At 35.6% G+C, this 55,620-nt stretch carries 70 protein-coding genes (1 of these 70 only partly in view); 63 read left to right on the top strand and 7 right to left on the bottom strand.

Annotation, left to right across the window (positions count from 1 at the left end):
- Positions 1-425 precede the first annotated feature (425 nt).
- From rpsJ to F5ESL0260_RS06810, 39 genes are all read left to right on the top strand, one after another.
- Positions 426-734 (top strand): 30S ribosomal protein S10, encoded by a 309-nt coding sequence (rpsJ, locus tag F5ESL0260_RS06995; protein ID WP_045928455.1) that lies wholly within the window; start codon positions 426-428, stop codon positions 732-734.
- A gap of 24 nt (positions 735-758) precedes the next feature.
- The gene (gene rplC, locus F5ESL0260_RS06990; RefSeq protein WP_122026350.1) at positions 759-1,388 is read left to right on the top strand and encodes a 50S ribosomal protein L3; all 630 of its coding nucleotides are present in this window, start codon (positions 759-761) and stop codon (positions 1,386-1,388) included.
- A 14-nt stretch (positions 1,389-1,402) separates the two neighbouring features.
- Complete coding sequence (gene rplD, locus F5ESL0260_RS06985) at positions 1,403-2,035, top strand: 50S ribosomal protein L4 (RefSeq protein WP_122026349.1); 633 nt, start codon at positions 1,403-1,405, stop codon at positions 2,033-2,035.
- Positions 2,032-2,343, top strand: coding sequence for a 50S ribosomal protein L23 (rplW, locus tag F5ESL0260_RS06980; RefSeq protein ID WP_046325355.1), 312 nt, complete (start codon positions 2,032-2,034; stop codon positions 2,341-2,343). The genes rplD and rplW overlap by 4 nt, the downstream gene beginning before the upstream one ends.
- Positions 2,344-2,358: 15 nt before the next feature.
- Complete coding sequence (gene rplB, locus F5ESL0260_RS06975) at positions 2,359-3,195, top strand: 50S ribosomal protein L2 (RefSeq protein ID WP_034980459.1); 837 nt, start codon at positions 2,359-2,361, stop codon at positions 3,193-3,195.
- 18 nt (positions 3,196-3,213) lie between these two features.
- Entirely contained in the window at positions 3,214-3,495 is a 282-nt protein-coding gene (gene rpsS / locus F5ESL0260_RS06970) for a 30S ribosomal protein S19 (protein WP_038523755.1), read from the top strand.
- Between the two features lie 19 nt (positions 3,496-3,514).
- Positions 3,515-3,868, top strand: coding sequence for a 50S ribosomal protein L22 (rplV, locus tag F5ESL0260_RS06965; RefSeq protein ID WP_034980453.1), 354 nt, complete (start codon positions 3,515-3,517; stop codon positions 3,866-3,868).
- A 13-nt stretch (positions 3,869-3,881) separates the two neighbouring features.
- On the top strand, positions 3,882-4,553 hold the full coding sequence (rpsC, locus tag F5ESL0260_RS06960) for a 30S ribosomal protein S3 (RefSeq protein WP_046325354.1): 672 nt from the start codon (positions 3,882-3,884) through the stop codon (positions 4,551-4,553).
- Positions 4,553-4,993, top strand: a complete 441-nt coding sequence (rplP, locus tag F5ESL0260_RS06955; protein WP_046325353.1) for a 50S ribosomal protein L16 — start codon at positions 4,553-4,555, stop codon at positions 4,991-4,993. Before rpsC ends, rplP begins: the two co-directional genes overlap by 1 nt.
- A complete protein-coding gene (rpmC, locus tag F5ESL0260_RS06950) occupies positions 4,983-5,180 on the top strand; it encodes a 50S ribosomal protein L29 (RefSeq protein ID WP_046325352.1) in 198 nt (65 codons plus the stop codon). Before rplP ends, rpmC begins: the two co-directional genes overlap by 11 nt.
- Before the next feature lie 18 nt (positions 5,181-5,198).
- Positions 5,199-5,465: a 30S ribosomal protein S17 gene (gene rpsQ / locus F5ESL0260_RS06945; protein ID WP_034980439.1), complete on the top strand. Its 267-nt coding sequence runs from the start codon at positions 5,199-5,201 to the stop codon at positions 5,463-5,465.
- Between the two features lie 32 nt (positions 5,466-5,497).
- Positions 5,498-5,866, top strand: coding sequence for a 50S ribosomal protein L14 (gene rplN / locus F5ESL0260_RS06940; RefSeq protein WP_034980437.1), 369 nt, complete (start codon positions 5,498-5,500; stop codon positions 5,864-5,866).
- A gap of 16 nt (positions 5,867-5,882) precedes the next feature.
- On the top strand, positions 5,883-6,146 hold the full coding sequence (rplX, locus tag F5ESL0260_RS06935) for a 50S ribosomal protein L24 (protein ID WP_046325351.1): 264 nt from the start codon (positions 5,883-5,885) through the stop codon (positions 6,144-6,146).
- Between the two features lie 14 nt (positions 6,147-6,160).
- A complete protein-coding gene (rplE, locus tag F5ESL0260_RS06930; protein ID WP_046325350.1) occupies positions 6,161-6,703 on the top strand; it encodes a 50S ribosomal protein L5 in 543 nt (180 codons plus the stop codon).
- Positions 6,704-6,715: 12 nt separating this feature from the next.
- Positions 6,716-6,901, top strand: a complete 186-nt coding sequence (locus F5ESL0260_RS06925) for a type Z 30S ribosomal protein S14 (RefSeq protein ID WP_034980430.1) — start codon at positions 6,716-6,718, stop codon at positions 6,899-6,901.
- Positions 6,902-6,923: 22 nt separating this feature from the next.
- Positions 6,924-7,322 carry a 30S ribosomal protein S8 gene (rpsH, locus tag F5ESL0260_RS06920; protein ID WP_046325349.1) on the top strand — a complete coding sequence of 133 codons (399 nt, stop codon included), beginning with the start codon at positions 6,924-6,926 and terminating at the stop codon, positions 7,320-7,322.
- 24 nt (positions 7,323-7,346) lie between these two features.
- Positions 7,347-7,877 (top strand): 50S ribosomal protein L6, encoded by a 531-nt coding sequence (gene rplF / locus F5ESL0260_RS06915; RefSeq protein WP_034980425.1) that lies wholly within the window; start codon positions 7,347-7,349, stop codon positions 7,875-7,877.
- Between the two features lie 23 nt (positions 7,878-7,900).
- Positions 7,901-8,260 (top strand): 50S ribosomal protein L18, encoded by a 360-nt coding sequence (gene rplR, locus F5ESL0260_RS06910; protein ID WP_046325348.1) that lies wholly within the window; start codon positions 7,901-7,903, stop codon positions 8,258-8,260.
- Between the two features lie 16 nt (positions 8,261-8,276).
- Positions 8,277-8,783, top strand: coding sequence for a 30S ribosomal protein S5 (gene rpsE / locus F5ESL0260_RS06905; RefSeq protein WP_046325347.1), 507 nt, complete (start codon positions 8,277-8,279; stop codon positions 8,781-8,783).
- A gap of 13 nt (positions 8,784-8,796) precedes the next feature.
- The gene (rpmD, locus tag F5ESL0260_RS06900; protein ID WP_046325346.1) at positions 8,797-8,982 is read left to right on the top strand and encodes a 50S ribosomal protein L30; all 186 of its coding nucleotides are present in this window, start codon (positions 8,797-8,799) and stop codon (positions 8,980-8,982) included.
- Positions 8,983-9,005: 23 nt separating this feature from the next.
- Positions 9,006-9,446: a 50S ribosomal protein L15 gene (rplO, locus tag F5ESL0260_RS06895; protein WP_046325345.1), complete on the top strand. Its 441-nt coding sequence runs from the start codon at positions 9,006-9,008 to the stop codon at positions 9,444-9,446.
- The gene (gene secY / locus F5ESL0260_RS06890) at positions 9,446-10,741 is read left to right on the top strand and encodes a preprotein translocase subunit SecY (protein ID WP_110446428.1); all 1,296 of its coding nucleotides are present in this window, start codon (positions 9,446-9,448) and stop codon (positions 10,739-10,741) included. The genes rplO and secY overlap by 1 nt, the downstream gene beginning before the upstream one ends.
- 10 nt (positions 10,742-10,751) lie before the next feature.
- Entirely contained in the window at positions 10,752-11,408 is a 657-nt protein-coding gene (locus F5ESL0260_RS06885; RefSeq protein ID WP_122026348.1) for an adenylate kinase, read from the top strand.
- A 65-nt stretch (positions 11,409-11,473) separates the two neighbouring features.
- Complete coding sequence (infA, locus tag F5ESL0260_RS06880; RefSeq protein ID WP_034980408.1) at positions 11,474-11,695, top strand: translation initiation factor IF-1; 222 nt, start codon at positions 11,474-11,476, stop codon at positions 11,693-11,695.
- A gap of 14 nt (positions 11,696-11,709) precedes the next feature.
- The gene (rpmJ, locus tag F5ESL0260_RS06875) at positions 11,710-11,826 is read left to right on the top strand and encodes a 50S ribosomal protein L36 (protein ID WP_006729432.1); all 117 of its coding nucleotides are present in this window, start codon (positions 11,710-11,712) and stop codon (positions 11,824-11,826) included.
- Positions 11,827-11,846: 20 nt separating this feature from the next.
- Positions 11,847-12,197 (top strand): 30S ribosomal protein S13, encoded by a 351-nt coding sequence (gene rpsM / locus F5ESL0260_RS06870; protein WP_034980405.1) that lies wholly within the window; start codon positions 11,847-11,849, stop codon positions 12,195-12,197.
- 21 nt (positions 12,198-12,218) lie between these two features.
- Complete coding sequence (gene rpsK / locus F5ESL0260_RS06865) at positions 12,219-12,602, top strand: 30S ribosomal protein S11 (RefSeq protein ID WP_034980403.1); 384 nt, start codon at positions 12,219-12,221, stop codon at positions 12,600-12,602.
- 45 nt (positions 12,603-12,647) lie between these two features.
- On the top strand, positions 12,648-13,586 hold the full coding sequence (locus F5ESL0260_RS06860; RefSeq protein ID WP_046325342.1) for a DNA-directed RNA polymerase subunit alpha: 939 nt from the start codon (positions 12,648-12,650) through the stop codon (positions 13,584-13,586).
- 26 nt (positions 13,587-13,612) lie between these two features.
- The gene (gene rplQ, locus F5ESL0260_RS06855) at positions 13,613-13,996 is read left to right on the top strand and encodes a 50S ribosomal protein L17 (protein WP_046325341.1); all 384 of its coding nucleotides are present in this window, start codon (positions 13,613-13,615) and stop codon (positions 13,994-13,996) included.
- A gap of 405 nt (positions 13,997-14,401) precedes the next feature.
- A complete protein-coding gene (locus F5ESL0260_RS06850) occupies positions 14,402-15,253 on the top strand; it encodes an energy-coupling factor transporter ATPase (protein WP_122026347.1) in 852 nt (283 codons plus the stop codon).
- Entirely contained in the window at positions 15,229-16,074 is an 846-nt protein-coding gene (locus tag F5ESL0260_RS06845; RefSeq protein ID WP_122026346.1) for an energy-coupling factor transporter ATPase, read from the top strand. Before F5ESL0260_RS06850 ends, F5ESL0260_RS06845 begins: the two co-directional genes overlap by 25 nt.
- Before the next feature lie 4 nt (positions 16,075-16,078).
- Positions 16,079-16,876: an energy-coupling factor transporter transmembrane protein EcfT gene (locus F5ESL0260_RS06840; RefSeq protein WP_122026345.1), complete on the top strand. Its 798-nt coding sequence runs from the start codon at positions 16,079-16,081 to the stop codon at positions 16,874-16,876.
- Positions 16,876-17,661 (top strand): tRNA pseudouridine(38-40) synthase TruA, encoded by a 786-nt coding sequence (gene truA / locus F5ESL0260_RS06835; RefSeq protein WP_122026344.1) that lies wholly within the window; start codon positions 16,876-16,878, stop codon positions 17,659-17,661. The genes F5ESL0260_RS06840 and truA overlap by 1 nt, the downstream gene beginning before the upstream one ends.
- A 106-nt stretch (positions 17,662-17,767) precedes the next feature.
- On the top strand, positions 17,768-18,211 hold the full coding sequence (gene rplM / locus F5ESL0260_RS06830) for a 50S ribosomal protein L13 (RefSeq protein WP_045928442.1): 444 nt from the start codon (positions 17,768-17,770) through the stop codon (positions 18,209-18,211).
- 11 nt (positions 18,212-18,222) lie between these two features.
- A complete protein-coding gene (gene rpsI, locus F5ESL0260_RS06825; protein WP_034980394.1) occupies positions 18,223-18,618 on the top strand; it encodes a 30S ribosomal protein S9 in 396 nt (131 codons plus the stop codon).
- A 196-nt stretch (positions 18,619-18,814) separates the two neighbouring features.
- Positions 18,815-19,672: an ABC transporter ATP-binding protein gene (locus F5ESL0260_RS06820; protein ID WP_122026343.1), complete on the top strand. Its 858-nt coding sequence runs from the start codon at positions 18,815-18,817 to the stop codon at positions 19,670-19,672.
- Entirely contained in the window at positions 19,653-20,303 is a 651-nt protein-coding gene (locus tag F5ESL0260_RS06815; RefSeq protein WP_122026342.1) for an ABC-2 transporter permease, read from the top strand. Before F5ESL0260_RS06820 ends, F5ESL0260_RS06815 begins: the two co-directional genes overlap by 20 nt.
- Positions 20,304-20,321: 18 nt before the next feature.
- Positions 20,322-20,486 (top strand): hypothetical protein, encoded by a 165-nt coding sequence (locus F5ESL0260_RS09465; protein WP_158593820.1) that lies wholly within the window; start codon positions 20,322-20,324, stop codon positions 20,484-20,486.
- A gap of 338 nt (positions 20,487-20,824) precedes the next feature.
- Positions 20,825-21,181 carry a DUF6176 family protein gene (locus F5ESL0260_RS06810; RefSeq protein WP_122026341.1) on the top strand — a complete coding sequence of 119 codons (357 nt, stop codon included), beginning with the start codon at positions 20,825-20,827 and terminating at the stop codon, positions 21,179-21,181.
- 89 nt (positions 21,182-21,270) lie between these two features.
- Here the strand turns inward: F5ESL0260_RS06810 and F5ESL0260_RS06805 are convergent, their stop codons facing one another.
- The 3 genes from F5ESL0260_RS06805 to F5ESL0260_RS06795 all read right to left on the bottom strand — a co-directional run bounded on the left by F5ESL0260_RS06805 (position 21,271) and on the right by F5ESL0260_RS06795 (position 24,380).
- Complete coding sequence (locus F5ESL0260_RS06805) at positions 21,271-22,536, bottom strand: ABC transporter permease (RefSeq protein ID WP_122026340.1); 1,266 nt, start codon at positions 22,534-22,536, stop codon at positions 21,271-21,273.
- Complete coding sequence (locus F5ESL0260_RS06800) at positions 22,533-23,216, bottom strand: ABC transporter ATP-binding protein (protein WP_122026339.1); 684 nt, start codon at positions 23,214-23,216, stop codon at positions 22,533-22,535. The genes F5ESL0260_RS06805 and F5ESL0260_RS06800 overlap by 4 nt, the downstream gene beginning before the upstream one ends.
- Before the next feature lie 90 nt (positions 23,217-23,306).
- Positions 23,307-24,380 carry a S66 peptidase family protein gene (locus tag F5ESL0260_RS06795; RefSeq protein ID WP_122026338.1) on the bottom strand — a complete coding sequence of 358 codons (1,074 nt, stop codon included), beginning with the start codon at positions 24,378-24,380 and terminating at the stop codon, positions 23,307-23,309.
- Between the two features lie 228 nt (positions 24,381-24,608).
- Between F5ESL0260_RS06795 and F5ESL0260_RS06790 the strand changes: the two genes are divergently transcribed.
- The 9 genes from F5ESL0260_RS06790 to F5ESL0260_RS06750 all read left to right on the top strand — a co-directional run bounded on the left by F5ESL0260_RS06790 (position 24,609) and on the right by F5ESL0260_RS06750 (position 35,914).
- On the top strand, positions 24,609-24,923 hold the full coding sequence (locus F5ESL0260_RS06790; RefSeq protein WP_158593819.1) for a PadR family transcriptional regulator: 315 nt from the start codon (positions 24,609-24,611) through the stop codon (positions 24,921-24,923).
- Complete coding sequence (locus F5ESL0260_RS06785) at positions 24,916-25,539, top strand: DUF1700 domain-containing protein (protein WP_122026336.1); 624 nt, start codon at positions 24,916-24,918, stop codon at positions 25,537-25,539. The genes F5ESL0260_RS06790 and F5ESL0260_RS06785 overlap by 8 nt, the downstream gene beginning before the upstream one ends.
- A 25-nt stretch (positions 25,540-25,564) precedes the next feature.
- Entirely contained in the window at positions 25,565-26,431 is an 867-nt protein-coding gene (locus tag F5ESL0260_RS06780) for a DUF4097 family beta strand repeat-containing protein (RefSeq protein WP_122026335.1), read from the top strand.
- 261 nt (positions 26,432-26,692) lie between these two features.
- A complete protein-coding gene (locus tag F5ESL0260_RS06775) occupies positions 26,693-27,142 on the top strand; it encodes a PTS sugar transporter subunit IIA (RefSeq protein ID WP_110446411.1) in 450 nt (149 codons plus the stop codon).
- Positions 27,143-27,145: 3 nt separating this feature from the next.
- Positions 27,146-27,463 (top strand): PTS fructose transporter subunit IIB, encoded by a 318-nt coding sequence (locus F5ESL0260_RS06770; RefSeq protein ID WP_046325322.1) that lies wholly within the window; start codon positions 27,146-27,148, stop codon positions 27,461-27,463.
- A gap of 1 nt (position 27,464) precedes the next feature.
- On the top strand, positions 27,465-28,562 hold the full coding sequence (locus tag F5ESL0260_RS06765) for a PTS fructose transporter subunit IIC (protein WP_122026334.1): 1,098 nt from the start codon (positions 27,465-27,467) through the stop codon (positions 28,560-28,562).
- Between the two features lie 65 nt (positions 28,563-28,627).
- A complete protein-coding gene (locus tag F5ESL0260_RS06760; protein ID WP_122026333.1) occupies positions 28,628-31,300 on the top strand; it encodes a glycoside hydrolase family 38 C-terminal domain-containing protein in 2,673 nt (890 codons plus the stop codon).
- Positions 31,301-31,308: 8 nt separating this feature from the next.
- Positions 31,309-33,930 carry a glycoside hydrolase family 38 C-terminal domain-containing protein gene (locus tag F5ESL0260_RS06755; protein ID WP_122026332.1) on the top strand — a complete coding sequence of 874 codons (2,622 nt, stop codon included), beginning with the start codon at positions 31,309-31,311 and terminating at the stop codon, positions 33,928-33,930.
- 52 nt (positions 33,931-33,982) lie between these two features.
- Positions 33,983-35,914, top strand: coding sequence for a PTS sugar transporter subunit IIA (locus F5ESL0260_RS06750; RefSeq protein WP_122026331.1), 1,932 nt, complete (start codon positions 33,983-33,985; stop codon positions 35,912-35,914).
- Between the two features lie 196 nt (positions 35,915-36,110).
- Here F5ESL0260_RS06750 and F5ESL0260_RS06745 read toward each other — a convergent pair whose 3' ends face one another.
- Positions 36,111-36,824 carry a GntR family transcriptional regulator gene (locus tag F5ESL0260_RS06745; protein WP_122026330.1) on the bottom strand — a complete coding sequence of 238 codons (714 nt, stop codon included), beginning with the start codon at positions 36,822-36,824 and terminating at the stop codon, positions 36,111-36,113.
- 128 nt (positions 36,825-36,952) lie between these two features.
- Between F5ESL0260_RS06745 and F5ESL0260_RS06740 the strand changes: the two genes are divergently transcribed.
- The 4 genes from F5ESL0260_RS06740 to F5ESL0260_RS06725 all read left to right on the top strand — a co-directional run bounded on the left by F5ESL0260_RS06740 (position 36,953) and on the right by F5ESL0260_RS06725 (position 43,354).
- Entirely contained in the window at positions 36,953-38,314 is a 1,362-nt protein-coding gene (locus F5ESL0260_RS06740) for a glycoside hydrolase family 1 protein (RefSeq protein ID WP_122026329.1), read from the top strand.
- A gap of 12 nt (positions 38,315-38,326) precedes the next feature.
- Positions 38,327-39,655: a PTS sugar transporter subunit IIC gene (locus F5ESL0260_RS06735; RefSeq protein WP_122026328.1), complete on the top strand. Its 1,329-nt coding sequence runs from the start codon at positions 38,327-38,329 to the stop codon at positions 39,653-39,655.
- Between the two features lie 459 nt (positions 39,656-40,114).
- Entirely contained in the window at positions 40,115-42,718 is a 2,604-nt protein-coding gene (locus F5ESL0260_RS06730; protein ID WP_122026327.1) for a cation-translocating P-type ATPase, read from the top strand.
- Positions 42,719-43,045: 327 nt separating this feature from the next.
- The gene (locus F5ESL0260_RS06725) at positions 43,046-43,354 is read left to right on the top strand and encodes a hypothetical protein (RefSeq protein WP_122026326.1); all 309 of its coding nucleotides are present in this window, start codon (positions 43,046-43,048) and stop codon (positions 43,352-43,354) included.
- 289 nt (positions 43,355-43,643) lie between these two features.
- Here F5ESL0260_RS06725 and F5ESL0260_RS06720 read toward each other — a convergent pair whose 3' ends face one another.
- The 3 genes from F5ESL0260_RS06720 to F5ESL0260_RS06710 all read right to left on the bottom strand — a co-directional run bounded on the left by F5ESL0260_RS06720 (position 43,644) and on the right by F5ESL0260_RS06710 (position 46,137).
- The gene (locus tag F5ESL0260_RS06720) at positions 43,644-44,678 is read right to left on the bottom strand and encodes a linear amide C-N hydrolase (RefSeq protein ID WP_122026325.1); all 1,035 of its coding nucleotides are present in this window, start codon (positions 44,676-44,678) and stop codon (positions 43,644-43,646) included.
- Between the two features lie 181 nt (positions 44,679-44,859).
- Positions 44,860-45,444 (bottom strand): DJ-1 family glyoxalase III, encoded by a 585-nt coding sequence (locus F5ESL0260_RS06715; protein WP_122026324.1) that lies wholly within the window; start codon positions 45,442-45,444, stop codon positions 44,860-44,862.
- A gap of 36 nt (positions 45,445-45,480) precedes the next feature.
- Positions 45,481-46,137 carry an HAD family hydrolase gene (locus F5ESL0260_RS06710; protein ID WP_122026710.1) on the bottom strand — a complete coding sequence of 219 codons (657 nt, stop codon included), beginning with the start codon at positions 46,135-46,137 and terminating at the stop codon, positions 45,481-45,483.
- A gap of 258 nt (positions 46,138-46,395) precedes the next feature.
- On the opposite strand from F5ESL0260_RS06710, the gene F5ESL0260_RS06705 reads away from it, so the two are divergent.
- The 11 genes from F5ESL0260_RS06705 to F5ESL0260_RS06655 all read left to right on the top strand — a co-directional run.
- A complete protein-coding gene (locus F5ESL0260_RS06705) occupies positions 46,396-46,674 on the top strand; it encodes an autorepressor SdpR family transcription factor (RefSeq protein WP_122026323.1) in 279 nt (92 codons plus the stop codon).
- Positions 46,661-47,296, top strand: coding sequence for an SdpI family protein (locus F5ESL0260_RS06700; protein ID WP_158593818.1), 636 nt, complete (start codon positions 46,661-46,663; stop codon positions 47,294-47,296). Before F5ESL0260_RS06705 ends, F5ESL0260_RS06700 begins: the two co-directional genes overlap by 14 nt.
- A 253-nt stretch (positions 47,297-47,549) precedes the next feature.
- Positions 47,550-48,311, top strand: a complete 762-nt coding sequence (locus F5ESL0260_RS06695; protein ID WP_122026321.1) for a sulfite exporter TauE/SafE family protein — start codon at positions 47,550-47,552, stop codon at positions 48,309-48,311.
- Between the two features lie 34 nt (positions 48,312-48,345).
- Positions 48,346-49,026: a histidine phosphatase family protein gene (locus tag F5ESL0260_RS06690; RefSeq protein WP_046325304.1), complete on the top strand. Its 681-nt coding sequence runs from the start codon at positions 48,346-48,348 to the stop codon at positions 49,024-49,026.
- 53 nt (positions 49,027-49,079) lie between these two features.
- Positions 49,080-49,961 carry a cation diffusion facilitator family transporter gene (locus F5ESL0260_RS06685; protein ID WP_122026320.1) on the top strand — a complete coding sequence of 294 codons (882 nt, stop codon included), beginning with the start codon at positions 49,080-49,082 and terminating at the stop codon, positions 49,959-49,961.
- 14 nt (positions 49,962-49,975) lie between these two features.
- Entirely contained in the window at positions 49,976-50,155 is a 180-nt protein-coding gene (locus F5ESL0260_RS06680) for a hypothetical protein (RefSeq protein WP_110446393.1), read from the top strand.
- A 1-nt stretch (position 50,156) separates the two neighbouring features.
- Positions 50,157-50,837, top strand: coding sequence for a 2,3-diphosphoglycerate-dependent phosphoglycerate mutase (locus F5ESL0260_RS06675; RefSeq protein WP_122026319.1), 681 nt, complete (start codon positions 50,157-50,159; stop codon positions 50,835-50,837).
- 85 nt (positions 50,838-50,922) lie between these two features.
- Complete coding sequence (locus F5ESL0260_RS06670) at positions 50,923-51,858, top strand: AAA family ATPase (protein ID WP_122026318.1); 936 nt, start codon at positions 50,923-50,925, stop codon at positions 51,856-51,858.
- Positions 51,859-51,998: 140 nt separating this feature from the next.
- The gene (locus F5ESL0260_RS06665) at positions 51,999-53,162 is read left to right on the top strand and encodes a galactokinase (RefSeq protein WP_122026317.1); all 1,164 of its coding nucleotides are present in this window, start codon (positions 51,999-52,001) and stop codon (positions 53,160-53,162) included.
- A 15-nt stretch (positions 53,163-53,177) separates the two neighbouring features.
- Positions 53,178-54,656, top strand: a complete 1,479-nt coding sequence (locus F5ESL0260_RS06660) for a UDP-glucose--hexose-1-phosphate uridylyltransferase (RefSeq protein ID WP_122026316.1) — start codon at positions 53,178-53,180, stop codon at positions 54,654-54,656.
- 170 nt (positions 54,657-54,826) lie between these two features.
- Positions 54,827-55,620, top strand: the 5' portion of a protein-coding gene (locus F5ESL0260_RS06655) for a hypothetical protein (protein WP_122026315.1). Its footprint extends 31 nt past the window's final position; only the first 794 of its 825 coding nucleotides appear in the window; the start codon lies at positions 54,827-54,829; its stop codon lies off the right edge, out of view.

The following is a 55,620-nucleotide window of genomic DNA, read 5'->3' as shown; positions in this document are numbered from 1 at the left end:
TGGTAGATCCAGTAGCTCTTTTTTATGCGCAATGTATTTTAATAATAAACTCTGTCTTTATAGACTAGATCTTGTCATGTCAACCTAACCTTGTTATTTTCACCAAATTGAGCAAAAACATTGCTATAAAATATTCACTGTTGTATTTTAGTTGCTGCTAAAAAATATTACTTTATAAAAGTTAAAATTTTATAATTGCTGATATAAAGTCAAGAAAAATATCCTTTAAGCCTTGATATTCAAGCTTAAAACAGGTATACTATCTTTTGTGTGTCTAGGGCTTTTTCTGCCCTAAAAGCACATTTTGTTGTAAAGCGTTGATACAAAAGGTTGCGGCACACCAGGCTGCATTGCCACAGAGGTAGTGCCGGGAATTTTTGTGGAAGCTAGTCATCTTTTAAAGAAGACGTTGAGGAGGTAATTTAATGGCAAGTCAATCAATTCGTATCAGACTTAAGTCATACGAACATGGTATTCTCGATGAATCAGCTGCTAAAATTGTAGCTACTGCTAAGAGAACCGGAGCTGAAATTTCAGGTCCTGTTCCACTGCCAACAGAAAGGGTATTGTTTACTGTTTTGCGTTCACCACATAAGAACAAAGATTCACGTGAACAATTTGAAATTCGTACGCATAAGCGTTTAATCGATATTTTAAATCCAACACCTAAGACTGTTGACTCTTTAATGAAGCTTGATTTACCAAGCGGTGTTGACATCGAAATTAAACTTTAATTTTTAAAAGAAAGAGGTGTAATCATGACCAAAGGAATCTTAGGAAGAAAAGTTGGTATGACCCAAATCTTCACTAAAGATGGTATCCTTGTGCCTGTAACTGTTGTTGAAGCAACTCCTAACGTTGTTATGCAAGTTAAGACAGTTGAATCTGACGGCTACGAAGCAATTCAATTAGGATACCAAGACAAGCGTGAAGTTTTGAGCAACAAACCAGAAAAAGGTCATGCTGCAAAAGCAAAGACTTCGCCTAAGCGCTTCATACGTGAAATCCGCGGAGTTGAGCTTAAGGACTACGAAGTCGGCTCAGAAGTTACTGTGGACACATTTAAGGAAGGTGACGTAGTTGACGTCACTGGTACTACAAGAGGTCATGGATACCAAGGTAACATTAAACGTTGGGGCCAATCACGTGGACCAGAAACTCACGGTTCAAGATATCACAGAATTCCTGGTTCAATGGGTTCCATCATCAACCGTGTTCCTAAGGGCAAACGCCTGCCAGGACACATGGGAATGAAGAAAGTTACCATTGAAAATTTAGTAATTGAAAAAGTTGTGGCAGATAAGAATGTATTATTAATCAAGGGTAATGTACCTGGTGCTAAGAATTCATTGCTTACTGTTAGATCAGCTGTTAAGAATAATAAATAGGAAGGAGGACTAGAATGGCTAATTTAAAAGTTATCGATCAAAAAGGCAAAGACGCTGGTGAAGTTACTTTAAATGATGATGTATTTGGTATTAAGCCAAATGAAAGCGTAGTTTTTGACGCAATTATCAGACAGAGAGCTGGCAGACGTCAAGGTACCTCAAAGGTCAAAAATAGATCCGCTGTTCGCGGCGGTGGTAAGAAGCCTTGGAAGCAAAAGGGTACTGGACGTGCTCGTCAAGGCTCTATCCGTTCCCCACAATGGCGTGGCGGTGGTGTAGTTTTCGGACCAACTCCACGTTCTTACGCATACTCAATGCCAAGAAAGCAACGGCGCTTGGCTATCAAGTCTGTTCTTTCCCAGAAATTGCTTGATGAAGATTTAGTAGTTTTAGATCAACTGACAATGTCAGCTCCTAAGACCAAAGAATTCAAGTCAATCTTGGACGGCTTAAAAGTTGAAGGCAAAGTTTTAGTTGTTTCTGATGATCAGAATGTTCAATATTCAGCTAGAAACTTGCCAAACGTTAAGGTAATCACTGCTAATGGCTTGAATGTTGAAGATGTTGTTAATTATGACAAATTAGTTTTGACTAAAGAAGCTATTGAAAAGATTGAAAAGAATGTTGAGGGGGCTTCAGCGAAATGAGTGCACATGATATCATTTTAAGACCTGTCATTACTGAAAAGTCAACGAACTTAATGGATGATAAGAAGTACACTTTCAACGTGCTTTTAACTGCAACCAAGACTCAAGTTCGTGATGCTGTTGAAGAAATTTTTGATGTTAAGGTTAAAAAAGTTAATATCATGAATGTTCGTGGTAAGGATAAGCGTGTTGGCCGTTATTCAGGCAAAACCGCTCGTACCCGTAAGGCAATAGTTACCTTAACTGAAGATTCAAACGATATCAAAATTTTCAAAGACGATAGCAACAATAAAGAAGAAAATAAGTAATAGGAGGTCAGTCAATTGGCTATTAAAATTTATAAGCCAACCACAAATGGTCGCCGTAATATGACTACTTCTGACTTTGCTGAAATTACTAAGAGCAAACCAGAACGTACCCTACTTGAGTCACAATCACATACTGCAGGTCGTAACTCTTATGGTCATATTACAAGTAGACACCGTGGCGGTGGACATAAGCAAAAATACCGTATCATCGATTTTAAGCGTAATAAAGACAACGCTAAAGCTGTAGTTAAGGCTATCGAATACGATCCAAACAGAACTGCTAATATTGCACTTCTTCACTACACTGACGGTATTAAAGCTTATATCCTGGCACCAAAAGGTTTAACAGTCGGCGATGTGGTTGAATCTGGTGCTAACGCAGATATTAAACCAGGAAATGCTTTGCCTTTAAAGAACATTCCAACTGGTACTTCAATTCATAATATTGAATTAAGACCTGGCAAAGGCGGTCAGCTTGTTAGAAGTGCTGGAGCCAGCGCTCAAGTTTTGGGTAATGATGGTAAGTACACATTAGTTAAATTACAAAGTGGTGAGGTTCGCAAGATTTTATCAGTTTGTCGTGCAACTATCGGTGTCGTAGGTAATGAACAACATTCATTAATCCAATTAGGTAAAGCTGGACGCAGTCGCTGGTTGGGTAGACGCCCACAGTCTCGTGGTTCCGTAATGAACCCTAACGATCACCCACATGGTGGTGGTGAAGGTAAGGCTCCTGTAGGTCGTCCACAACCGATGACTCCATGGGGCAAGAAAGCTCGTGGTATTAAGACTAGAAATAGTAAGAGAGCCAGCGAGAAATTGATTGTTCGTCACCGTAAGGGTAGCAAATAATAGAAGGAGGGTAATTTAATGAGCCGTAGTATTAAAAAAGGGCCTTTTGCTGATGCATCTTTATTAAAGAAAGTTGATGCACAAGCAGACACAGATAAAAAACAGGTTATTAAAACTTGGTCACGTCGTTCAACTATTTTTCCTTCTTTTGTTGGTTTGACTATAGCTGTTTACGATGGTAGAAAGCATGTTCCAGTATACATTACTGAGGACATGGTTGGTCATAAGTTAGGTGAATTTGTTCCAACGAGAACTTTCCGCGGACACAAGACATCTGACGACAAGGCTACTTCAAAATAGAGAAAGGAGAAACACTTAAATGGCAGAACAAGTTAGTTCAGCTAGGGCAGAGGCAAGAACAGTTCGTATTGCTCCAAGAAAAGCACGTTTAGTCGTTGATTTGATTCGTGGCAAAGACGTGGCTGAAGCATTGGCAATCTTGCAATTTACGCCTAGAGCTGCTTCCCCAATCGTTGAAAAAGTTTTACGCTCAGCAATTGCAAATGCAGAACACAATTACGATCTTGAAAGTGCTAATCTTTATGTGTCTGAAGCATACGTAAACGAGGGAGCTACTTTAAAGAGATTTAGACCACGTGCCAAGGGTATGGCTTCTCCGATTAACAAGAGAACTAGTCATGTAGTTGTAGTAGTGTCAGAAAAGAACGATTAAGGGAGGTATATTAATGGGTCAGAAAATTAACCCAAATGGTTTTCGTCTCGGCGTGATACGTGACTGGGAATCTAAATGGTATGCTGACAGAGGATACAAAGAAACCTTAAATGAAGACCTGCGCATCAGAAAATTCATTGATAAGAAATTAAAGAATGCCTCTGTTTCTACTGTTGAAATTGAACGTGCAGCCAATAGAATCAACGTATCAATCAATACTTCTAAACCAGGTATGGTGATTGGTAAAGGTGGTTCTGAAGTTGAAGCACTGAGAAGAGAATTAAATGCTTTGACTAAAAAGCAGGTTCACGTTAATATTGTTGAAATTAAGAAGCCAGATCTTGATGCTAAATTGGTAGCTGAAAGTATTGCTAGTCAACTTGAAGCTCGTATTGCTTTTAGACGTGCTACGCGTCAAGCAACTCAAAGAACAATGCGTGCCGGTGCTAAAGGAATCAGAGTACAAACTTCTGGTCGTTTAAATGGTGCTGACATGGCAAGAAGAGAATGGCATACAGAAGGACGTGTTCCATTACAAACTTTAAGAGCTGATATTGATTATGCTTGGGTAAATGCTTACACCACCTATGGTGAAATTGGCGTTCAAGTATGGATTAACCGGGGTGAAATCTTACCTTCTAAAAGTAAGAAGCCCGAAAAAGCTGCGAAGGGAGGAAACAAATAATGCCTCTAGTACCAAAAAGGGTAAAACACCGTCGTGAGTTTCGTGGTAAAATGCGTGGTGCCGCTAAGGGTGGTAAAACTATCGCTTTTGGTGAATATGGATTAGAAGCCCTTGAATCCCACTGGATTACTACTCAACAAATCGAAGCTGCTCGTGTTGCGATGACTCGTTATATGAAGCGTGGCGGTAAAGTTTGGATTAGAATTTTCCCTCAAAAGTCTTACACTGCTAAAGGTGTTGGTGTACGTATGGGTTCTGGTAAAGGTGCACCAGCAGGCTGGGTAGCTGTAGTCAAGAGAGAAAAGATCATGTTTGAAATTGGTGGCGTTAACGAAGCAACTGCTCGCGAAGCTTTGAGACTTGCTGCAACTAAGCTTCCAATTAAATGTAAGTTCGTGTCTAGAAGTTCGGAAGTAGGTGGCAATTCTAATGAAGGCTAAGGAAATCAGAGCATTAACCACTGATCAAATGTTAGACAAAGAAAAGCAATACAAAGAAGAACTCTTTAATTTGCGTTTTCAACAAGCAACGGGTCAATTAGAAAATACCGCTCGCCTAAGCAAAGTCCGTAAAAATATTGCTAGAATTAAAACAATTCTTAGTGAAAAAGCATTGGAAAAAGATTAGTGGAAGGGAGTTATTAACTTGAGCGAATCAATCGAAAGAAATCATCGTCACGTATATCAAGGCCAAGTAATTTCTGATAAGAATGACAAAACTATCACTGTAGTTGTTGATACTTATAAGAATCACCCTGTTTACAAGAAGCGTATCAGATATTCAAAGAAATACTACGCACAAGATGATAAAAATGAAGCTAAAGTTGGCGATACTGTTCGTATCATGGAAACTCGTCCATTATCTCGTACAAAGCGCTTTCGTTTAGTTAAAATTGTTAAAAAATCTGTTTAATTTTGCGGATTTAGTGAGGGGAGGATTATATAGTGATTCAAAATGAATCCCGTTTGAAGGTTGCTGATAACTCAGGTGCCAGAGAACTTTTAGTTATTAGAGTCTTAGGTGGATCAAGACGTAAGACCGGTAACATTGGTGATATTGTGGTAGCAACTGTTAAACAAGCAACACCAGGTGGCGTTGTCAAAAAAGGTGACGTTGTCAAGGCCGTCATTGTTAGAACAAAATCAGGCGCCCGTCGTGAAGATGGTTCATACATCAAGTTTGATGAAAATGCTGGAGTAGTTATCAATGCAGATAAGAGCCCACGCGGTACTCGTATCTTTGGGCCTGTTGCACGTGAGCTGCGTGAGCACGACTTTATGAAAATCGTCTCTCTTGCTCCTGAAGTCTTATAATAAGTGAGGTGCACTGATGTTTGTTAAAACTGGTGACAAAGTAAAAGTTATTGCCGGAAAAGACAAAGGTAAAGAAGGCATTGTTTTATCTGTTAATGTTAAAAAGAACCGTGTGGTTGTTAAAGGCGTTAATAAGATTAAGAAACACCAAAAGCCTTCACAGACTAATGCTAATGGTGGTGTAGTTGAATCAGAAGGTTCAATTCACGCATCAAACGTTAAAGTCATTGCAAAGTCTGAAGGCAAAGCAAATGATAATAAAGAAGAAACTAAGAAGTAGAAGGGAGGACACAAATGGCAAATTATTTAGCTCAAGAATATAAAGAAAAAATTGTTCCTGCATTGCAAGAAAAGTTTGATTACAGCTCAGTTATGCAAGTACCAAAGATTGAGAAAATCGTTTTGAACATGGGTGTTGGTGATGCTGTTTCCAACGCTAAAAACTTAGACGAAGCTGTTGAAGAATTAACTTTAATTTCAGGTCAAAAGCCTTTGGTAACAAAAGCCAAAAAGTCAATCGCTAACTTCCGCTTGCGTGAAGGTATGTCTATCGGTGCTAAGGTTACACTTAGAGGAGATAGAATGTATGACTTCTTGTATAAGTTAATCAGTGTTTCACTTCCTCGTGTTCGCGACTTCCGCGGTGTTTCAAGCCGTTCATTTGATGGTCGTGGTAACTACACTTTAGGTATTAAGGAACAATTAATTTTCCCAGAAATTGACTTTGATAAAGTTAATAGAACCAGGGGTTTAGATGTTGTTATCGTTACTACTGCCAATACAGATGAGGAAGCTAGAGAACTTCTAAGTCAATTTGGTATGCCGTTTGCAAAATAATGGAGGACATTAATGGCTAAGACATCACAAAAAATTAGAAATCATCGTCCTGCTAAATTTTCTTCACGTGAATACACTCGTTGCGAGAGATGTGGTCGTCCACGCTCTGTTTATCGTAAGTTTGGCTTATGCCGTATTTGCTTGAAAGATTTAGCTCACAAAGGTCAAATTCCTGGCCTTAAAAAGGCTAGTTGGTAATACGGATAGGAGGATAGCATAAATGGTCATGACAGATCCGATCGCAGATTACTTGACTAGAATTAGAAATGCTAATATGGCAAAACATAATTCAGTTGAAGTTCCTGCATCAAATATTAAAAAATCTATTTCAGAAATTTTGAAACGCGAAGGCTTCATCCGTGATTACGAAGTTACCGATGACAACAAGCAAGGTATGATTAAGATTTTCCTGAAATATGGTCCTGACGGAGAACGTGTCATTTCAGGCTTAAAACGAATTTCTAAGCCAGGTCTTAGAACTTACGTAAGCGCTGAAAATTTACCTAAGGTACTTAATGGCTTAGGTATTGCCATCGTTTCTACTTCTGCTGGTGTAATTACCGACAAGGAAGCAAGACAAAAAGATGTTGGTGGCGAAGTTATCGCCTATGTATGGTAATTCTGACAGAAAGGAGAACAATCAATGAGCCGTATCGGTTTAAAAACAATTGAAGTCCCAGATAGTGTCACTGTTACCAAGAAGGGTGACAATATCACTGTTAAAGGACCTAAAGGTGAATTAACCAGATATTTCGATCCAAAAATCACTTTTAAACAAGAAGATGGTAAAATTAACTTCTCACGTTCTAGTGAAAGCGACAAAGCTCTTCATGGTACCGAGAGAGCTAATTTAGCCTCTATGGTTGAAGGTGTGGTTGATGGATATAAGAAAACTTTAAAGTTAATCGGTGTTGGTTACCGTGCAACAGCACAAGGTAATAAACTCACTTTAAATGTTGGTTACTCACACCCAGTTGTAATGACTGCACCAGAAGGTGTTTCAGTGAAAGCTACTTCAGCTACAGACATTGAAGTAGAAGGAATTTCTAAGCAAAATGTTGGACAATTTGCTGCTGAAATTCGCGATGTACGTCCACCAGAGCCCTACAAAGGTAAAGGTATTCGTTATACTGACGAATATGTACGTCGTAAGGAAGGTAAGACAGGTAAATAGAAAATAATTTTTGAGGTGAAATTGTGATTTCAAAACCAGATAAGAACAAATTGCGCTTAAAGCGTCACAAACGTATTCGTAGCAAAATTTCTGGTACTGCTGAGCGCCCACGCTTAAGCGTTTTCCGTTCAAACAAAAACATCTACGCTCAATTAATTGATGACGTAGCGGGTGTAACGCTAGCAAGTGCCTCAACTTTAGATGATGCTGTAGCTAAGGATCAGACTAAAGTAGAACAAGCTCAAGCTGTTGGCAAGAATATTGCTGAAGCAGCGAAAGCTAAAAACATTACTAGTGTAGTGTTTGACAGAAGTGGTTATTTATACCACGGCCGTATTTCAGCTTTGGCAGATGCCGCTCGTGAAAACGGATTAGAGTTCTAGGAAAGGAGATAAATACATGGCAAACCGCAACGATTCTCGCAATAATCGCAGAAATAAGGACGACATCGAAGATCAGTTAGTAGCAATTAATCGTGTCACCAAGGTTGTCAAGGGTGGTCAACGAATGAGATTTGCTGCCTTGGTAATCGTTGGCGACAAAAAAGGTCGTGTAGGCTTTGGTACTGGTAAAGCTCAAGAAGTTCCAGAAGCAATCCGTAAGGCCGTTGAAGCTGGTAAAAAGAACATGATCAAAGTTCCTAAGGTTGGCACTACTATTCCTCATGAAGTAATTGGTCATTATGGCTCAGGTAATATTATGATTAAACCTGCTCCAGCTGGTTCTGGTGTTGCTGCTGGTGGTGCCGTTCGTATCGTTATGGATATGGCTGGTATTGCTGATGTTACTTCCAAGTCACTCGGTTCTAATACTCCAATTAATGTTGTTCGTGCAACAATAGATGGTTTGAAGAAACTTAGAACAAGTGAAGACGTTGAAAAGCTTCGTCACGCTGAATTAGATTAGGGAGACAGAATAAATGACTGAATTAAAAGTTACTTTAATTAGAAGTGCTGCACACCGTCTGCCTAACCAAAGAAAAGTTGTGAAAGCTCTTGGTTTAGGTAGAATTAACAGTACAACTACTTTACCAGACAATGCTGCAACTCGTGGTGCATTGATGAAAATTGCCCACTTGATTTCAGTTGAAGAGATTAATAATTAGTTAATTGAGGAGGTGCCAAATTAATGAAGCTTCATGAATTACATGCTGCTGAAGGTTCACGCAATACTAGAAAACGTGTTGGTCGTGGTACTTCAAGTGGTTTTGGAAAAACTTCTGGCCGTGGCCAAAAGGGACAATTGTCTCGCCAAGGCGGTCATACCCGTTTAGGCTTTGAAGGTGGTCAAATGCCATTATTCAGAACTATGCCAAAGCGTGGATTTAAGAACGTTAACCGCAAAGAGTATGCAATCATTAACTTAGATGATTTAAACAAGTTTGAGGATGGTAACGAAGTTACAGTTGCTAGTCTTAAAGAAAAAGGTTTGGTAAAGAAAGAATTATCAGGCGTTAAGTTGCTTGCAAAAGGTGAGTTAAAAGTTAAGTTAAACGTAAAGATTAACAAAGTTTCCGCCGCTGCGAAGAAAGCAGTTGAAGATGCAGGCGGATCTGTTGAGGTGATCTAATGTTTTCGACCTTGAAGAACGCCTTTAAGGATAAAGAAATTAGAAATAAAATATATTTCACACTCTTTATTCTTTTGATTTACCGAATTGGAGCTAATATCACTGTTCCAGGTGTCAACGCAAAAGCGATTACTCAAGTTGCACAAACTGGTTTGGTCCCAATGCTGGATACTGTTTCTGGTGGTGGACTTGATAACTATTCAATATTCTCTTTAGGTGTTTCACCTTACATTACTGCACAAATTGTTATTCAACTTTTACAAATGGACATAGTTCCGACGTTGGTAGAATGGGGTAAACAAGGAGAAGTAGGACGCCGTAAGACTAATAACGTAACCCGTGTACTTGCATTGTTTGTGGCATTCATCCAAAGTATTGGTATCACGCTTGGTTTCAATGCTTTGACTGAGATGGGGTTAGTCAAGTCACAGACTTGGCAATCTTACTTTGAGATTGCAATTGTAATGACTGCCGGAACAATGTTGCTAACCTGGTTAGGTGATGAAATCACTGATAAGGGTCTGGGCAATGGAGTTTCTGTTATTATTTTTGCAGGTATTATTGCTAGGCTACCGCGAGGACTGTGGCAGCTATATAAAGAAGACGTTATTAACAACAGTGCGAGTGATCGTTGGCAAGGGATTTTGTTCTTCATCGCGATTATCATTGCAATACTTATCGTAACGCAAGTAGTTACATGGGTAGAACAGGCAGATCGCCGAATTCCAATACAATATACAAGAAGAGCAACTATTAGTGGCTCTGAAAGTTTTTTGCCATTGAAAGTTAATGTTTCTGGTGTTATTCCAGTTATTTTTGCTAGTTCTTTCATCATCACACCGGCAACAATTTTAATGGCTTTCCAAAAGTCTCAAGGCGACCAGCAGTGGTACAAGATAATGACTAATATCTTTAGTATGCAAACTACACCTGGGGTTATAATTTATACTGTTTTAATAATTCTGTTCACATTCTTCTATGCTTTTGTTCAGGTTAACCCTGAGAAGCTGGCTAAGAATTTGCAGAAGCAGGGCGCTTATATCCCAAGTGTTTGGCCGGGTAAAGATACACAAGATTATGTTTCTAAGGTATTGATAAGATTATCAACAGTAGGATCTGTATTTTTAGGCCTTGTAGCTTTATTACCACAACTTGCTACTAATTTTTGGGATTTACCAAGTTCAATTGGATTAGGCGGTACCAGTCTTTTAATTGTTATTGGTGTCGTCTTGGAACTATCTCGTCAAATTAACGGATTGTTAATGAAGAGAGAATACGTTGGATTCATCAGATAGGGACGGATAAATGATTAATATATTTCTTTTAGGTTTGCCTGGTGCTGGCAAAGGTACGGTATCAGAACAAATTGTCGATAAATATCATCTAACTCATATTTCAACTGGGGATATGTTTAGAGAAGCAATGGCTAATGAGACTAAAGTTGGTCTTGAAGCTAAAAGTTACATTGATAAAGGTGATTTGGTACCGGACGAAGTTACTGCCAAATTAGTTGAAGAACGTATAGGGCAACCTGATATTAAAGAGGGTTACATCTTAGATGGTTTTCCACGGACTATTGTTCAGGCGGAACTTTTTGAAGATATTGCTAAACGCGTCAATAAACAATTAACAAACGTAATTTCACTAGAAGTTAAAGAAGAAACTTTAGTAAAACGTTTGTCAGCACGCTTTATGTGCAAAAATTGTGGTGCTACTTATAATAAGATTACAAAAATGCCCCAAGTTAAAGGGACTTGTGATCGTTGTGGCAGTCATGACTTTTATCAACGTGAAGATGACAAGCCTGAAGTAGTAAAAAATCGTTTAGAAGTAAATGAAAAGATGAATACACCGCTAAAGGACTTTTACCGGAAAAAAGGTTTGTTAACTGTTGTTGATGGTGAACAAACCCCTGAAGAAGTTTTCAAGAATGTTGATGCGGTTTTAAGTAAAAAGCAATAATTTGTATATTTACTTTTCCGTGTTATAATTTCAAAGTATGACTGTTTAAATGCGGAGGAACGGCTTTGGCAAAAGATGATGTCATAGAAGTAAAAGGTAAGGTTGTTGATACCTTGCCTAATGCTATGTTTAAAGTTGAATTGGAAAATGGAGCAGTGATTTTAGCACATGTTTCCGGTAAGATTAGAATGCATTATATTCGAATTTTACCTGGAGACCGTGTTACAGTTGAACTTTCTCCTTATGATTTAACTAAAGGTAGAATAACTTATCGATTTATAAAGTAATAACGGAGGGAAACATGAAGGTTAGACCATCTGTTAAACCAATGTGTGAACATTGTAAGATAATTAAAAGAAATGGTCGTGTAATGGTTATTTGCTCTGCAAATCCAAAGCACAAGCAACGTCAAGGTTAGAAAAATAGGAGGTGCAATTTATGGCACGTATTGCTGGTGTTGACTTACCAAGAGATAAAAGAATAGTTGTTGCATTAACTTATATTTATGGTATTGGTGAACCAACAGCACAAAAGATTTGTGCGGATGCTGGTGTTTCTGAAGACATACGTTCAAAAGATTTGACTCCAGATGACCAAGAGAAGCTTCGTGCAGAAGTTGATAAATACCGTGTTGAAGGTGACTTACGTAGAGAAGTCAGCATGAACATTAAGCGGTTAATTGATATTGGTTCATATCGTGGTATTCGCCACCGTCGTGGACTTCCAGTTCGTGGTCAAAATACCAAGAATAATGCTCGTACACGTAAGGGTAGTAAAAAGAATAAATAAAAATTTTAAGGAGGTTTATTGATGCCTAAAACAGCACGTAAACGCCGTGTGAAGAAGCACGTTGAAAAAGGCGTGGCTCATATCCATTCTACGTTTAACAATACTTTAGTCATGATTACTGACGTTCAAGGCAATGCAATTGCTTGGTCTTCAGCTGGTGCATTAGGCTTTAAAGGTAGTCGTAAGTCTACACCATTTGCGGCACAAATGGCAGCCGAAGCAGCAGCTAAGAGCGCAATGGATCAAGGCATGAAACATGTTGAAGTTTCTGTTAAAGGTCCGGGTGCTGGCCGTGAATCTGCTATTAGATCACTACAAGCGACTGGGCTTGAAATCACCGCAATTCGTGATGTTACCCCAGTTCCTCACAATGGTTCTAGACCACCAAAACGTCGTCGTGTTTAATTTTGTTCTTAATGAAGGACATTGCGTTTTGAAAGGGGCCTAGTAATGATTGAATTTGAAAAACCAAATATTACCGTTGTGGACCAAGAAAAGTCGTATGGTAAATTTGTTATTGAACCACTTGAACGAGGCTTTGGTACTACTTTAGGTAACTCATTACGTAGAGTTTTACTGACATCTATCCCAGGTACAGGACTTGTTTACGTTCAAATAGATGATGTCTTACACGAATTCTCAACCGTTCCAGGCGTAAGAGAAGATGTCGCTAAGATAATCCTGAACCTTAAGAAACTTGAATTAAAGTCTTTTTCAGATGAACAAAAAATTATTGAAATTGACGTAGAGGGTCCGGCTACTGTAACCGCCGATGATCTCAAAGCTGACGCTGATATTCAAATCCTGAATCCTGACCAATATATTTGTACTATTGCTGATGGTGGTCATTTGCATATGCAAATTGCTGTTCAAAATGGCCGTGGCTACGTTGCAGCAAGTGACAATAAGAGTGAGGATATGCCAATTGGGGTTATTCCGGTTGATTCTTTGTTTTCACCAATAAAGAAAGTTAATTACCAAGTTGAATCAACTCGTGTTGGTAAAAGAGACGATTTTGATAAGCTCACCTTAGAGATTTGGACAGATGGTTCAATCAAGCCTAACGATGCCCTCAGTTTCGCTGCTAAAATTTTAGTCGCACACTTTAAAGTGTTTGAAACTGCTGATGCAAATACTAAATTCAATGATGTGATGGTTGAAAAAGAGGACGATACGGCAGAAAAGAAGCTTGAAATGACAATTGAAGAGCTTGATCTTTCTGTTCGTTCATACAATTGTCTTAAACGTGCCGGAATTAATACACTGCAAGAACTGACTGATAAGACAGAAGCAGATATGATGCGTGTACGCAATTTAGGACGGAAATCGTTGGAAGAAGTTAAAAACAAGTTAGCTGACTTGGGACTATCACTTCGTCAAGAAGATTAATTTCGAAAAATAAAGGAGGTAAACTGATGGCATACCGTAAATTGGGACGAGACAGTGCACATAGAAAAGCAATGTTAAGAGAAATGACTACTCAATTGATCATGAATGAACGCATTACTACTACTGAAACACGTGCTAAAGAAGTTCGCAAGACTGCCGAAAAGATGATCACTTTAGGTAAGCGTGGAGATTTAGCCGCAAGAAGAAGAGCCGCTGCTTTTATTCGTGATGAAGTTGCAGATATTCATGAAGAAAAAGATGCAGTAGTTGTTAAATCAGCTTTACAGAAGCTTTTTAGCGATGTGGCACCTCGTTACAAAGACAGAAATGGTGGTTACACCAGAATTATGAAGCTTGCTACTGCCCGTAAAGGTGATGCAGCTCCAATGGTTATTTTAGAATTAGTTTAATTCGAATAATCTAAACTTAATAGCTATTAAGAATTATCCGTGAGAGTGAGAATAAGCGTTAAGATGATGACGAAAGTTTAGTCTAGCTTAGATGAAGTAATTTATCCCTCCTCATGGATGATTTTTTTTGCTTTAGATTTTAGTTAATAGACAGTGTGCAAATAAAACTTAATTGACTTTTACTTCATATTCAGTTTTAATACTTTAATTTAGTGAGGCAAAATGAATTACACTGCTACAAACAAAGTAAAAATCACTTAATTAAAAGCTACTCCTTTTGATATTGCTAAAATTTATTAAAAAAAAGCCAGATAGTAATGATAAAAATAGAAAGATTGCAAACATGGTTCAGAAATTATAATATTTTTGGTACAATTGAATCAGACTTTTTAGGATGGTGAGAGTATGACAACTGACAGTATTATCAAAATAAAAAATGTAAGCTTTACGTATCCAGAGTCAGAAACTCCCGCTATAGACAACATTAGTCTTGATATTAAACGGGGTTCATGGACATCAATTATTGGCCATAATGGCAGTGGCAAGTCGACAATTATCCGCCTGATTAATGGTTTACTGGTACCTGATGAAAAAGGAAAACCGGAGATTGAAGTGGACGGCTTAAAATTAAATGATGATACGGTTTGGGAAGTTCGAAACAAAGTTGGAATTGTCTTTCAAAATCCTGACAATCAGTTTGTGGGAGCTACAGTGGCTGATGATGTTGCATTTGGATTAGAGAATCGCGGTGTTTCTCACACTGAAATGGTAAAGATTGTTCCTGAAGTAATTAAAGCAGTGGGGATGAGCGAATACATCAATGCTGAACCAGCAAATCTTTCAGGAGGACAAAAACAAAGAGTAGCAATTGCTGGGATTCTGGCTATTAAACCTAAGATTATTGTGCTGGATGAAGCTACGTCAATGCTTGATCCAGAAGGTAGAGACCAAATATTATCAATAGTGCAAGCGATGAAGAATAAATATGACTTGACAGTAATCTCAATTACGCATGATATTGATGAAGCTAATATGGCTGACCAGGTTTTAGTAATGAATGATGGTAAATTAATTACTAAGGGTAGTACTAAAGATGTCTTTAATCAAGTTGATCTGTTGAAAAAGTTGGGCTTGGATGTACCATTTTATGAGCAAGTCAAAGCAAAGTTACTGGCTGACTCTGTTGAAATCCCAGCTAGTGTAGATTCAGAAAAAGAGTTGATCAATTATTTATGTCAATTAAATTCGAACATGTAAGTTACATCTATTCTCCAGAAACACCACTTGAAAAAAAAGGTTTAGACAATGTTTCTTTCGAGCTGCAAGATGGATCTTTTAATGCAATAATTGGGCATACTGGTAGTGGTAAATCGACACTTATGCAACATTTCAATGCTCTAATTAGACCTACATCTGGGAAAATAGAAATAGCTGGCACAACTATCACACCAGAAACTACCAATAAAAATTTAAAAGAATTGAGAAGACATGTTAGTCTGGTTTTTCAATTTCCTGAAGCACAGCTATTTGAAAATACAGTAATAGATGATATTGCTTTTGGACCTAAAAACTTTGGCTATGATAATGAAAAAGCTCTTGCAAGTGCCAGGTTTTGGCTAAAAAAAGTTGGTTTACCTGAAGAGATTGGTAAACGATCACCTTTTGAGTTATCTGGCGGACAAATGAGAAGGGTAGCGATAGCTGGTGTTATGGCTTATGAGCCAGATATTCTCTGTTTAGATGAACCAGCCGCTGGTCTTGATCCTGAAGCACGTAAACAAATGATGGCACTTTTTTCTGAGTATCAAAAAGAAGGACATACTGTAATATTAGTTACTCATAATATGGATGATGTAGCTAATTATGCTGAAAATGTTTTAGTCATGGAGCACGGTAAAATGATTAAACAAGCTGCACCAAGAGACATTTTTAAAGATCGTAATTGGTTACAAGAGCATCATTTAGAAGAGCCTAAGCCATCCTTGTTTGCAACTAAATTGCAAAACTATCAGTTTGCAAAATTACCATTAACTATAGCCGACTTGGTAAAAGATATAGAAACCAATTTAAAGGGGTGAGAATGTGAGTAAAATCTTAATTGGCCGTTATGTAGCTGGTGACTCGATAATTTATCGTATGGATCCCAGAGGAAAATTACTGGCAACTATTATTTTTATTTTATTCGTATTTTTAGCCAATAATCCGGTTTCTTATCTAATTGTAACCATTTTTAGTATAGCTGCTGTAGCTGCCACTAAGCTAAAACCAAAAGTCTTTTGGGATGGAGTTAAACCCCTAATTTGGTTAATTTTGTTCACGTCCTTTTTGCAGTTGTTTTTCTCAGTTGGTGGAACCGTCTATTGGCAGTGGACAATTTTTGCATTGTCTAGTTATGGTATAACCAATGCTATTTATATTTTTATCCGCTTTACAGTGATCATCTTAATTTCTACAGTAATGACTGTTACAACTAAACCACTTGAAATTGCTGATGCTATTGAATGGCTATTAAAACCGCTAAAAATAATTCATGTTCCAGTCGATAAAATTGCTCTAATAATGTCAATAGCTTTACGATTTGTACCAACTTTATTTGATGAAACTTTAAAAATTATGAATGCCCAACGTTCACGAGGCGCAGATTTTAATAATGGCGGATTAGTTACCAGGGCAAAGGCAATTACCCCTCTTCTGGTTCCGCTATTTATTAATTCGTTAGAAACAGCAATCGATTTATCAACTGCGATGGAATCGCGTGGTTATCGGGGAGATCAAGGCAGGACAAAATTCAGAATCTTAAAATGGTCCAATGTTGATCTTATTAACTTGTGTTATTTTATTTTACTATTAGGGCTTTTATTAATATTTAGGACACATTAATGACAACAAGATATAAAATGACGGTTGCTTATGACGGACACCTTTTCCATGGCTTCCAGTATCAACCTCATCAAAGAACTGTGCAAGGAACGATTGAAGCTGCCTTATCTAAAATGACTAAGGGCAAGAATGTGGTTGTTGAGGGTTCAGGTCGTACTGATGCAGGAGTTCATGCATTGGGGCAGGTAATTCACTTCGACTATCCTGATAAACCAATTCCACCAGAAAGAATGATTTGTGCGTTAAATTCGCTCATGCCGCTCGACATTGTTTTTAAAAAATGTGACATCGTAGATGAAAATTTTCATGTACGGTATAGCGCTAAAGGTAAGTGGTATCGCTATCGCGTTAGTTTAGACAGATTTGTCGACCCCTTTAAGCGTCTCTATACGGGACATTATCCTTATCCAGTTGATGTGGAAAAAATGAAAAAGGCTTCTTTTGATTTACTGGGAACACATGATTTTACCAGCTTTGCAGCTAGTGGAGGCCAAATTAAGAACAAGGTTCGCACGATGTTTTATGTAAATATCCAAAAAGATAAGCAGAATAATGAAATTGTCTTTGATTTTATCTGCTCTGGTTTTCTTTACAATATGGTCCGTATTTTAGTAGCAATGTTATTAGAAATTGGTAGGGGTAAGCGCCCTGTTAATGATATTCCCCGGATAATAATGGCAAAGGATCGGGAGCAGGTAAGAGAAACTGCTCAGGCAAGTGGGTTATTCTTATACCATGTTTTTTATGATGATATACCTAAAAAATATAGGCTCGACAGGGAATAATATTGACTTTTTAGTTGAAAAGAATTATTATATTAAAGTATGTTTGTCCACGATAGGCCCCGGAATCTTATTGTTTTCAAACAACGTATAAACGGAGGAAATTAAATTGCGTACTACACAATTAGCGAAACCTAATGAAATTGAACGTAAGTGGTATGTTATTGACGCAACAGATGTATCTTTAGGTCGTCTGTCAACAGCAGTAGCAACTATTTTAAGAGGTAAGAATAAGCCTCAATATACACCAAACGTTGACACTGGAGATAACGTCATTATTATTAATGCCGCTAAACTAAAGTTAACAGGTAAGAAAGCTACTGACAAGATTTACTACCATCACTCTGATTACCGTGGTGGCATAAAGGCCACTCCAGCCGGAGACTTGTTGGCTAATAATCCAGTTAGATTAGTTGAATTGTCAGTTAAGGGTATGCTTCCTAAAAACACTCTTGGTCACCAAGAATTTATGAAGATGCATGTTTATGCTGGTGCTGATCACAAGCACGAAGCACAAAAGCCTGAAGAATTAGACATTAACAAATTAATCTAGGAGGTTAAATAATGGCACAACAAGTTGCATATGCAGGTACCGGTCGGCGCAAGAATTCTGTTGCACGTGTTCGTTTAGTACCAGGTAGCGGCAAGATTACCGCTAATAATAAAGATATTGATCAATACATTCCTTTTCCTAATTTAGTTAAGGATTTGAAGCAACCATTGACTTTGACTGAAACTGAAAATCAATATGATGTTAAGGTTAATGTCAATGGCGGAGGTTTCTCAGGTCAAGCTGGAGCTATTCGTTTAGGAATTGCTCGTGCTCTTCTTGAAGTAGATCCTGATTTTCGTGGTCCACTGAAGAAGGCAGGTTTCTTAACTCGTGATCCAAGAATGGTTGAACGTAAGAAACCAGGTCTTAAGAAGGCTCGTAAGGCTTCACAATTTAGTAAACGTTAATCAACACGATTATATCAAGGTTTCAAAACACTTCATGGTTCACACCATGGAGTGTTTTTTTGGTACTTTTTAGCTAAATTCACACACTTTCACATCAATACTTTAAAAAAGCAATATGCTGTTTGACTTTGATAATCCTAATTTGAAGTAGTTTAATGGTTATATATATGATGTTGCAATCTTAGTGAGGTATAAAATGAATACAAAACCGATTATAGATGTGCTAAATTTAAGTAAGCGGTACGCAGATTTTCAACTACAAATTAACAATTTAAAAATAAATGAAGGAAGTATTGTTGGTTTAGTTGGTGAAAATGGGTCAGGTAAGTCAACTTTTTTGAATTTACTATTAAATCAAATAAAAAGTGAAATAGGCAATGTAAAAATTTTTGGTTTAGATTATGTTAAAGATGAAAACCAGATAAAACTTAACTTAGGTGTAATTTTGGAGCAAAATTATTTTCCAAACTCATTTTCTGTTCAACAAATTGAAAAAATGCTAGAAAAAATTTATTCCCGGTGGGATAAAAAACTCTATCACAATTTAATTGATGAGTTTGATTTGCCTACCAATAAGCCTATTAGTAATTTTTCAAGAGGGATGCTTGTTAAATTAAATTTTGCTGCCACCCTTTCTCATCATCCTAGACTCTTAATTGCTGATGAAGCAACCAGTGGGCTTGATCCAATTATAAGGAAAGAAATCTTGTCTTTGCTAAAAGAATATGTAAGCGATAATCAAATGACGGTATTATTGTCTTCACATATTTTAAGCGATTTAGAACAAGTTGCTGACTATTTTGTTTTTATTAAAAATGGCAATATTTTATTAAAGGGTGGCCGGAGCGAATTGCTTAACCACTATACAATTAAAACCGAAATAACAAGCTTGCCATTGAAAAACATCAAATATAAATTATGCCAAGATAACTTGGTTCAATATCTAGTTGATGTATCACAAGAAAGAGTTGGTTATAAAGATTATGCTTCATTAGAAGAAATATTGCTATTTTTAGTAAAAGGAGTGAGGATGGATGAAGGGACTTCTCTATAAGGATTTGCAACTTATATTAAATAAGGTAAGTTTAATAGGTAGATTGCTAATTATATTAGTACTACTTTTGGTGACAATTTTTTGTAGAGAGTCTGGAACGATTTTTCTCTCAATCATGGGACCGATTGGTTTAGCATCAATACCAACTAGTCTATTAGTTGCTGACCAAGAAAATGGATGGAACAGATTTGTCGGTGTTTTCCCTATTCCTAAAAAAAACATAGTTTTGGCTAGATACATTTTTTGTATTTCATTAATTCTATTTATTAGCTTTATAACTTTAATTTTAAGTATCGGCACTGCTCTAATTTTCCAACAATTTAGTCTGCAAATCCATATATTGATAGCGATAGTTGGCTTATTGATTGGTATCATGTATGTAGTTATCTTACTTCCAGCAGTTTATGCTTTCGGTACGTTTGGCAGCACAATCGTAAATATACTGATCTTAGTCCTTATCATGGGAGTGATTTATATTTTGCAGAAAACGACTTGGGGTCTATTGTTCATCACTTGGATTAGTAATACTAATTCTTTACTGCTAGTAATCGCAAGCTGTATCTTAATTGCAGTAATATCAATCGTTTCAATGATAATTTCAACAAAAGTATATTCCAACACATTTAAGTAGTTAGGAGCTTGAACTATTATGAGTAAAAAAATATATCATCAAATAGCTGTTGCTTTAGCAATAGTTTCAATTGTACTTGCAGTCGGGATACTGATCTGGGGAGAAAGAGGGACTGCTTTTATTGCAATTATTCCAGCTGTAATTGCAGATTTAATGGAACGGAAGGTAAAGAAAGTAAAATAATTAACTGGGAGTGTCCTACAAGATTGTAACCAAAGTAAGTTATTGAGTGGTATGAGTTGCTTGTATTTATAAGCTCAGTTCATATATTTTGGAAGTAAATTCACACCATTCAGATGAAGTTAGTTGAAATTTATTGAAACAGTGTTTTCAGAAAAGTGTGGGAATACCTGATATTAAAAGCTTTTTGAAATTTAGTCAAATAAATGTTATTCAAACTAGGTCTTAAGAAAGCGCTAATTATTTATTTTTAACGAATTACACCATTTATTATAAAAAATTAAGGCACCAACATAAGTTCGGTACCTTTTGTTTAGATTAGATAGGATTAAAGTAGAATTATGACAAAAACTGAATTAACCCGTTTTCGCATTAAAAAAGGAAAAGAAGCGAAGGCACAGGAATGGATGGACTTTTTAAATGAACATCATCAAGATACTGTAGCAACAATGGCGGGAGAAAGAATGTATATTGAGACTGTATTTAAAGAGGAGTGTGCGGATGGTTACACATACTTTTATTGGTATTCTATGCAAGGAGAAGGAGGAAATGCAGTCGAAGATTCGGATAGTTATATTGATCAAAAACACTTAGAATATTGGGACGAGTGTATAGATACTGCATATAGGCCAGTGGATATGAAAGTGATGGAAAAACTAGTAGCACCTAAAATCAAATGTATTATAGATGCTGATTAAATAAAAAATCTAATAAGGTGTAGTTATTTGAATAAAAGAAAGGCAAAAAACGTCAGATATTATCTGGCGTTTTTTAATGTTGCAATTATTTATTCATATCTTAAAGCAGTGATTGGATCTAATTTTGCTGCTCGTTTGGCAGGCAATGTTCCTGCTAAAAAGGTAATTAGACAGATGATGCCAATAATTAGTAAGCTACTAGTCCAGTTGAACTGAATTAAGGTAAAACCATCCAGCCCTTTTAAGAATGACTTAGCAGCAAAATTGTTTATGGCACTACCTAAGCCCATTGCCAGTAATAATCCTAATGAAGAGCCAAACAAACCAATTAAGATCGCTTCGCAGCTGAAGATGGAAAATACTTTACCTTTGCTAAGTCCTAATGCCTTCATAAGACCAATTTCTTTTGTACGATCTCTCACTGACATGTACAGGGTATTAATTACTCCAAAGCAGGCAGCTACTAATGCGATAGCTCCAAAAACAATTAAAACCCCAGTGACTGCGTTGAATGTTAGGAAAAGTTCATTGACTGCTTCCTTAAGAGTCATACCGGAATATCCTTTTTTAGTTAAATTATCCTCAACTTTCTTAATGCTGCTGGCACTCTTGTTAACAGGAGTAGCAATGACACTAACATACTTATCTTTTAATGCATGCGGAAGACCTTTTTGGTTGGCAGCAATTATTTTTTGCCCTAAGCCATTACTGTAAATAGCAAAACCTTTTGATACTATACTATCGTTTCTGACTCCAACAACCGTAGCAGATATTTTTGTTTTTTTCCTGGTAACGGGTGATTTTGTCACTAAAGTAACTTTTTTACCGAGTGCATCTTGAGCATTTTTGAAGCCATAAGATTTAACCATTGGTTTAGTGATTAAAATCTGGGCCTTTTTTCCGCTAGTTGCAACTTGGTGACCAACTTTCAGGTCGTAATTGATTCCTTCCGTTATTTGCGCAATTATAAGATATTTAGTTTTATTAGGGCCTTGGACATAGTCAACATCACAGTCCTTTAACGCTTTAAAATCTTTTAAGCCTTTAACAGATTTGATTTTTTTAACGTCGTTTTTGTCCATCATGCCATCAGCGTTTTGACTGCTCTTCTTGGTATTATATTTTTGAGGTTCATTCGTATCTTGACTGGAACTCCCAGGCAAAATTGACATTTGCTCAGTTTTACCAACATTGCCGACTTGCTTTTTCAAATAATCATTAACACCATTATTAATACCCATAGTAATGGCAATAGTTAGGGAACCAATAAAAACAGCAATAATGGTTAGGAATGTCCTTCCTTTATTGTGCCATAAGTTTGTAGCCGCCGAGTTAAGAATATCATGAAATCTCATTGCTGTGTTCCTCCTACCACTTGACCATCTTTAATCTGAATCTGACGTTCACACTTTTTGGCTAAATCCGGATCGTGGGTAACAATTATTAAAGTGATATTTTTTTCTTGATGTAATTTAAATAAAATATTTTCAATATTCTCGCTGGTAGCTGAATCCAAATTTCCTGTCGGCTCATCAGCAAAAATGATTTGGGGATCATTGACTAAAGCACGTGCAATACAGACCCGTTGCTTTTGTCCCCCTGATAGAGCACTTGCCTTATTTTTGACTTTACTTTCTAATCCAACTGCCTTGATTGCTGCTAGAGCTTTTGTACGGCGCTCTCTGCCTGTGACTCCAGCTATTTTTAGAGGAAGCATGACATTTTCCAATACGCTGTCTTGAGCGTTTAAGAAAAACTGTTGAAAAACAAAACCAAATGTTTGATTGCGCAGCTTATTTAATGCTTTATTCTTAATTTTACTTGTGGGTTTATTATTTAAAAAGACGCTGCCAGTAGTGGGGTGGTCAAGAAGTGCCAGGATGTGCATCAAGGTAGACTTACCCGAACCACTTTTGCCAATGATAGCCATCGAATCACCTTTGTTAATCTGTAAATTTATTCCACGTAAGGCATCAAACTTTGTTGCACCTTTGCCATAGGTGCGAGTTACACCACGAGTTTCAAGTAAACTCATAGATTTTCCTTCTTTCTTTGTATCGCTGTAATATATATATAATACACCATGACTAAAAAAAGGCAAATATTTTTTTAAAATAATTTTAGATTAGCCAAACCAGGGTTCCATAACTTTTATCTCTGGTTTTTCAAAATCAATTTGTGTTAGCGCGCCGTATGGCAGTGCAGCACGGGGATAAGCATGTCCAATATTTACATTATATAAAATTGGTGTATTAAAGGTAGCAGTCTCTTCCAGTAAGACTTTTTTATACTCAGAAAAATATTTTTTATCCTGCGGTTTACCAACTAAAATAGCTCGCACATTGCCTAAAATACCCACTTCAGCCAGTTTAGCTACTTCTTTACGATAAAATTCAGGAGCTGGTTTTTCTTCGCATGTTTCTATAAATAATATTTTATCTTGAGCTTCTTCCTCTGTAAGCATGAGATGATATTGACTGGCGATAGGCGGTTCGTCTTCATAACGATTAGGGACTAAGTTATCGTAAAGGCTATCAATACAACCACCCCATAGTCTTGCCAGAATTTTTCCGTGACCGCGTAGCACCTCATAACCAGTATCTTGGTGGTTTATCCTTTTTTTGCCAACTTGGCTGATTGAATAATCAGTTCTTTCTTCATACCAGGTTTCACTAGCAGGAATGATGGTTGCAGGTGAATTCTCAAAATAATGATTTAAAGTTTTTTTGGTGTAAGGTAAAAGTTCGTTTTCTAGCTCTGCTAAATCAGTTAAAAAGCTTGGACCATAAAAAGTTTGCATTCCTAACCTGTAAAACATTAAATGATTATTCGTGGTATCAGAAAAACCACTAAACAACTTGGGATGCTCAAAAACAGCTGTTTTAAATTCCTGATCTGCCATTAAATAAGGCAGTGTCTTGTAGGTATCATCCCCACCAATTGCGGCAATGATTCCTTTGATATCTGGTTCTAAAAATGCTGCTTTTAAATCGGCAGCGCGTTCAGCAGGATGACTTTTGATGTATTTAATACCGCTGAGAGCATGGGGCATAAAAACAGGCTGTAAACCAAGTTGCTTCATGTGCTTAATTCCTTGTTTAAGTTCATGAGAAGCAAAATTCTCTCCCAGAGTACCAGCTGATAAACTGACTATTGCTATCTTATCTCCAACCTGTAAATGTTGTGGTTTCATTAACATAGATTGAACCTCCATTATTAAAAATAGTTATTAGTTTTTAATCTTACTATAAAAACTTGGCCTAGAAAACCTTAGTGAATGTGTAAATTTAAGAAACAAACAAAGGGATAAAGGTTTGCAAAATTTGAGAATGGAAAAATAATTCAGTGAAAGTTCCATTAATTGCTTGAAAGCATTTTGATTAAGCTCTACAATATTATATATAATATAATAATGGAGGAAATAATTATGACGATAGTAATTCCAAATCGTCTTCTGGATGGAGTTGTCTTAGCTTTTATTAAAGAAAACAGTGGTTATAGTCGTGGAATAACAAACTGGGCTAAAGCAACTTTTGGTATTTCTGAGTCTGCCATCTATCCTGTCTTGAAAAGATTAGGGGAAAACAAATTCTTATTAGTTGGTACCAGGCTTTTTCAGGGAAGAAGCAGGAATTACTATCAAATTACTGCTTCAGGTAAAGCAGAATTAAAAACAATTAAAAAAGAGTGGTACAGTTTTAGCACTAAGATATATCAAATTATGGGAGAAGAAAATGAATAAAGTTATTGATAATTATATTTTGCAGTTAAAGCAAAATCTTGTTAATTTGCCTAATTCTGATATGCAAGATGTTGTGGAATTTTATCATGAGTTTTTACTTGACGGCAATTACCATAATGAATCAGAGATAATTGCTGAGTTAGGGACTCCCAAGCAATTAGCACGCAAAATTATGGCGGACTATTCAGTTTCAATACCTGAAAGAGAAGAGGCACACAAAACCAGCTCCAAGTCTAACTTAAAAACCATTTGGGTTATTTTATTGGGAGTTCTGGCTGCACCCATCGGCATACCATTAGCATTAGCAGCAGTAATAGTTATGGTAGCAGTATTGATTGCATTGGCCGCAATCTTTATTGCTTTAGCTATCATTATTACCTCTTTATTCATCGCTGGTGCTTTTATATTGATTAGATCGTTTGGACTGCTTTTTGGTGGCTACTGGGCTTCAGGCTTTTTCTATGTTGGAGGAGGTTTAGTTTTAACATGTGTTAGCTTAATGCTATTCCCAGTAATTATGAAGTTTATTCGCTTCCTAACTGCAGAATGTGCTGCTTTTTTTCAACACATTGGCCGGAAAATTTTCAAGCAGCGTTACTATAAAACCAATGTTTAGATGAGTGAGGAGGACTGGATTAATTATGAAAAAGTTTTATCGTATATGTGGATTGGCCATAACTGTTGGTCTTGTTATGATGCTCGTTGGCTGGTCTAATAACGGTGTAAGACCAATAATTGCTAATCATAACCACTTTACTTTGACCGCTATTGATGATTCTAAGCTCACACGTACATATACTTCAAACCACAAATTTAATAAAGTTTTTATTCAAACTGATTCCTCTGATGTTTTTCTTCATTCGGGCAAAAAATACCAAGTTAATGTTACTGGAGTTAATCCAGATGCAGTACAAGTCAAATTAGCAAATAACCGTTTGGATATCTATGAGCCCAGACCTATTGCAATCAATTGGCGTAAAATTGGTTCCAGAATTGACGTAACTGTTCCTCAAAATGTTCACTATACTGAATTTGATAGCGACAGTAATCACGGAAACATCAGATTAAAAGACCTGAAAGCTAATGCAAATTTTGTGAGTTGTATGGATGGTTATTTAGATATTGATAATATTGACGCGAAAAATACAAGTTTAATAACTGGTGGCAATCATAGATTAACACTCAATAACTCTGATCTGGGTAATGCAGAAGTTAAAATAGATGGAGGTTGGTGCAGACTTTTAAATTGTCGTTCAACAATGATTCTGGATGCTTCTAACGCTAATATTACAATTAACAATTCACAACTTAGCAATAGAAATTCTTTTACTTTACAAAGTAGCAGTTTAGTAATTAAAAATACGCCTAACCTAAGTTACCAGTTGACAGCAGATGGCAAAGCAATTAGGTATAAGGGTTCAAAGCCTTATGAAAACTTCATCAAAAAGAACTCCAAGAAAAATTTTCTTTTGGTTGATTCAACAGAAGGAACTATTACTATTAAGTAAAAGTATAGCAGGCTCTTTTATCATCAAACTAAGTCCTGAAAGTCAAATAACTTTCAGGGCTATTTTTATAGTTAAACTTTTAGAAAAAACTTAGATTATAAAACAGCTTGTATTAAACAAACCTAGTTAAACAGGATTATGACTACATTAAATATGATTTTTCCAATTTAAATGGAAAATACTGGTACTTACAAATTAATTATTAAAAGATAATATATTTATTGAAAAGGTTTTCAAATAAGAAAAGAAGTGAAGACATAAATGAAATTTTCTGCCGATGATGTTTTTTTAGATGTCAATGAAGCTAGCGTAGAAGACTTTTTACAATATGCAGCCAAAGCGGCATATGATGCAGGCTATACCAATGACATTGAAAAATTAGATCAAAGTTTTTTGGCAAGAGAGCAAGAATTTTCAACAGGACTTGAAGATGGATTTGCAATTCCGCATGCTAAAACAACAGCGGTTAAAAAACCGGGTTTTCTTTATTTTAGATTAAGTCAGCCTTTAAACTGGAAGACATATGATAAAAAGCCAGTCACTGATGTTTTTGCATTGATGGTCCCACCCGAAAATGCAGGAGACAAACATTTGCAAATGCTGGCCAATTTATCAACGGCATTGTTGGAAAAAGATTTTAAAGAAAAATTACGCAGCCTTTCTTCTAAAGAAATGATTGCACAATTTATTAATGAAAAGATTGGAGAATAAAAAATGAATGTAGTAGGAGTTTCTGCTTGTCCAGCAGGCTTGGCCCATACCCCAATGGCAGCTAAGGCTCTAGAAAAAGCTGGTAAGGAATTAAATTGGAATGTCAAAATTGAGCAACAAGGAATGATGGGACCAGTTAACGCTATTTCCCAGAAAGAAGCAGATGCAGCTGATTTTGTCTTAATTGCTTCTGATCAAAAAATAACTAGTATGGACAGATTTAAGGGCAAGCCAGTTATTCGAGTAGATATTAACACTTGCATTAAGGCACCTAAAGCTGTTTTGAAGAAATGTGCTGCTGCAATTAAGAAGGAGAATTAGTATGAAAAGAATTTTGAAAGAGTGGGAAGGAGCAATCATGAGTGGGATCTCATACATGATCCCAACTGTTATCGGTGGTGCACTTGTTGTTGGTGTACCGCAATTGATTGGTATGTGCTTTGGCTATGGTAATTTATCTAAGTTTGCTAAAACCGGTGGCTTTTTCCATATTCTTTATCAAATAAACTCAGTAGGTTGGATTGGTATTGGCTTAGTTAACTTGGTAATTGGTGGCTATATTGCTTACGCTCTCGGTGACAAACCAGCTTTAGGTGCTGGTTTTATCGGTGGTCAGTTAGCTACTAATAATCAACTTGGCTTTATTGGAGCCATCGCTGCTGGACTCATTGCCGGCTATGTAGCACGTTGGTGCCGCAAGATTAAAGTTCCAGATAAATGGAATTCGGCAATTGAACTTATTGTCATGCCGCTTTTAACTGTTGGCTCAGTGGCGCTCTTTGTAGGTGTTATTTTAACGCCACCACTAGCTTGGATTAATAATGGCTTAACATCTTGGGTTAAGTATATGGTCGAACAAAAGACTAATGCTGTCTTATTAGCTGCCATTATGGGAGGCATGATCGGTGTTGACCTGGGTGGACCAGTTAATAAAGCAGCTTGGGGAGTAGGAAACTTCTTCTTTATAGAAGGCATTTATCAGCCATGTTTATATACCAACATTGCTATTTGCGCTATTCCAATGGGTTATGCGCTTATGAGTTTCATTTGGCCTAAGAAGCGATTTTCTGCCGAATTATTAGAAATGGGACATAACAACTTAATTATGGGAACTTTTGGTATTACTGAAGGTGCGATTCCATTCATGATGAAGGCCCCACAACTGATAATTGTTAATGTACTTGGTGGAGCTCTAGGTTCGGCCACAGGTGCATTTTTAGGAGTGAAATCCCATATTCCACCTTTAGGCGGTTTACCCGGAATTTTGACTGCAGATAATATTTTTGCTTATCTTGCTGGTATTTTTGTTTGTGCTTTATTTATAGCTATAGTTGCACCATTAATTGCTGACTTTACAGATAAGGATTCATCTGGTGATGAATCAGTGAGTGACGAAGACATCGAGTTAAATATTCAGTAGAAATAAAAACTATAGTTTAAGAAAATATTCCTTTTAAGCTATAGTTTTTTTATTTAGGAGACAGAATGATAAAAAAAGTTTTTGTTGTCCCGCATACTCACTGGGACAGAGAATGGTTTTTTACTTCAGAACGAGCTAAAGCATATTTAATTAAAGACTTAAAAGATGTAATTGATCATTTAGAAAAAAACGAAAAGTACGGTAGCTTTTTATTAGATGGTCAAACTTCTTTAATTGAAGATTATTTATCTTGGCGTCCGCAAGATATTGAGCGTGTAAAAAAATTAGTTAAAGAAAAGAAACTTTTCTTAGGACCATGGTATACCCAAACTGATCAGTTCATGGCATCTGGTGAAAGTATCATTAATAACCTCAGAATCGGGACAAGTGCCGCATCTAATTTAGGAGGATACATGAATGTAGCTTATGTACCGGACTCGTTTGGTCAAGAGTCAAGTTTGCCGCAAATATACTCTAGTTTTGGCATCAAAGATGCAGTTTTATATCGTGGCTTTTCAATGGCGGACACTAAAAAATCTGAATTTATTTGGCAGGGTGAAGATGGTTCCCGAATTAATGTGTTTCGCATGGCTTGTGGCTATTTTATCGGGGGCGTAATTGATGAAAATAAGTTATCAGCATTAATGAAAACTGAACCCTTCAAAACTGTAGTCCAACAAGCAACAACAAATAACATTTTATTTCCGAATGGTTCAGATATGGCTCCATTAAGACATGACTTGCCAGATTTAATTACAAAGTTAAATGATGCTAACGAGAAAGAATACCGATTTAAGGTAGCATCGTTGCCAGAATATATTGCTGCAGTGAAAAAAGATAAGCCTGACATGGCAGTGGTTAGAGGTGAGCAGGATTGCGGCAAAGATATGCGTGTTCACAAGTCGATCTATTCTTCTCGAGCAGATATCAAAAAATTAAATACGGAATTACAAAATTATCTCACTAACATTGTGCAGCCTGTTTTGTCCATGGGCAGTTATTTTGGTCTAAATTATCCTTTTGCAGCAATAAAAAGCTTGTGGCAAAAAATGGGTAAAAATGCGGCACACGATTCAATGGGTAATTGTGTATCTGATAGAGTTAACAATGCGATAAAAATGCGGTATCTGGAAGTGAAAGATACTGCTGAAAGCTTAGTTGATTCTACTTTACGGTTCATTTCTACACATATTAAAAGTGAAAAGTATCCGATTACTTTGACAGTATTTAATACATTGCCCTTTGTAAGAGATAAAGTAATTAATAAGACTCTGTATATTCCAAGTCGCAATTTTAAGATTGTCGATTATGAAAACAATGAGATAGCATACGAAATTAATTCAATCAAAGATAACACTAATTTGATAAAGGGTGCCACTATCCAACTAAATCCGGGAGAAAATATTTATACCCCGAAAAAAGTTTACTGTATCAACTTGAATATTGATTTTGGTGAAATTCCGCCTTATGGTTATAAGCAATTTTACCTAATACCACTTGAGGACAAGGAAATAGAGTTAAACGAGTTAGCAATTGCTGATACGAAAATTGAAAATGAGTATTATCAAATTTCTGTTAACACAGATGGCAGTTTGAATATTTTAGATAAACTGAATAAAAAGCTTTATTTAAATCAAGTAATTCTAGAAGAAAACGGTGACGGGGGAGATTCATATAATTATTCACCTGCAAAAAAAGATTTAATAATCTATTCGACTAGTCAAAAACATCAGGTGCAGGTATCGCATGGCAAATTGCAAGATAAATTAATTATCTTGTTTAATTACATGGTTCCTAAAAATTTGGAAATGAGAAGTCAGGGAATAACCGACACTAAAATGCCTGTAAAAATGGTTGTTAAATTAACCAAGTCCGCTAAAATGATTAAGTTTAAAGTTCAAGTTGATAATACTAAGCCGTTGAGTCACAGACTCTGCGTTGATTTTGCTAGTCAACTTGATACTAATTTTAGTATTGCGGATATTCAATTTGGCACAATCAAACGTCCTCTTGCAAAAGAGGAAGACTTAGCAGATTGGGCGCAAAATCAAGAAAAATGGCAAGAAAAACCAATTTCTATCAATACAATGCAAAGTTTTGTGTGTCTTTCAAATGCTAAAAGAAATATAGCTGTTATTCCACAAGCGGTCAGAGAATATGAGTGCCTAGGTAAAAAGGATTCTGTTATAAGATTGACCCTTTTCCGCACTTTTGGCATGCTAGGCAAAAGTGATTTATTATATCGTCCTGGTCGCGCCTCCGGGGATGAAACAGTCCCGACGCCTGACGCGCAATTAAATCATAAATTGGAATTTAAATTTGCACTGACTACAGGACAATCCAGTTATGATCAGTCAAATTTAGCTAATGAAGTTAAGGACTACGAATCTCCTTTGCAAGTCTACGAGTATGCAGAATTTTTAAACGGTAGGCTAACTTTTCCACTAAATCCGTGTAGACAGTTTTTAGAACCTGAATTTAGCTTATTTAAAACTGAAAACAAGTTGACAGTAAGTACAATTGAAAGATCAAGGTCTGGTCTAGGATATTGTTTACGACTCTATAACCCCAAATTTCACCAAGTGAGTGAACAAATTACGTTTGCTAAACAGCCAAAGATAGTTCAACTAGTTGATTTAAGGGAGCGTATTTTACAAGATTTAAAAATTAAGAATAAGCAAGTAATTTTACCAAAAATTGGGCACGCTAAGTTTATGACAATTTATTTTGAGTTTTAGGAGATATTATGGTTAAAGCATATTTTGTTAATCACACTCATTGGGATCGTGAATGGTACTTTACTACGCAAGATGCACAGGTATTGAGCGATCAATTATTTACAGAAGTATTGAACGAACTTGAAGAACATCCGGAGGCTAATTTTACTCTTGATGGTCAGATGTCTATTGTAGATGAATACGTTGAGATTCATCCTGAAGCCAAAGGTAGAATTCATAAATTAGTTAATCGGGGACAACTCTTCATTGGGCCTTGGTATACTCAAACAGACGCTCTTGCCCCTAATGCTGAATCTTTAATAAGAAATCTGATTATCGGAATTTTAGATGCCAGACAAAATTATGGTGAACCGATGCTATTAGGTTATTTACCAGATACCTTTGGTTTCAACGCAAATTTACCGATGATTTTAAATCAAGTGGGAATTCATGACTTTCTATCGTGGCGCGGTACGAATTTTAAGAGACAAACTAAATCCGTCTATTTTAAATGGAAAGCGTTAGGTGGAAAAGCAGTATTTGCTGCCAATTTCCCTTTAGGCTATTTTACTGGGCAAATAGATCTGGAATCAAAGCGCAATTTAAAGGATTTTGTCAAAAACCGGCTGGATAAAGGGATAGATTTTGAAGCATTACATGGCAATAATTCTGAAGTCCTTGTACCCTCTGGCATAGATCAAATGAATATAATTCATGATCTTTCGAAGACAATTGCTCGTGTAAATCAGTATTCTAAACATGAAGTTGTAATTAGTTCATACCCCGAATTTATGCAAAAATTGCGGACGAAAAAATTACCTGAGTTTCAAGGAGAACTGAGATATCCCACTTATTCCAGAGTCCATAGAACCATTTGCTCTGTCAGATCTAGAAATAAACGTAAAAACTTTAAACTTGAGCAAGTTATAACTCGGCGTTTGGAACCTTTAATGGTAATCGCCCAATATGCAGGTATTCCAATTTCAAATGGCATAGTTATTAAGTTATGGAAATTGTTGTTCAAAGTGCAACCACACGATACGATGGGTGGCAGTGTTACTGATAACGTGGCGCTAGACATCAATGAGCGCTACAAACAGGCTCTTGAAATAGCAGACGGTTTAGAAAATTACATTAAGAAAAGGTTGGCTCAACGGCTTTCATTATCAGATCATGACGTTTTGGTTTTTAATACAGATCCTTATAGCTTTAAGGGGCGGAAAGTCGTAGAAATTATTTCTAGTTCTGCTAATGTTAAGTTTCCAACTCAAAATAAAGCAGTCATTGTGGACTGCAAAGAAGTCAAATCCAGACCTCACATTATGCAGTTAACTCCTAATGGTTATGAATTTAAAGACGAACCTGGCTATTTCAAATTAAAAGTTAGTATACATGTTGAAATGAAGGGCTTAGGCTATCAGGTTATTCATTTTGAGAATAGTGAGAGCGTAGTGCCTAAGCTTAGTCTACAAAAGGGCAGTTCGATCGCAAATAAGGAAACTACAGTTAATTATCTGGATGGCAAATTTAATTTAGTTACTAAAAATAAAACTTTTACGGATGTCATCAGTGTTTATGATCAAGCAAATGATGGTGACACATATGACTTTTCGCCACTGAAAAATGATCGCGAAATGCGCCTTCCGTGGCAGGGAAAAATTAAGTTTGCTAAGGCAGAAGACATCGAGACACTGCAATTAAGTGGTTCCTGGTCATTACCTTATGATTTAGAGGACAGAGCTAACAGTCAAAATGCGAAGCAAGTAGTGGTAAATTTCCAGCTTACTTTGACTATGGTTGCTAATTCTCCAGTGATATCAGCTAAGTTGATAGTGGATAATCAGGCTCTTTCTCACCGCTTAAGACTTAGATTGAAAACTGGTCTTGAAACAGATAATGTTCATGCACAAATCCAGGGTGGATTTAGAAAAACAACTAATGAAAAAATTGCTGATAACTGGAACGATGAATTTGTTGAAAAACCGGTGAATATTTATATTTTTGATCGTTGTGTCGGTTTAAATAATTCAAAGGTAGGATTGTACTTTTTAGGAGAAGGTCAAAAAGAATATGAAAAAAAGGATGATTCACTTTTTATTACTTTAATGGATACAACCGGTCAGCTGGGGAAACCGAACTTATTATGGCGACCAGGTAGAGCTTCTGGTGACACTACATCCGTTGGCCATGTGATGATGTCTACTCCAATGGCACAAGAGTTGGGTGTTAATGAGTTTCATTTTGGCTTATATGTTCCAAGCGGAAGTCAATTAAGAGAAGAAAATCTGTCTCAAGTTATTTCTAGATGGTATTCTCCTGCAGTCAGTTACCAAATGCAAAAACATAATCTGTTCATAAATAGGCTAGATAACAAATTGTGGGATGTAGAATTTGCACCAAATTTGCCTCAACTTAAGAAAACCGAAAATTGGCTGAATATTAATAGTGACATTGAAGTTTCTGCACTTTATTTGTCTTATACAATAAAAAAACATTTGGTACTGCGTCTGTCTAATATGACTAACGCAGAAAAAGATGTTTCATATCTTAAAGATAAAGATTTTATTGAAGTTGATGGCTTAGAAAAATTTATTGCACAAGATTTTAAAATTGCGCCTTATGACATGATTACTTTAATAAAAAAGATCTAGGTTAAGCGCAAGTATTTACTGAAAGAAGTGCAAATGAAAATGAGGTGATAATTTGAAACTATCCTATAAACGATTAGGACAAATTCTTGAACTTTTATTGAATGATTCTGCCAATCGCTACGTTTCAACCTCCTTTTTAGCACAAAAGTGTAATGTAAGCACGAGGACTATCAGATCCGATATTCAAGCTTTAAATAAAGAATTAACTATTTTTAAGGTGACTATCAAAAATAAACGGGGTGCTGGTTTTTATTTAACAAATGTAGATGCAGAAACTAGAGCTAAGTTACTCAAAGTTGCTAAAAGTGATTTGCCGGTTACTAGGTCAGAGGAGCGTATTGCTGCAGTTGAGCAATATTTACTGGTAAATGATAGGGTAAAATTATCAGATTTAGTGGAAAAGTTTTTCATTAGTGATAATACCTTTTTTTCATACCTTGTAACTATTAAAAAAGAATTTAGTAAATTTAATCTTAAAGTAAATAAATCAAATGATGTTTATAGAGTAAAAGGTTCTGAAGCAGATAAACGAAACTTTATTATTGCAAAGTTAATTAATAAAAAATCAGATAATTATATTATTGACTTCACTGAAAAAGAAAGAACCATTTTAGCTAATGTCGATCTAGATAAGTTAAAAAAACTTATCCATGCGTTTTTAAGACATTATAGTTATCATATTTCTGACATTAACACTAAAAATATTATTTTGCATTTCGCATTAACTATTTCACGAATCAAATTAAACTTTCATTTGGAAGCAAGTACACATGCAAATATCAAAAAGGATGTGCTGCAAAATTTAAAAGAATTATTTGTAAAAATAGAAAGTGAATTTGAAATTAAACTAAATCAAAAAGAAAAAGATGATTTGGTATATCACTTTGCATTAAACTTTCCTGAATGTGTTATCTATACCAATAAGTCTAATGCTAAAGAAAGTATTGCAAAAGCAGTCACCTTTTTTTTGCAAAATATTAAGAGTGAATTTGCTATCAACCTTTTAAACGATCAGGAATTGCGGGTGAATTTAATTCAACATTTGACGAATTTAGTTAAGATTAAAAAAGTAAATGGTAAGCGTAAAAACCCATTATTAAATGTGATCTTGTCGACTTTTCCGTATGCCTATGAAATAACTGCCTATTCTGCTCCCATTTTGGAACGCATGCTAGATCTTAAATTAGATGATGATGAGTTGTCTTTTATAACTCTTCATATTGGTGCTTCGATTGAAAGACAAGGTAGTCGTTCTTCAAAGAAAAATGCCGCACTGATATGTGGTTCTGGAGTCTCAACTGCAGTTTTGGTAAGGGCAAAATTGGAAACACAGTTTGCCGCTTTTTTGAACATTACCGGTACATATACTTATGATGAATACCTAGAAGGCAAAGCAAATAATAACGATTTTTTGATTTCAATGGTACCTATTAGCAATGCTGCCGTTCCAGTAATACAAATAGATTTAGCAAATTTTCACAATGATATTTTACAATTATCAGATTATTTAAAATCACTCAATAATCCATACCGGGCAATTGATAAATTGTTTGATGAAGATAATATTTATCTATTAAAAGCAAAATTGTCTAAAAATGAACTTTTAGATATGTTAATTAAAAAATTAGAGCAAAAAAAGATTGTTAATAAAGACTTCAAAGAAAAAGTATATGAAAGAGAAAAAATGTATTCAACAGCGATTGGTGGTAAAATTGCAATACCGCACTCTTTGGGCTATGCTACTAATAAATCTAAGGTTTGTTTTGCACGTCTTTCACAGCCGATTATGTGGGATGAAAAAAATGAAGTAAAATACGTTTTTTTATTAGCAATTGCTCGACAGGACTATTTAAGTATTCAAAAATTATTTGATTTTATTGTCGATTTACAGACTAATTCTACATTTAGAGAAATTATTGATAAAAGTTCTACTCCTAACGATGTTAAAACAGCAATCAGTAAATTGATTCAAAATAGTTATTGAGATGATCTGATTTTAAATAATTAACTAGAAAAATTTATTCTTTTCAACAGGCATTACTACATTTTTCTGACTTATTTTAAAGGATCGTAATACTCCTTAGTTGATGTGAATACATAAGTAAAAAAATTTATATAATTAATGAAGGCACAAGATTTGGATTTCCAACTTGTGCTCTTTGTTTGTATATTACTGAAATTTAAACCTGATTTAAAGTTAATTCGCCTTGATCGTATCTGTTTCTGGTTTGGGAATATTCAAAAGGAATGCCATTATCCAAAAAACAAATTTGTTCCACTTCAAATACAGGGTCAGTGGCAGAGCACTCTAGATAAAGCTGATCATAGGCATCTGGTTTGTCAGCACGAAAGGTACGATTGGCTTTGCCGATTTTCAAATTTAATGTATTTTCTATATAACCATAGATCGACTTTTGAAGAACATCCATTGTAATTCCAGGAATAACTTTGATAGGCATGACAGTATACTCAAGTCTGGCAGGGAAATCATTTAAAAGCCTTTGTCTAATAATGTCGTAGACCAAATCACTCATACCCAATTTGAGAAAGAAAGCTTCTTTATCTGTAGGTTCTCTGATGTCGAACGAAATCACATGACTAGTTAATAGTTTATTGTTCATTAGGCGTTCGGTGAAGCCAACGTGTGCCGTGGCATTATCTTTTTTGGAAATTTCCGTTTCATTATCAGCTAATATTAGAGTACCATGGCCTCTAATTGGTTTAACAATACTCTTATATTCCAAAAAACGTAAAGACTTAACTATCGTAACTTTGCTTGTCTTATATAAACAGGACAGTTTACTAATTTTGGGCAACTTCTTTTGATATTTGTGTGTCAAAATATCTTGCTCAATTAAATTAGCAATTTTAATATATTTAGGTTTCTTAGCCATTTTACTACCTCAAATTCGTAAGTAAATAAAATCATTTACTTATACTTCAATCATTGTTTACATGAAATTAAAAGAGCAATAACATATTACTTGAAAGCGCTTTTAATAGTTAGAAAGAAGAATCAAAAATGACTAAATTTTTCTGGGGCAACTCTACGTCTAGTATGCAGACAGAAGGTGGTTGGAATGAAGGAGGTAAAAGCCTATCCGTATATGACATTCGTAAATCAGGACCACATACCAGTGACTGGCATTTTGCAAATGATAATTATCATCATTTTAATGAAGATTTTGATTATATGCAAGATTTGGGAATGAATATGTATAGATTTCAAATTTCATGGTCACGTATTATCAAAAATGGTGACGGTGAAGTAAATGAAGAGGGCTTAAAGTATTATGATAAATTAGTGGACGCACTTCTTAAACGTAATATCCAACCAATGATATGCCTTTATCATTTTGATATGCCACTACATTTGGCAGAAGATTTTAATGGCTTTATAAGTAAAAAAGTTTGTACTGATTTTATTCGTTACGGCAAGATAGTTGTCGATCATTTTGCACCTAAAGTTAAATATTGGATAACATTTAATGAACAAAATTTATATCATACTTCTGGTGCATTTAAAGTTTCTGGTTACATTCATGGAAATAAATCATTAACGGATTTATATCAGATTTCACATAATGTTATGTACTGTCATGCTGCAATTGCAAATTATATTCATGAAACAACAGATGCTAAAGTTGGTGGCATGCTCGCCTATAACCAAGTATATCCAGCTACTTCCAGTCCTGCTGATGCTTTTGCTGCCCATCAAATAGATGAATTTTTAAATTTTAATCTTTTAGATGCTTTTAGTTATGGCAAGTATTCAGATGCTGTAATTAAATTTGTTCACAATAACCAGATCAATATTGAAGTAACAGATAAAGAGAAGAATGAAATTTCAAAATTACGGAGTGATTTCTTGAGTTTTAGTTATTATGCTTCAAGCACCATAAATTCAAGTAAAATTCCGGCAGAGACAGCACCAAATATGTATCAAGATTATGGTAGAGAAAAAAATCCTCATTTAAAATCAACAGAATGGGGTTGGCAAATTGATCCACTAGGATTTAGGGATGTGTTAAATAAAATTTATCAACGCTATCATTTGCCTGTTTTTCCTATTGAAAATGGTATAGGTGTGCGAGAAAAATGGGATGGACATCACCAAATAGAAGATGACTATCGAATTGACTATCATAGAGCCCATATTAAAGCTTTACAAAAAGCTGTCACAGAAGACGGTGTTGAAGTTATGGGCTACCTTGGTTGGGGCCTAATTGATATTTTAAGTTCTCAGGGTAATATGGAAAAACGCTATGGTGTCGTTTATGTCAATCGGACTAATCATGATTTACGAGATATGAAAAGAGTACCTAAGAAGAGTTATTTTTGGCTCAAAAAAGTTATCCATTCTAATGGACAAGATTTAAGTTAGAAAGGAAATAAAATGAATAATTCAGCTAGTACGCAGAATCATCCAAAACTACAAAAATTTTTGGATAAATTTACTGATATTTCTGTGAAAATTGGTAATCAGGTTCATTTAAGGTCATTAAGAGATGCTTTTGCTACTTTGATGCCTATGTTTATTTTGGCTGGCGTAGCGGCACTTTTTAATAATGTTGTTTTTACCTGGCTTTTTAAAGGAGCAACACTAGCAAGGTTTCAGGTTTTCGGGACTGCATTAACAAATGGTACATTAAACGTTGCTAGTATTTTGGTAGCGCCCATGATTGCATATTTTTTGGCCAAAAACAAATCCTTTGAAAATCCAATTTCCGCCACGGTAATAGCTTTATCAGCCGTTTTCATTATGTTGGCAATTAATGTTAGTGTAGTTCCAAATGGATCTAAAAAAGCGGTTGATATTACTGGAGCAGTTCTGTATTCCCAAGTAGGTACTAAAGGAATGTTTGCTGGGATAATTATAGGTTTACTTGCTACCGAGATTTACATGAAATTTTCAAAAATTAAGGCTTTAAAAGTTAACTTGGGAGATCAAGTACCTCCTGCTGTGGGACAAAGTTTTACAGTATTATTTCCTTCGTTATTAACTCTTAGTTTATTTGGGATTTTTGCTGCTATATTTGCCTACTTTAATACTGATTTAGTTACGTTAATTTCAAGACTGGTTCAAGAGCCTTTACGATCAATTAATACTTCATTACCAGGCTTTTTATTAATATATTCTTCAGGTAATTTTTTGTATACTTTAGGTATTCACCAAACTGTTATTAATGGTTCCCTTTTAGATCCACTAAACCTAGTAAATATGAATGAAAATATGGCCGCTGTTACAGCACATAAAATGCCCACTCATATTATAAACTCAGATTTTGTAACAGTTTATTCTCAAATGGGCGGCACCGGCTTAACAATTTCTTTGATAATAGCGGTGCTATTGGTTTCTCATTATCAGCCTTATAAAGATGTTGTTAAATTAGCAGCAATTCCAGGAATTTTTGAAATTAATGAACCGATTATCTTTGGTTTCCCAATTGTTTTCAATATTCCAATGATTATTCCATTTGTTTTAAGCCCTGTCATCGGCTCACTTATTGGTTATTTTGCCACTGCTGTTGGATTTGTGAGACCCTTAGCATATATGGTTCCATGGACTACTCCACCAATTTTAAGTGGCATTTTATCAAGTGGTGGGGACTGGAAAGTTGTGTTAGTCCAAATAATAATACTCGCTGTATGTACCATCTTTTATATACCATTCATTAAAATTTCAGAACGTGTTGCAAGAAAACAAGCTGAGATTACGAATTAGAAAATTTAAGTATGTTCGACTATTAGTCAGATTATAAAAAGTACTTTATAAAACGCTTTAAATAACAAAATTAATTATTTAGCAAAAAACTGAGCTTTTTCAGCCTTATAATGCTAATAGTATAAGCATTAAAGTAGCTCAAAAATAACAATTCATGTAAAATAATAATAAGCTTGTATAGGAAAGAGGATGCTTAGTTTAGAAATTAAATTTTTAAGCTAAAGACAATTTATAAAAAACGTTGTTAATTAACAACTACTTTTTAAATACTAAATGAGCAGAAAACTTCGGATAGCTATCAGAGGCTTTCTGCTTTTTTAAAAGTAAATAACTCATTGTCTTTAATACATAAAATTAAATTTAGGTCTATAAAGAGCCATATAACTTCTGTAAATTAACTTATCTATACAAACATCTTAACTGTAATTTATTTCATAAGCGAATAATGGAGGAGATAGCATGTCCCAAAAGTCAGAACTACTATTCACGAAAACCCCCAAGTCCGGTTTAACTGCTGCTGAAGTAGAACAAAAGCGTGGTGAATTCGGCACTAATGAGTTGCTCGAAAAACGCCCAGTTCCATTGTATAGAAAAATATGGCATCATCTTAAAGATATTTCATCTCTTGTGCTTTTATTAGCAATAATTCTAGCAACATATATGGCTGTTTTTCAAAACGGCGGTTGGACCAAAACCATTGTAATCAGCCTAATTTTGGTCATTAATGTGGTAATTGGACTATACCAGGAAGCTTCTGCGGAAAGATCACTTGCAGCTCTCAAAGAAATGAGTTTGCCAACAGCTAATGGTCGGCGTGATGGGCACGATATGACAATCGCTGCTGCAGAACTAGTGCCCGGAGATTTGATTTATCTGAACACTGGTGATCAGGTTCCAGCAGATTCTGTGATTTTAGATGAAACTAATTTAGCGGTTGATGAAGCAATTTTAACTGGTGAAAGTTTACCTGTTTCTAAAAAAAGCTTTCAATCAAAAACTAGTTTGACTAGTGATGAGCGCGTCTACTCCGGAACTTCAGTTGTTAGTGGCCGGGCATTTGTTCAAGTTAATGCAATTGGTATGGCAACTGAGCTTGGCAAAATTGCCAATCTTTTAAATGAGACTCATAAACGGGAAACTCCTCTTCAAGGTAAGTTAGACAGTCTGTCAAAATGGATGACATTTTTTGCTGGCCTAGGTGGACTGATGATTTTTGCCTTAAGCATAGGACTGCAAAATAATAGCTTAACTGATAGCTTAATGATTGGGCTATCTTTAGCAGTTGCAGCTGTACCTGAAACTTTGCCAATTATTGTTACTATCAGTTTATCCCGCGGTGTCAAAAGAATGGCTAACCGCAATGCTATTATCAGACAGATTGGTGCCGTAGAAACAATTGGCAATGTTGACGTTATTGCGACTGATAAAACAGGTACTTTAACTCAAAATAAAATGACTATCACTAAGTATTGGACTCCAGAAACCGGCATTAAAAAAGCTGCTGATTTACCAGACGCTGGTCAAAATTTGTTAAAGATGTTAGGTTTAGCTAATAATGCTAAAATCATGGAAAAAGACGGTTCAGAAGAAGTTGTTGGTGATGCTACCGAAGTTGCAATTGTGAATTGGTTGCACGCGCAGGGAAGTTCTCGCCAGCTGCTAGAAGAAAAAGCTCCTCGAATAGCGGAAGATCCGTTTGATTCTGATAAAAAAATGATGTCTACTGTCCATCGTCTTGATAATGGCAGTCAATTGGTAATTGTCAAAGGTGCTTGGGATAGATTACCTTTAAATAAAAAAGAACCAATTAAAGCGGGTCAAAAGGCTCATGATGATCTGGCTAGAGCTGCGCTAAGGGTGCTGGCAGTAGGATATAAAATAATTCCTGCTACTGCTGATCCAACCAATTGGAATGAAAATAACTCTAACTTGCAGCTTGCAGGTATGATTGGCTTAATTGACCCACCTCGGCCGGAAGCAAGAGCGGCTGTTCATAGAGCAAAACAAGCAGGTATCAAAACCATAATGATAACTGGCGACCATCTTGTGACCGCTGAAGCAATTGCTAAAGAAATTGGCATTTTGGAGTCAGGCCAAAAAGCAATTACAGGAACCGATTTACAGAAAATGTCGGACACTGAATTAAAAAATTGTATTCAAGATGTCAGTGTTTATGCTCGTGTTACTCCTAGTGATAAAATTCGGATAGTTCAAGCTTGGCAAGAACTTAATAAAACAGTTGCCATGACAGGTGATGGTGTGAACGATGCACCTGCTTTGAAGGCTGCGGATGTTGGCATTGCTATGGGTATCACAGGTACAGAAGTGGCAAAAGAATCTGCAGATATGGTTCTGACTGATGATAACTTTGCTACAATTATTAAAGCTGTAGCGGAGGGTAGAACAGTCTACCAAAACATTATTAAAGCGGTAGAGTTCTTAATTGGTGTTAATTTTGCTCAAATGTTCTTAATGGTTATTAGTACAATTTTGGGTTGGGGTGCACCACTATTAGCTGAACAATTATTAATTATCAACGTGCTTGCCGATGGGATACCAGGATTCTTTATTAGTAAAGAACCGGGTGAACCAAATATAATGGATCAAGATCCAATAGGTAATGAGGAGAGCCTTCTTGGACGCGGATTAATGCAAAGAATGATTGTTAGAGCGACAACCTTCACAGTTTTAACTCTGGGAGTTTACGCCTATGGTAAATTTGTTATTTCACCTAATGACGCGCAAGTGAGTATGACTTTAGTCTTTTTAGTTTTAGCCCTTGGCTCCATGATTGATATCTACGCTATTAAAGATTCTCAACCAATCACTGTGCAAACATTTAAATCCAATAAAATGCTTAATTGGGGACTATTACTAAGTATGATACTGGTTTTATCACTGACACTCTTACCTCGTTTGCGACAATTTTTGCACTTTGCCTTGCTACCTGTTCAGGGCTGGCTGGTCGTTTTGATTGGTAGTTTAATTCCTATTTTTGTTTTGGAAATGAATAAACGTTTGACTAGCAACATTAAAATGGAAGTAGAAAAAAATAGTTGCTAAAGAATTGATTTCAAAATAAGTCTTGAAAGTTGTCTTACTTTTAGGGCTTATTTATTTGGCAAAAATTGATAATCATTTTGCTTTTTGATAGTTAAATAAATATTTATTATTGACATATAAATGTAATAAAATTACAGTTTTGTTACAAGTAATTAATGTAGTTTGTTTTTTGAGCTTAGAAAATGAAACACAAGTATTTGAGAACAGTTTTATGTTCTGCAGTCACCCTTTTTTCTTTTACAGCGCTAGCTAACTCAACTATAGTTAAAGCTGAAGAATAATGATACTGCTAAGTCAGCAGCAATTAATCAGGCAACAGACCTGGGTATGACCGTTACGTCTGCTAAACGGTTTTCTAAAGTATTTAAATTGGTTCGGAATGCTATTGTTTATCCCACAGTTAATGACGTTATCAATGATACTTCTAAACTAATTGGCAGAAGCTGGGTTAAGAAAATGGCAGATAAAAATATAAAATTTAAGATTATTGAATTTGGTACCAGTAGGGTTGAATTGGTTGCTCACATAGTTGATCAAAGTGGCAAAAATCAAGGTTGGGTTAACTTCTTTAACGGCGATCTTTATAACATAAATGTTAAGAAAAAAGCCTTACAGCCACTGATCAAAGCGAGTTAAAAGTTATGAATTTACAGTTTGAAGGCAAAAGACCATCACTAATTCAAATTAAAAATGAGGCTAAAAGCTACACGGTCAAAACGAAAAAATTGCCAATAAATCAATAAAGGAAATAAAAGAATGGTTTGCTTATAAAGGTGATTTATCGTATACACAATATCCATCACTATTAGTTGGTAAATAGTTATTATTTATAAAAATGCGTGTAAAAGTATCAAACTTTTACACACATTTTGTTTCAAATAGAACAATTAAAAAACAAAAAATTCAAATAAACTGGTAATAAATTTCAAGCTAAAGCTTTTTGTCTTTTAGTTTCTAACACTTTAAAGTCGTGTTGAATAGGTTGAGTAATTTTAGTAGTAGTGTTAGGCTCTAAAACAAACTTGGTCATTGTTGGGCAGTCTTCGGGTTGAATATATAAACTTCTGCTTGAAACATCATATCCTGCCCAGTAACCAGAATAATCACATTTGTCTTCACCCTCGTGAAGATGTTCTAGTCCCCGTGGAATCATGACGGATTTAAAGACGTTATATAATTGTGGAATTCCTTGATCAGAGTGGAATGGTGCTAGGAATTTAGAAATAAATGTGCCACGAACAAAACGTGATGGTGCAGTGTAATCACCGGGTAATCCCAACAGACCTGAACCACTTTCAATTTGTTTAATATCTAGTTGATCAGTAATTTGGTGATGACCCAAATTGTGATTAGTTAAATGTAAGTAATTCCGTAAATTGTCAAGATGCCAAGGATATTCCGGACTATTGGTCATCACACCAATGCCATCATAAATTTTGAAGGCACCATTGTTAACTGGTTCTAAGATTACGCTTTTGCCGCTAGAATCACTAAAGGTATAATGCATTGGAATTGGAGTAGGGATGCCCGTGTCAGCATCTTCCCAATCAGGATAATTAGTTTTTTCCTGACCTAAATGTTTGAATGCTTCTTTAATTTCTGCGATAGAACCAAAATTACTTAAAACATAGGCAACAACTTCTTCACCAATGATTGGCTTTAATCCGCGCTTTTTAAGATTTTCTACTGTATCCCAAGAGGCCTCTTCTAAAAATTGTGCATCTCCTACGATTCCAGCACTATTAATGCCATCGTTAAAGAAAAGCGAATCATTGACGTTGATACCCATAAATGGATATTTAGTCGTCCAACTTTGGTGCAAACCTTTTAATTCATAATTTGCAGGAAATGTAGTCATTTTGCTATCCGCACTTGGTTTGAAGGGGTCGAAGGTAAAGTCCATTGTCCGTCCCCAAAATACGTCCCCACTATCTGACTTGATTGCAATAGTTGTGCACATTTTAATACCTCCTGTTATTAAATTTTAAGTGTAATTTAATTCTATCATGTTTATTTAAAGCTAGGCAATTAAGTGCTTTGTTTCTGGTTTTGACTGAAAAAGTTAGTAAAGTATTGAATAATCATAATGGCAAAATAAAAGGGTGAAGCAGTTAAGCTTCACCTTTATTATTGGTGTTAAATTACAAACTATCTTGAATATTTTCAGCCAGATAATTATAAAGCATTCCGGCTTTCAGATCCTTGGTGGCAATTCCGAGAGCTTCCCCAATTGCGTATGCAAATGCCCAGGCAGTTGCAGGACCACGACTGGTAATTACTTTGTGAACATTATCAGTAACAGTAATAGTTTCCTTGAAATGTCCGCTTGGAGCATCTTTTTTAGTTTGTTCTTCAAAGCCAGGGTAGCAAGTATAATCAGCATCAGCTATAACGCCATAACGGGCAAGAGCAATGGGGGCAGCACACATTGCGGCATCCCATTGGTTAGCGTTATGCCGTTTTATCATCAGATCTCCCAGTTTTTTATTATCCCGTAAATTTTCTGCTCCGGTTGTTCCACCTGGAAGAGCTACTACGTCATAATCCAATAGACTATCGTCAACAGTTTTATCACAAGTAAGTTTGATATTGTGTGCACCATTGACAGTTGTACTAGTAAGCCCAACCATATCAGCTTGAACGCCTAAGCGGCGCAACACATCAATAACGCTTAAACCTTCAACTTCTTCACAACCATCGGCAAAAACTACAGCTACTTTATTCATTTGTTTCACCTCACAATCCTTTTTCTTTATTATAAACTAGCTTAATTCCAGGTAAAATAATAAATCACTTAATTTATTTAAATGTAAGGTTGGGTGAGGGCTAATTGGCATTTTTACTTTCTTGGGCGAGAGCCAAAGGGAATCTAGGTTAGCATTTTCGGCACCCTGAATTTCATCGACTAAGTTTGTCCCAATCACAAGACAAGTAGCTGGCGACAGATTTTGCTGGTGCAATATTGTTGTCAAAACCTTTTTATCTGGTAATTTACTAGTCAAGTCATCTTTAAAATAAACTGCGGAAAAATAATTTAATAGTTCTGTGCTCTGCATGCGGGATGAAGCCACATCTTTTTTCTCTTTTGTCAGCAAAATCAAGTTAACTTTATTTTGCACTTCATCTAAAAAAGGCAAGACATCTTTATTTAACTGATCTTGTTTTTGCAACTGGTTATAAAAAGTGCCTTTCGCCGAAATCCAGTCATTTTTAAAGAATTCCTGCAAAGTTAATTTAATGCGCTCATCAAATCCTAGTAATTTAGTCTTTTCTTGTAATGAATTATATTGTATGCGCTGAGCTGGACCAAATTCTCTGCCTGCCAACTTCAAAGTCTGACTAAGTGCATTTAGTTCTGCAACTTTTTCGTTTAATAAACTTCCTTCAAGAATAAAAATTAAAGTTTCATATTTTGCCAAGTGTACTTTTCCTTTCATTAACTAACCCTCTGCATTATAACGATTAGCTAAGCTAAATTAAAGACAAATATTTATGAACAAGTTTTTACTCATAATTTTTCTGAGTTCTCACACAGCCACCTGAATAGTTTTATTATTTTTACTATAGTTCAAGGATTTTTGATTAACATGTTAAAAATTATTGTTTTTTGTAAAAATTGTGATACTATTTAGACAAATATCTAATTAGATATTTGTCTAAATAGAAAGGAAACTAATGTGAGCTTTGAAACTAGTTTTAAAGCCTTGTCCGATCCAGTGCGTCGCAAAATATTGCAGCTTTTAAAAAATGGACCAATGTCGGCAGGAGACATTGCTAATCATTTTAATATGACAAAAGCTACTATTTCCTACCATTTTAATATGCTGAAAAAGGCTGATTTAATTGAAGAGGAACACGAAAAAAACTTTATTTATTATTCGCTAAATACTTCTATTATAGAAGAAATTATGGGTTGGTTGGTTGATCTGAAAGGAGATCATGATGAAAAAGAATAGTATTCGTCAAACAGAATTAATCTCGCTTCTGCTAATCTTATTTCCAATTTTGACCGGAGCATTTTTATATAATCGTTTGCCGCAAAAAATGGCCACACACTTTGGGATGACTGATATGCCAAATGCTTTTAGCAATAAATTATGGGTTATTATTGGTTTGCCTTTTTTGGGAATTATGCTTCAAGTAATGGTTTTTTTTATATTACACAATCAAAAAGAAACCAAAAATCTTGATTTTAAGATAGTTAATATTACCCTTTGGCTTGTTCCTGTTATTACTAATATCGTAAATCTGTCATTTTATGCCTATGCAATGGGTCATAAAGTAAAAGGCTCCTTTATACTTAGTGCTTTTTTGGGACTGTTCTTTATTATTTTTGGTAATTATCTGCCTAAAGTTAGTCCTAATCATGTCGTTGGCATTAAATTACCATGGACTTTGAATAATACGGAAAATTGGCGTAAAACACACAGATTTGCCGGATGGGTCTTTTTTATCAGCGGCATTATTCTGCTTCTAACTTCTTATTGGGAAATGTATTGGACGGTTATATCTGTCACTATTATAGTTATTTTGATTCCAACTTCTTACTCATATTTATTGAGTAAGAAAGGGTATTAAGTAACTTAAGATACTGAGAGATGAATTTAAAACAAAATATTTATTTAGAGAAGAATTGACTTTATTATCGACTAAAGTTAATTCTTTTTTTGTGTGCAAAAACAGTATGTTTCAGTAATTATTAGTTAAAGACTAATTTGTTAAAGCCAACTTCATTATTAAATAGACAATTGGTCAGAATTAAAATACCTGCTTAAATTATTTTTCAAGAGCATTATAATAGAAATTAACTATAAAAAGGGAGTTAGTTTGAATGGCAGCTATTTTTTCAGTAATTTTTATCTTAATTGGAGGCGTGGCCAGTGGATTGTTGTCGTCAGTAACTTCAATGGCTTCTCTTGCTTCATATCCGGTATTACTAGCAGTTGGTATTCCACCAGTTTATGCCAACGTCACAAATGATGCTGCCTTAATTTGGACTAGTATTGGTTCTACTATTTCTTCGACAAAGGAACTTAAAGGACATTGGCACCAAGTTGCCTTTTACTCGATATTTACGGTTGTAGGTTCTTTAATTGGCTGTCGTTTATTATTAGCTTTCCCATCGAGTGTTTTTGAAAAAGTGGTACCAATTTTTATTGCTGGTTCGGGTGTTTTAGTAATTGTTTCAGGTAAGCATCATAGTTTAGAGCCGCATAAAAGACCACTGTGGCAGGAAATTTTTTATATTGCTGCATTATTAGGTATGGGCGTTTACACTGGCTATTTTGGAGCAGCCGGCGGAGTAATTGTGCTGGTTTTATTAACTTATATTACTGATGAAAAGTTTATTGTCGTTAATGCAATCAAAAATGTCATCTGCGGCCTGGCTAATCTGGTAGCACTAATTGTCTTTATTTTTACTTCGCGTATATATTGGCTGCAGGCTATTCCTCTTGCTATCGGCATGTTTATAGGTGGCTATTTGGGGATGGATGTCTTGCGCAAAGTTCCGGCCAAATATGTCCGCATCTTTATTGCAACTTTAGCTTTTATTCAAGCTGGGTATTTCTTTTACAAAGCATATATGTTATAGTTTAAAACACGTTATAAAGGAAGGAGAATGCAAATTGGCAACGGAAATTTATTTTGTCCGCCACGGCGAAACAATGTTTAACCAGTTAAACAAAGTTCAAGGATGGTGTGATTCTCCCTTAACGGTTAAAGGAATTAATGATCTGAAGATTACTGCGCGAGCTTTAAGTCAAGTTCATTTTGACAATATGTATTCTTCTGATTTAAAACGTGCAATTGATACAGTTCACTTGATGAAAGATGCGAATCAAGTTTCAGAAATCGGTAAAATTAAAAAATTACCCGAATTTCGAGAAGTATTTTTTGGCTCCTTTGAAGGTGATGATATTGAGGACACATGGAGACAGGTTGCACTAGCAGCAGGTGTTGGACCACAGACAGATGTAACTAAAATTATCAATCAAGTTGGTATTTATGAGTTTCGCGAAGCAACCAAAAAGGCCGATCCACGTCATTTAGCTGAAAATAAAAAAGAGCTGGACGAACGAATGGTTCGAGCTATCAATGTTCTTCATGAACTAACTAAAAATGAGAAGAGAGTTTTGTTAGTCTCCCATGGTGATTTTTTAAAAACTCTGGCAATTAAGTATTGGAACCAGAGTGACGGTCTTCATGATATTAATTTTCCCAATAATGGTAGTGTAACTCGGGGAATACTTCGTGAAGATGGCAATTTTGAAATTATAGATTATAATATAAATGCTGAAGATATGTAAAGTCCTGCTTAAAAGTAGGACTTTTTTCGCCCTTAGGCATTGAAAGGAAATTTATGAAGGATCACACTACAAAGAAATTTGCGTATGTAACTGGGTTGAATGTTGTTATTACGGCCGCTGAATTTATTGGTGGATTTGTTTCGGGGTCTTTATCCTTATTATCAGACGCAGTTCATAATCTCAGCGATGTTGGTGCAATAATTATTTCATTCGTGGCTCACATCATCAGCAACAGGCGCAACAATAAGAATAAAACTTTTGGCTATGAGCGGGCTGAAACTTTGGCTGCCTTTACCAATGGAATTATCTTAATATTAATCAGTATCGTCCTATTTATTGAAGCAATCGAAAGATTCTGGACACCAACCAAAATTAGTGGTGGCGTTATGCTTATCGTTGCCATTATTGGACTAGTGTCAAATATAATCTCAATGCTCGTGATGAATCAAGGTGACGAAAAAAACCTAAATGTGCGCTCTACATTTATGCATATGCTGAGTGATGCTCTTTCAAGCGTAGCAGTGGTAATAGGTGCTATTTTTATTTACTACTGGCACATTAGCTGGATTGATCCCTTAATGACCTTACTGGTTTCAGTTTTTGTGTTTCATGAAGCTTGTGAAATAACAGCTAAAGCAGCAAATGTCTTAATGGAATCCAATCCCGATATTGATTTGGAAGAAGTTAATAGAATTGTTTTATCGTTTCCGGAAATAAAAAACATTCATCATGTACATCTGTGGCGTTATAGCGATCGTTATATCATGCTTGATGCGCACGTTAATGTTGATCCTGATTTGACTGCTAGAAAGTTCGAATTACTGACTCAAAAAATTAGTGCAAAATTGCAAAAATTAGGTATTAACCATATTAATTTCCAAGTTGAATGTGAACGCGGAAAAAATGATAAAATGATTGTAACTGATCGTGAGTAAGTAGGAGAAAGATAATTTTGAAAATCAGTATTTTTACTGCCATTATTGTTTTGATAGTTGGCTTATATGATATTGCCTATGCTTATAACAGACGGTACCGCAATCATAATCATGGAGCAACTCCTTTTATGATACTAGGCATCATTTTTACTATTAGCGGTTTGATTTTAATCATAATGCACTGGGTAAAGTAAAATGGTTAAGTTGGTATTGTTAAGACATGGTGAAAGTACAGCCAATAAGTCTAATGTATATACTGGCTGGAATGATGTTGGTTTAACTGTTAAAGGACGAAAACAAGCAGAATCCGCCGGCAATTTAATTAACCAAATTACTGATTTTAAGCCCACTCATATGCATACTTCTGTTTTAACTCGAGCAATTGTGACGGCCAATATAGTAGCTGATATTTGTCATTTTTTATATTTACCTCTTACTAAGACTTGGCGTTTAAACGAAAGACATTATGGCAAATTACGTGGGATAAATAAAGACGAGTCACGTAAAATATTTGGTAAACAGCAAGTGTTAGAATGGCGACGTGGCTTTTACGCTGTTCCTCCCCTGGGTGAAAAAGTGACTTCTAGACGCTATGACAGTTGTGACATTCACCTCTTGCCAAGAGCTGAAAGTCTTTATCAAACACAAAAGAGAGTGTTACCCTATTATCAAGACAATGTAGCCAGTAGGTTAAAAATGGGTGAGGATCAATTAATTGTAGCTCATGGTTCAAGTTTGCGGGCATTAATTAAAAAATTGGAGAATATCAATGATCACGATATTATCAAGCTTGAGGTGCCAAATGCAGAGCCCATAATTTATACTTTTGATCAACATTTAAAAATTATTGATAAAAAGATTTTACGCAGCTTTTAGTTCAATAGTAAGGATTTCTGCAATTATATGTTAAAATTTAATACGATATCATTTAAATTTTACATTTTTAGTTTGGAGTAGAGGCATGCGTAAAATATTTTTATTACGAGGCGCACCCGGCTCTGGTAAATCTTCATTTATTTCTCGTCATCACTTACAGCCATATGCAATTAGTCGTGATCAGATCAGATTGTTATTGGCGAATCTAACCTATTTTTATGAAGAAGAAACAGATTGCTTACATCAAGTTATTCCCCGTTATGCCAACGAGCAAACGGAAAAAGTGGTGGATTACCTCGTAGAAGAAAAAATGAAACGCGGCGAAACGGTTATTGTAGATAGTACTCATATTTTTACGGAAAATATTGAACATTATCAACCCTGGGTCGAGCGTTATCATTATGAGCTATTTGTCGTTGATTTAATGTATCATAAAACTTTGCGGAATTTATTAAATCGTAACGAAATTCGCAGACAATATGATTGGGTTAAGCCTAATGTGATTAGGGAAATGTTTTTATCATATCAAGATAACTTAGATGTGCCTGAATGGGCACATGTGATAAATCCTAATCAGTTAGGTAAAGCACTGTCACAAAAGGAAAGTAATTTGGATCATTTTGCTCACGTCATCGCAATTCCGGATAAAGTTACGGAAGAGAACTTTCCTCATGTGCATATTTCCAATTTTTATTTTTCTTTTAATGATTTATTTACAGAAAAGTATGGTACATATCGTAATGTAGTTACGATTGGGAAAACCAAGGATGAAGTTGTCAATCAGTTTCGCTTACCATTTTTTGTATTTAAATTTCATCACAAGCATTTTTTGATTTCTGCATATCCGGTTAGAAATGAAATGCTTGATCCTATTAAAAAGGTTAAAAGTGTTTGGTCATATTCTACGGGACTAGCTAATCCGGCTGATTTTTTGGAGCAATTTCCCCAAAGCCGGCCGCAGCATGTGCACCAGTTTAATTTATGTAAATTACATCCGGATAGATTATTACATATCTGGTAATAATTTTGAAAAGAGTTTCGACAAAACGAAACTCTTTTTTAATATTGAGAATTCCTTTTCAAACCTTGCTGGTAAATTATAATGAAGTATAATTTAATTGTCAGTATTTTGATAGCGCTTTTAAAAGGAAATGAAAACAAATGAAAATTAAAGAACTCAAGCAAGAATTTAGTAATATTTATCACCAAGAACCAACCGGCTGTTATTTTTCGCCTGGTAGAATTAACTTAATTGGTGAGCACACAGATTATAATGGTGGTCATGTGTTCCCCTGTGCGATATCTTTAGGAATTTATGGTGCAGCCAGTCCGCGGACTGATGAAAGATTTTGCTTTTATTCTGCTAATTTTGCCGCTATGGGCGTAGTAGAAACTGATATGCGCCAGCTGCAGTTTGCCAAAGAAGATTCATGGGCAAACTACGCAAAAGGGATGCTTCATTTTATGCTCGAAGATGGGGCAAAGATTGATCATGGTCTTAATATTTATATTAATGGCAATATTCCTGATGGTGCCGGATTATCTTCGTCTGCAGCCTTAGAAATGTTAATTGGCATTTTATTGCAGGATCAGTTTAAACTAACTTTTTCTAAGTTAGAAATCGTCAAGCTGGGAGTCAAAACCGAAAACGACTTTATTGGCGTCAATTCTGGCATTATGGATCAATATGCAGTTGCTATGAGTAAAAAAGATCACGCCATTCTGCTGGATACTGAAAAGGTAGAGTCTGAGCTGGTACCACTTGACTTGAAAGATAATGTCATGGTTATTATGAATACGAACAAGAAGAGGACCTTAGCAGACTCAAAATATAATGAACGTAGAGCAGAATGCGAAAAGGGATTGCACTTTTTACAGGAGAAACTGTCAATTCAGTCGCTAGGTGAATTGGATAATTTAACTTTTGATGAGAATAGTTATCTTTTGCCAACAGAAAACCTGCTGAAACGCTGTCGTCACGCAGTCTGGGAAAATGAACGCACATTAAATGCTGAAAAAGCACTGCAAAAGGGTGATTTAAATGAATTTGGTCACTTAATGAATGCCTCACACGTCTCTTTAGAATATGACTATGAAGTGACGGGTAAAGAACTTGATACATTGGTTCATACTGCCTGGAAGCAACCTGGAGTTTTGGGTGCAAGAATGACTGGTGCTGGTTTTGGTGGCTGTGCGATAGCTTTGGTTGCCAAAAATAAAGTTGAAGCTTTTGAAAAAAATGTCGCTGATATTTATCAAGAAGAAATTGGCTACTTACCTTCATTTTATATTGCAGACACTGCTGATGGTACAAAAGTTTTATAATATTGGAAAGTTGAGATGGATAAAACGAATCTAATTGAAAAATTCATTACGCAAGTTATTGCCCACAGCGATTTTACAGAACTTGATCGTATTTATTTGAGAAATAGAATTTTGGCCCTTGTTGGTGATGAGGCAAGAAAAGCTGCAACTAGTAAGGAAGGTCTACTGGATCTTAAAGACGAGTTGATTCAGGCTGCTCAAAATTCAGGAAAGTGCCCAGCTAATAATTCCGCTAGGGATGTCCTTGATGCACAATTAATGAATTTGATTGTCCCCAGACCAAGCATTGTTAACCACGACTTTTGGCAAACTTATGAGAGCTCACCTCAAAAAGCGATAGCTGATTTTTACCAAATGGGTAAAGATAGTGATTATATTAAAACCAGAGCTATTGCAAAAAATATTTATTTTACAGCTGCAAGTAAATACGGCGATCTAGAAATTACGATTAATCTTTCCAAACCGGAAAAAGATCCTAAAGAAATTGCAGCAGCCAAGAATGCTAAAGTAAAGTCATACCCAAAGTGTCAGTTGTGTATGGAGAATGAGGGCTACCTAGGTCATGTAAATTATCCTGCGCGTACCAATCACCGTATCATTCGCTTTCATTTAGGAGATGAAACTTGGGGTTTTCAATATTCCCCTTATGCGTATTTTAATGAGCACTGCATTTTCTTAGCGCCAAAGCATGAGCCAATGGTAATCAATAAACAAACTTTTGCTAATTTACTGGAAATTGTGGCTAAATTCCCGGGCTATTTTGTTGGTAGCAATGCGGATTTGCCAATCGTAGGCGGCTCAATTTTAGCGCACGAACATTACCAGGGCGGCAAGCATCGCTTTCCGATGGAAAAAGCACCAATTGTTAAAAAACTTAACTTTAAGGGATTTGATGATGTCAAAGCAGGTATTGTCAAGTGGCCTATGTCTGTGATCCGTTTACGCGGTCTGAATAAAAATAGCTTAATCAAATTAGCAAATAAAATTTTAATAAACTGGCGTGATTATAGTGATGAGAAAGTAACAGTTCGGGCATTTACAGACAATACCCCTCACCATACTATTACCCCAATTGCTCGTTTACATGGACAAACTTATGAACTTGATTTAGTTCTAAGGGACAATCAAACTTCAGATAAATATCCTGATGGAATTTTTCATCCCCATGCTGATGTACAACACATTAAAAAGGAAAATATCGGCTTAATTGAAGTAATGGGATTAGCAATTTTTCCGCCGCGTTTGAAGCCTGAGTTGCTTGAGGTAAAAAAGTTTTTGCTTAACCAGCCTAACAGTATTGCACCCATGCATCTTGACTGGGCTAAGGAAATTAGCAGTAAGTATGAAATAACAAATACAAATGTGGATCAAATTTTGCAAAAAGAATTAGGTCTTGTTTTTGCTCGCGTTTTAGAAGACGCAGGAGTTTTCAAACAAACTGCAGAAGGTAAAGCCGCTTTTATGCGTTTTGTTAAGAAAGTAGGTCTATGTTAAGTTTTTAATTTTATTTAAGTAATCATATGAATAAAGGCAACAATAAGAGCATTTTTTAATAGGGAAAAATTAGTTTTTTCTTAACTTTTTTGGCATACTATTTCAGTTTATAATTAATATTATACATGATATAGTATTCAAAGATATATTTGTTAAGAGGACTTCTGCTAATGCTAAAACGAACCCAAAAATTTGTTCTTATTTTTCTAATTATTTATTTTCTTTTGCTTACCTGGCAGTTTTTTATAGCCGCTAAATCTGAAGCAGGATTAATACCATTAAAGGGCAAAGCAGTTGACATTTCTGTTATGCTTTTCTTTTCAATTCAACCGAATGGTTGGAACGAAAATATTATAAATTTAGTTATTTTGTTGGCCTTGGTACCTATCTTTGGAGCTGGTCTCTTAATCTATTTTAAAAATAATAATATGTTTAGCGCTGTCCAGCAAAGAATTGGATATCATGGTTTTATCAAAGCAGGGATTATTCGCTCCTTTATTATTGGGGTAGTATTTTCTTTAATAACTAATCTTTACCAGTTAGCATTAATTAACTTATTTTATTATCCCTTTTTCTTTAAAACCAGACCTATCAAATTATACATTGGTGCAAGACCAGGATATTTTTCTACTAACCAACTAATTGACTTATGTTCGTATGTTATATTATCTGCTATTGGCTGGGGTATTTTTGCTGTTTTAATTTTAAGTATTGGTCTGTTTGTATCAAAAAATAGTATTTATCTAGTTTTGGGCCCGTGTGTAGGGATGGGTTTAACCTTATTGTCATTCATAATATCACTGGGCAATGAATTTTTGCTCTTTCTCTCGTATTTGTGGTTTCCATTTGCTGTACTTGCACCGGGACAGTTTGCGCTAGGTTCTCGCTTGCCACCGATTAATTCATATTTGCTTTTTATAGTAGTGGCATTGGTTTATCTGTCACTTGCTGCTTACTTAATTAA

The organism is Lactobacillus sp. ESL0260 (assembly GCF_003692935.1).
Taxonomy (GTDB): domain Bacteria; phylum Bacillota; class Bacilli; order Lactobacillales; family Lactobacillaceae; genus Lactobacillus; species Lactobacillus melliventris.
This window is presented reverse-complemented; position numbering and strand designations above follow the sequence as displayed.

What these genes read in the sequence shown, in the direction of transcription:
- secY (WP_110446428.1), top strand. Translation starts at nt 9,446, where the DNA reads ATGTTTTCGACCTTGAAGAACGCCTTTAAGGATAAAGAAATTAGAAAT.
- F5ESL0260_RS06765 (WP_122026334.1), top strand. Translation starts at nt 27,465, where the DNA reads ATGAAAAGAATTTTGAAAGAGTGGGAAGGAGCAATCATGAGTGGGATC.
- F5ESL0260_RS06785 (WP_122026336.1), top strand. Translation starts at nt 24,916, where the DNA reads ATGAATAAAGTTATTGATAATTATATTTTGCAGTTAAAGCAAAATCTT.
- F5ESL0260_RS06810 (WP_122026341.1), top strand. Translation starts at nt 20,825, where the DNA reads ATGACAAAAACTGAATTAACCCGTTTTCGCATTAAAAAAGGAAAAGAA.
- F5ESL0260_RS06775 (WP_110446411.1), top strand. Translation starts at nt 26,693, where the DNA reads ATGAAATTTTCTGCCGATGATGTTTTTTTAGATGTCAATGAAGCTAGC.
- F5ESL0260_RS09465 (WP_158593820.1), top strand. Translation starts at nt 20,322, where the DNA reads ATGAGTAAAAAAATATATCATCAAATAGCTGTTGCTTTAGCAATAGTT.
- F5ESL0260_RS06730 (WP_122026327.1), top strand. Translation starts at nt 40,115, where the DNA reads ATGTCCCAAAAGTCAGAACTACTATTCACGAAAACCCCCAAGTCCGGT.
- rplD (WP_122026349.1), top strand. Translation starts at nt 1,403, where the DNA reads ATGGCTAATTTAAAAGTTATCGATCAAAAAGGCAAAGACGCTGGTGAA.
- F5ESL0260_RS06685 (WP_122026320.1), top strand. Translation starts at nt 49,080, where the DNA reads ATGAAGGATCACACTACAAAGAAATTTGCGTATGTAACTGGGTTGAAT.
- F5ESL0260_RS06660 (WP_122026316.1), top strand. Translation starts at nt 53,178, where the DNA reads ATGGATAAAACGAATCTAATTGAAAAATTCATTACGCAAGTTATTGCC.
- rpsE (WP_046325347.1), top strand. Translation starts at nt 8,277, where the DNA reads ATGGCAAACCGCAACGATTCTCGCAATAATCGCAGAAATAAGGACGAC.
- rpmD (WP_046325346.1), top strand. Translation starts at nt 8,797, where the DNA reads ATGACTGAATTAAAAGTTACTTTAATTAGAAGTGCTGCACACCGTCTG.
- rpsI (WP_034980394.1), top strand. Translation starts at nt 18,223, where the DNA reads ATGGCACAACAAGTTGCATATGCAGGTACCGGTCGGCGCAAGAATTCT.
- rpmJ (WP_006729432.1), top strand. Translation starts at nt 11,710, where the DNA reads ATGAAGGTTAGACCATCTGTTAAACCAATGTGTGAACATTGTAAGATA.
- F5ESL0260_RS06815 (WP_122026342.1), top strand. Translation starts at nt 19,653, where the DNA reads ATGAAGGGACTTCTCTATAAGGATTTGCAACTTATATTAAATAAGGTA.
- F5ESL0260_RS06860 (WP_046325342.1), top strand. Translation starts at nt 12,648, where the DNA reads ATGATTGAATTTGAAAAACCAAATATTACCGTTGTGGACCAAGAAAAG.
- rplP (WP_046325353.1), top strand. Translation starts at nt 4,553, where the DNA reads ATGCCTCTAGTACCAAAAAGGGTAAAACACCGTCGTGAGTTTCGTGGT.
- F5ESL0260_RS06755 (WP_122026332.1), top strand. Translation starts at nt 31,309, where the DNA reads ATGGTTAAAGCATATTTTGTTAATCACACTCATTGGGATCGTGAATGG.
- F5ESL0260_RS06700 (WP_158593818.1), top strand. Translation starts at nt 46,661, where the DNA reads ATGAAAAAGAATAGTATTCGTCAAACAGAATTAATCTCGCTTCTGCTA.
- F5ESL0260_RS06805 (WP_122026340.1), bottom strand. Translation starts at nt 22,536, where the DNA reads ATGAGATTTCATGATATTCTTAACTCGGCGGCTACAAACTTATGGCAC.
- rplW (WP_046325355.1), top strand. Translation starts at nt 2,032, where the DNA reads ATGAGTGCACATGATATCATTTTAAGACCTGTCATTACTGAAAAGTCA.
- F5ESL0260_RS06715 (WP_122026324.1), bottom strand. Translation starts at nt 45,444, where the DNA reads ATGAATAAAGTAGCTGTAGTTTTTGCCGATGGTTGTGAAGAAGTTGAA.
- F5ESL0260_RS06695 (WP_122026321.1), top strand. Translation starts at nt 47,550, where the DNA reads ATGGCAGCTATTTTTTCAGTAATTTTTATCTTAATTGGAGGCGTGGCC.
- rpmC (WP_046325352.1), top strand. Translation starts at nt 4,983, where the DNA reads ATGAAGGCTAAGGAAATCAGAGCATTAACCACTGATCAAATGTTAGAC.
- F5ESL0260_RS06790 (WP_158593819.1), top strand. Translation starts at nt 24,609, where the DNA reads ATGACGATAGTAATTCCAAATCGTCTTCTGGATGGAGTTGTCTTAGCT.
- rpsH (WP_046325349.1), top strand. Translation starts at nt 6,924, where the DNA reads ATGGTCATGACAGATCCGATCGCAGATTACTTGACTAGAATTAGAAAT.
- F5ESL0260_RS06740 (WP_122026329.1), top strand. Translation starts at nt 36,953, where the DNA reads ATGACTAAATTTTTCTGGGGCAACTCTACGTCTAGTATGCAGACAGAA.
- rpsK (WP_034980403.1), top strand. Translation starts at nt 12,219, where the DNA reads ATGCCTAAAACAGCACGTAAACGCCGTGTGAAGAAGCACGTTGAAAAA.
- rplQ (WP_046325341.1), top strand. Translation starts at nt 13,613, where the DNA reads ATGGCATACCGTAAATTGGGACGAGACAGTGCACATAGAAAAGCAATG.
- rpsM (WP_034980405.1), top strand. Translation starts at nt 11,847, where the DNA reads ATGGCACGTATTGCTGGTGTTGACTTACCAAGAGATAAAAGAATAGTT.
- rplF (WP_034980425.1), top strand. Translation starts at nt 7,347, where the DNA reads ATGAGCCGTATCGGTTTAAAAACAATTGAAGTCCCAGATAGTGTCACT.
- F5ESL0260_RS06925 (WP_034980430.1), top strand. Translation starts at nt 6,716, where the DNA reads ATGGCTAAGACATCACAAAAAATTAGAAATCATCGTCCTGCTAAATTT.
- F5ESL0260_RS06770 (WP_046325322.1), top strand. Translation starts at nt 27,146, where the DNA reads ATGAATGTAGTAGGAGTTTCTGCTTGTCCAGCAGGCTTGGCCCATACC.
- F5ESL0260_RS06735 (WP_122026328.1), top strand. Translation starts at nt 38,327, where the DNA reads ATGAATAATTCAGCTAGTACGCAGAATCATCCAAAACTACAAAAATTT.
- rplX (WP_046325351.1), top strand. Translation starts at nt 5,883, where the DNA reads ATGTTTGTTAAAACTGGTGACAAAGTAAAAGTTATTGCCGGAAAAGAC.
- F5ESL0260_RS06720 (WP_122026325.1), bottom strand. Translation starts at nt 44,678, where the DNA reads ATGTGCACAACTATTGCAATCAAGTCAGATAGTGGGGACGTATTTTGG.
- F5ESL0260_RS06850 (WP_122026347.1), top strand. Translation starts at nt 14,402, where the DNA reads ATGACAACTGACAGTATTATCAAAATAAAAAATGTAAGCTTTACGTAT.
- F5ESL0260_RS06670 (WP_122026318.1), top strand. Translation starts at nt 50,923, where the DNA reads ATGCGTAAAATATTTTTATTACGAGGCGCACCCGGCTCTGGTAAATCT.
- rpsJ (WP_045928455.1), top strand. Translation starts at nt 426, where the DNA reads ATGGCAAGTCAATCAATTCGTATCAGACTTAAGTCATACGAACATGGT.
- rpsC (WP_046325354.1), top strand. Translation starts at nt 3,882, where the DNA reads ATGGGTCAGAAAATTAACCCAAATGGTTTTCGTCTCGGCGTGATACGT.
- rplC (WP_122026350.1), top strand. Translation starts at nt 759, where the DNA reads ATGACCAAAGGAATCTTAGGAAGAAAAGTTGGTATGACCCAAATCTTC.
- F5ESL0260_RS06885 (WP_122026348.1), top strand. Translation starts at nt 10,752, where the DNA reads ATGATTAATATATTTCTTTTAGGTTTGCCTGGTGCTGGCAAAGGTACG.
- rplV (WP_034980453.1), top strand. Translation starts at nt 3,515, where the DNA reads ATGGCAGAACAAGTTAGTTCAGCTAGGGCAGAGGCAAGAACAGTTCGT.
- F5ESL0260_RS06800 (WP_122026339.1), bottom strand. Translation starts at nt 23,216, where the DNA reads ATGAGTTTACTTGAAACTCGTGGTGTAACTCGCACCTATGGCAAAGGT.
- rplO (WP_046325345.1), top strand. Translation starts at nt 9,006, where the DNA reads ATGAAGCTTCATGAATTACATGCTGCTGAAGGTTCACGCAATACTAGA.
- F5ESL0260_RS06665 (WP_122026317.1), top strand. Translation starts at nt 51,999, where the DNA reads ATGAAAATTAAAGAACTCAAGCAAGAATTTAGTAATATTTATCACCAA.
- F5ESL0260_RS06675 (WP_122026319.1), top strand. Translation starts at nt 50,157, where the DNA reads ATGGTTAAGTTGGTATTGTTAAGACATGGTGAAAGTACAGCCAATAAG.
- rplE (WP_046325350.1), top strand. Translation starts at nt 6,161, where the DNA reads ATGGCAAATTATTTAGCTCAAGAATATAAAGAAAAAATTGTTCCTGCA.
- F5ESL0260_RS06780 (WP_122026335.1), top strand. Translation starts at nt 25,565, where the DNA reads ATGAAAAAGTTTTATCGTATATGTGGATTGGCCATAACTGTTGGTCTT.
- F5ESL0260_RS06760 (WP_122026333.1), top strand. Translation starts at nt 28,628, where the DNA reads ATGATAAAAAAAGTTTTTGTTGTCCCGCATACTCACTGGGACAGAGAA.
- F5ESL0260_RS06845 (WP_122026346.1), top strand. Translation starts at nt 15,229, where the DNA reads ATGTCAATTAAATTCGAACATGTAAGTTACATCTATTCTCCAGAAACA.
- F5ESL0260_RS06725 (WP_122026326.1), top strand. Translation starts at nt 43,046, where the DNA reads ATGACCGTTACGTCTGCTAAACGGTTTTCTAAAGTATTTAAATTGGTT.
- F5ESL0260_RS06795 (WP_122026338.1), bottom strand. Translation starts at nt 24,380, where the DNA reads ATGTTAATGAAACCACAACATTTACAGGTTGGAGATAAGATAGCAATA.
- truA (WP_122026344.1), top strand. Translation starts at nt 16,876, where the DNA reads ATGACAACAAGATATAAAATGACGGTTGCTTATGACGGACACCTTTTC.
- F5ESL0260_RS06820 (WP_122026343.1), top strand. Translation starts at nt 18,815, where the DNA reads ATGAATACAAAACCGATTATAGATGTGCTAAATTTAAGTAAGCGGTAC.
- F5ESL0260_RS06745 (WP_122026330.1), bottom strand. Translation starts at nt 36,824, where the DNA reads ATGGCTAAGAAACCTAAATATATTAAAATTGCTAATTTAATTGAGCAA.
- rpsS (WP_038523755.1), top strand. Translation starts at nt 3,214, where the DNA reads ATGAGCCGTAGTATTAAAAAAGGGCCTTTTGCTGATGCATCTTTATTA.